Origin of the sequence: Methylomonas sp. LWB, from assembly GCF_001856095.1 — a bacterium.
Classification (GTDB): domain Bacteria; phylum Pseudomonadota; class Gammaproteobacteria; order Methylococcales; family Methylomonadaceae; genus Methylomonas; species Methylomonas koyamae_A.
In genome coordinates, this window is sequence record NZ_MKMC01000022.1 from 1 (window position 1) to 43,934 (window position 43,934).

Genomic DNA, 43,934 nt, shown 5'->3' on the forward strand with positions numbered 1-43,934 from the left:
CGCTCGACCGTCACCAACCGCAGTTGACTCGCCAGCCGTTGCTGCTCGGCCAGCAAGGCTTGGTAGTCTTCGGTGGACAGCGTGATGGTGGGCGTCATGCCGTTATTTTACCGGCTTTACATCCGCGTTTCAGCCTACTTGGGTATAGGTTCGTGCCGGATGCGGCCGCATCGCGGCCAAGTCAATACCGGCTAACAACCAGTGGAGTTGCTCGACCGTCAACGTCACAACTGCTGCCTCTTTCGGCCAGTGAAAACGGTCGGCTTCCAGCCGCTTGAGCATCAACCAAAAACCGGTGCGGTCCCACAACAGCAGTTTGATCCGATCCCGCCGGCGATTGCTGAACACGTAGATGGCCGGCTCGAACGGATTCAAGCCTAATGCCTGCTCAACCAGCAGCGCTAAACCATTGATGGCCTTGCGGCCGTCGACCGGCTCGCGGTGCAGGTAGACCTTCAATCCTGCGTCGAAACGAAACATGGCAGCTCGGCCAACGCCTTCAAAATCACCGGCAGGTCGCTCAGCTCGACAGGCTGTAACGCGAGTTTAACGCCGTTGGGCAACTCCGCACTGAGCGCTGACTCAGCCGGTTTCTCTGCGCTCAGCGACTGAACGGGCACAAAAGCCGGCAACGTTAATGGACTGTTCGGATTCGGATGTCCTGTTTCTCGGTAATGCCCCATCCACTTGCGCAGCAGATTGGCATTGATACCGTATTGCAGAGCGATCTTGGCAACCGATGTGCCCGAATGCAAGCAAACTTTCACTAGCTCCCGCTTGGCTTCCGGATCATAAAGGCAACGGCCGTCTCGCCCGTGCCCCACGATTAATGGCCGCGATAATCGCGTGTTATGCTCCTTCATAGGTGTCCACCTGATTATAAGTGGACACTATCTTCGTTCCTTTCGAGCTGTTTATACAGATGCTGTTAAAGGACCGCTTACGGATTATTTTGGGTCGTGACCGTTTGCGTGGGTTTGTTTGTATGTGCCGGACCAAGTTGGTTTGTTCTTTACGGCGCGATCAGTACCGTTGGCCTATTGGCTTGGTACCGATTCCGTAAATTGACGGTAGCACTCGGTAACGCGGTTTTTCATCCTGAGATGAGGGCGGTATTGGTAACAGCCTATCGGAATTTGGCGGAGCGCAAAGCGCATGAATAAACTTCTCGACCCGCCCTTACGCTATTTCAGTATCTATCTGGGCGCTGTTTCAGCCATCGAAATCGCGCACCTGACGGTTTGGAGTCTATTGTTTTGTCCGATGTTGGCCGGCATGGCCGGATTGGCGCGCAGGTATTCCAGGCAACGCAGTTGGGGGCTATTGGCTGCCATTTGCGTCAGTCTGGCCGTGGGTATGAATGTGTCATATCAAGCCATGGCCGGGGCTATCCCCGCTGTCAGGAGCGTACGCTTCGATGCCCAGTTGTTGGCATTGGATCGGCTATTGATAGGCGAAACGCCGTCGGTATGGTTGGAACGATGGATTAGCCCACCGCTCACCGAACTAATGAGCGCTTGCTACTTGTTATTGATGCCATTGTTGCTCGTCAGTCTGCTGCGTTATTTTTTCCGGCGCAGGGAGTTGCTCGGCGAATTTTACACCGGCCTATTCGCGGTTTACGGCTTGGGGTTTCTCGGTTATCTGCTGGTGCCGGCTGCCGGGCCTTGGCTGGCCTATCCGGAGTTGTTCAACGTCAAATTGAGCGGCGGCGCGATCACGGCATTTAATCAAGCGATGGTTGAGCAAGGCAGCAATAAAGTCGATGTCTGGCCGAGTCTGCACGTGGCTGTGACGCTTTATATACTGGGATTTGCCGGACGGCATCATCGCCTTGAGTTTTGGGTGTTGTTATTGCCGATATTGGGTTTATGGATCGCTACTTTTTATTTGCGTTATCACTATTTTGTCGATGTCCTCAGCGGCTTGGCGCTGGCCGGTTTTGGTTTGTACGAAGCTCGCCGTCATGCTGATCACCCTGCCATAAACCCCAGTAAGAAGGATACCTATGCCAACGCTGTTTGATTTTCATCATCCGTCTGCTCTGGATTCTGCCATATCCGGCGGCAAAGGTGCCAACCTTGCCCGCTTGACTCAGGCTGGGTTCGCCGTTCCACCTGGCTTTTTGTTGCCGCCGGAAGGTTACTACTCGTTCATTGAGCAACACGGTGCACTGCCGGATCTGCTTCGGAATTTGCCTATAGACGAACCCCTGGCCTTGGAACAGGCGTGCACAAGTATATGCGAGCAGCTGACCCAGCTATCGGTGCCAGAAAGCCTGAAGCAGGCAATTGCGGATATGTTGGCTGAGTTTCCGGGCGATACGGCGTTCTCCGTGCGTAGTTCCGCCACTGCCGAGGACTTGGGTGGCGCAGCATTCGCCGGGCAGCACGAAACGTATCTGAATTGCATCGGCATCGACGACATTGTTTCGCGTATCCGGGATTGTTGGGTGTCGCTGTGGAGTGCCCGCGCCATTACTTACCGTTTGCAGGCCGGCATCGGCTTGTCGAACACTGCGATGGCGGTAGTGGTGCAAAAAATGGCCTTCAATCGGGTCGCCGGCGTGGGGTTTTGCATTAATCCGGTTACCGGCGATCCAGCACAACAGTCGGTGGATGCCAATTATGGCTTGGGTGAATCGGTGGTGGGCGGTGAGCATCAGGTTGATCACTGGTTGCTGGATAAGTCGTCCGGCCGAGTGTTGGACGCGGTGCTGGCGCATAAATCCTCATGCATCGTCGCCGACCGCACCGGTACGCGCAGCGAGAACTTGTTAGATGATCAAGCTAATTTACCTTGTCTCAGCGAACCTGAATTGGTTGAGTTATCCGATTTGATGCGACGTGTCGAAAAGTTTTACGGTTATCCGCAGGACATAGAGTGGGGTTTTGAGGGTGAACAATTATGGCTGTTGCAAGCACGGCCGATTACCCGTATCCCGCCGCGCTGGACCCGCGACGAATCCGCCGAGCGATTTCCCTCGGTGATTACGCCGCTGGCTTGGGACTTGGTGGAGGAGGGTTTTCACCAATCGTTGTCGCATTCTTTCGAACTGATGGGCTTGCCGCCGTTTCACGGCAAGTGGTTCGCCTTGTTCGATAATTATGTATACGGCAATCAGAATGCCGTCGAAGTTTATGCCGAAGGCACTGCAAATTCCTTAAACGTGCGTTCGGTTACCGAACTGATGTCTGCTTTACCGACACTACGCAAACGCTATGCCTGGGTGCAGGAATTACCGATGGCGTGGTCGCGCGATTTGGATCGCTATTTACTCGGCCTTGGCGAATTAATGGCCGAGCCGCTGACAGGACGCTCGATTCCCGAGTTGTGGGATTTTGTAATGCGGGTGAAGCAGCTGGGTGCGGAATATTTTCTGCCTAATATTGCCATTTCCATTACTCAGCGCACGCTTTACAAACTGGTGTATAGCATCGTCCGCGCGACGGTTGGCGAAACGGATGCACCGTCGACCTTTGATCGCTTGTTGGCGTACTGCGAAACCAAAACGGGTTTCGTCAATAAGGAACTTTACCGGCTGGCACGTCGGATCGCCGGGCGCCCCAAACTCGTGCAAGCGTTGCGCACCCAAACTGGTCAGCAATTTCTTGCTTCCGGCGAATTCATACGGGAAGCAGATATTGCAGCCGCTTTTCAACGTTTTTTACTGGATCATGGGCATCGGGAAGTAGAGTTCGATCCCTATCATCCGACCTGGTTGGAAGCGCCATGGCTGGTGATTGAAAATCTGAAAATGATGTTGGACTCGGCCATGGAAGACCCTGCCGAAAAGGAACGTACTTTGAAAATTCGGATGTTGGAAACCGAGCGGCAATTGATCGGCGGATTGCCGGAGGATTTGCGGTTTCCTGTTCAAGAGCTGTTGCGCTTGACGCGGGTTTATACCGCATTGGACGACATAGAGCATTACCAAACTACACGATTGACATTGCCGTTCCGCAAGGGTTTACGGGCCTTGGGTGTAGCCTTGCAGGCCAGGGGCATCATTACGGAAGCGATGGATGTATTCTTTGCCAGAGCCGAACAGCTCTCGGAAACAATCCGCGTTAACGACGCCGAGTCGTGGCATTGTTTGGCGGATAGCGTAGCCCGGGAAAAGCAGGCTTATCAAAACCATAGGCAGATTTCACCGGAATGGGAATTGGGTAACTCACAAGCCTATACCGCTAAAGACGGGGACTTTGTTGGTTTGCCCGGTAGCCCCGGTGTCGCCAGCGGCGCGGTATTTAAGGTGTTGTCGCAGGACGATTTCGCCGATTTTCCGGCCAACGCGGTACTGGTAGCTCGCACCACCAACCCTGCCTGGACACCTTTATTTTATAAGGCGGCGGCCGTGATCACCGAAAGCGGCGGACCTTTATCGCATGGCGCAGTGACTGCGCGAGAGGTGGGGTTACCCGCAGTAATGAGCGTCAGAGGTGTGCTGGATGCTTTGATGAATGGCGACAAAGTGACAGTCGATGGTACTGCGGGCCGAGTAAGACTGGATTGAAGCAAGTCTTCGTAAGCAGGTCGGTCGGTCCACTTTGCAAAAATTCGGGATACCCCCGGTTTTTGCCATAAGCGCAAGATTCAGAGCTTTGGCTTGGCGCCGCGGTTAAATCGAACCGATATGGCCTGCCGCAGCGTTTCCAATCCCGCGCCTTTACCGGCGATTTTCAACGAAGCGTAAGCATCCAGACTAAAACTATAAATATCGCTGGCCAGCGCCATATTGGCATCTTCGCGTCGGCTCAATTATTTGCGCAGTCGGTAAGGCAAGGGTAGAGATTAGGGCCGCATTCGCCGATGCGATTCTGCCTCCCAAGCCGCGCGTACGCCCCCGCGTGGGGACTTAGTAACGCGCGTCTAGCGGGGAATGGCACCTCTGCGGCGAGACGGGTTGGCGCGTGGGATCGATAAATCTTGGCTTTCAACGCTGTTTCCGGCTAGTATCGACCCGGCCATTCCGATACGAGAGTACCCTGATGATCAGCGCTGAACTGCGGCAATTACCTGCAACCGAAAAACTCAAGCTCATCGAAGCGCTGTGGGACGATTTGCTCGATAACGAAAATGACGTCCCGGCGTTACCTTGGCATCAGGAGGAGTTACAGCGCACGGAAGCCGCTTATGCAGCAGCGGATGTCGAGGTGGTCGATTGGCGGCAAGCCAAAAAGGCATTACGCTCGCGGTTCGAATAAAAATTCGGAGTTTACGCACTGCCATGGATGATTTGTCGGCAGGCCGCGTGTTTTACGATAAGCAGTAGGAAGGCGTAGGCGATTATTTTTTCGATAGTCTGTTCGCCGAAATTGATTCATTAGCTTTATATGCCGGGGTTCATAGCCTGCATTTTGGATTCCATAGGCTTTTGGCAAAGCGGTTTCCCTACGCCATTTATTACAAAGTGATCGACGATCAAGCCCTTGTGTTTCGAATTCTGGACTACAGGCGGAATCCAAAGCGGCTTCGGCGGGAGATAGAGCATTAATCGGTTCAGGCTTAGCTGTGCCGCATTTCACGTATATTCAAGCTCTAGCTTGAATACCTAAAACTTGGAAGCTCTTGCGTCCTGTCAAATAAAGAGTGCTAGAGCTTTCAGGGTTCAGCTGCCAAGCTGGAGTTCGGTAACCAGTGTAAAAACAGCGGCAGTCGGCCAAGTGCGGACGGATAGTTTTTCCGACGAAGGTCTGTTGATTGATCTACAGCCGCCAGCCGTAATCCCAAAAAGGTGCGACCGCCTATAGGTTGTGCCGAGCCATGCGAGGCGCAACGATCGCGAACGGTGCGCCTGACGGCAGCACCCGTTAGTCTGCGCACCTTATGGCCTTGACAACCTCTGGAAAAGGAATGCTGCCGTCAAGAGTGGCATGTGCAGCTTCGGCAACAACTTCAGATTTCATAGTAATCCTTCAATGTAAGAGTATTAACGTCTAGCATGAAGCTAAGAGGCAGCGCGCTTTTGTGCTGTCCCGCACCGCTCATGCGGTGCATATTTGGACGCTGGAGCGTCCGTCATTGCGTTCCCACGCTGGAGCGTGGGAACGATGGAAGGCAGTTAGAGATTGTTGGTGCCGCAGCCTTATTGTTTGCCGCGCAACGCAAAGGGTTGATCGTGGATGCTGAGACGGTGAATGCACAACTCAATGGCGCCGGTCGATGGCTAACGGCAGCATCCTATTTGGCGCACCTTATCGAGTTGTAGGAACGTAGGAATCGCCCATTCACAAATATGATTGAGTAATGCAGACATTGGCTTAATCTTGTTTGGCAATAAAAATTTTGCTAAATAATTTGACAAAAAATATATTGTCTATTACGGTGGCAACATATTTTTTGTCAGTAGTCCTTCATGCCTCATTATCAGCCTTTACACGATATATTCGAAACGCTAACCGAGCGCTTGACCAGTGGCGAGCATGTCATCCTCAGTGGTCATCGCCGCATCGGCAAAACCCAGTTGATGCAACATCTGGAAGCAAACGCTCCAGATACTTTCCTGCCCACTTATTTGATCGTCGAGTCGTCGGATACTGTCGACGAGTTTTATCGCAAGCTGATTTCCCATTTGGTGGATCAAAATTTTTTGAACCGTTGGGATACGCTGGGATGGAGTATTACTAGTCGCTTCAAAAGTATCAATATCCAGGAACTGGGCAAGAGTGTACGTTTCGGCGACGCCAAATCGCTGGATTATCACGCCGAGTTTTGCCGTTTACTGGAACATCTGGAGCCGGGTCGGCCCATCGTATTGATGTTGGACGAATTCCCACAGACGTTGGAAAACATCCGCGAAAACGAAGGGGTGCCGCAAGTGCGCAAGTTGCTGACCACCCAGCGCGAATTGCGACAAGAGCCGAAGTACAAAGGCAAAATTCAATTTCTCTATGCCGGCTCCATCGGCTTGCAGAACGTGGTGGAGGGCATGGGCTTTACCAAGCACATCAACGATTTGCGCGAAGTTAAAATGCGTCCGTTCCGGCGCGATGAGGCATTAAGTTATACCCAGTGTTTGTTGCTGCGAAAAGGACTGCAGGCCGACGCTATCTGGCTGAAAACGTTGCTGGACCGTATCGATTGGTTGGCTCCGTTCTACATCAGTTTGCTGATCGACGAACTCCACGCGTCTCCGCTCGAAGAGAAGCATATCGATGAGGCTTTCCAAGCCATGATCGGCCATCGCAACAACTTCGAACACTGGCACAACCGCCTGAAACCGCAAGCGTTAAGCAAAGAAGAATACCGATTTTGTAAAACCTTGCTCAGTTTGGCGGCTGATCCGGATCGCCTCGGCATCGACTACGCTGAAGCCTGTAATTTGGCGGTGCAACACGATGTCATGGACGAAGTTTCCCGCCTGCTGAATATCCTGCAACACGACGGTTATCTGGCCCGTGACGAACAAAATCGCTTTCGTTTCATCTCCCCGGTACTGCGTGCCTGGTGGTGGAAAGAAATTGCCAACTGATCGGAGCCCAAAGATGAAAGTAGCAGCTATTTATAACCCGCAGGAAATGCAGGAAGACTTGTTCGTCGAACGCTTCGTGGTACGCCGCGATACCTTGGTGGAACTGCTGCAACGCGTTCGCGAAACCGGGCCTAATCAATTGTTCAAGCACACCATCATTCAGGGCTTGCGCGGCCAGGGTAAAACCACGCTGTTGCGTAAGCTGTCGATTTGCGTGCGCGACGACGCCGAAATGTCGCCTTGGTTGATTCCGGTGTTGTTTCGCGAGGAGGAATATTCGGTCACGTCTTTATGCCGTTTGTGGGAACTGGTAGCCGAGCATTTGGCCGACCAACCTGAGTTTGAGACATTGCCGGATCAATATGAAGAAGCTTACCAGTCGCCGCACTACGAAAAGGATTGTTTCTCTATCCTGGGCGATGCTTTGCAACAGGCGGATAAAAGCGTTTTGTTGTTGATCGATAATCTGGGAGAAATGCTCGGCAAGTTCGAATTGCGTGATCAGCAACGGCTACGGGAAATCCTGCAAACCAGTCGCCGCATCCGCATCGTCGGTGCTTCTGCCGTGATGCTGGAGCAGCATTACGACCAAGGTAAGCCGTTTTTCCAGTTTTTTACCGTCAAAACCTTGTCCGGCCTCAATCGCGAGGAAACCCACGAATTGTTGTTGGGGCTGGGTAACGCCGAGCAGACCGCAAAAATGCGGGAAATTCTGGAAACCAAAGCCGGAAAGGTCGAAGCCCTGCGTCGCCTCACCGCCGGCGTGCCGCGCACGATGATTCTGCTGTTTGAAATCTTTCTGGACGACCACGGCAGCGCGTTGGACGATCTGGAGGTGTTGCTGGATCGCGTCACGCCACTATACAAACACCGTTTGGACGACCTACCAACCCAGCAACAGGCCATCGTCCACTCGATTGCACTGGGTTGGGACGCCATGTCCACCAAGGAAATAGCCGCCAAAACCAAACTCGCCAGCAAATTGGTTTCCGCGCAATTGAAGCAGTTGGAAAAAAACCGCCTGATTCGCTGCATCCCTACCTCGACCAAGAACCATCTCTACCAATTGGAGGAGCGCTTTTTCAATATTTGGTGTTTGATGCGCTTGGGGAGGAAAAACGACAAGCAACGGGCGATTTGGTTGGTCAAATTTTTGGAAAGTTGGTGCGACGAACGAGAGTTGGCCGAACGTGCCGAGCGGCATATGGATGCTTTGAAGGAAGGTAGATTGGCACCACGTCATGCCTTGTTGTGGAGTCAAGCGCTGGCGCAGAGTTTGCGGGATATGGAATTGCAGCAGCGAGTGTTGGATACCACAAGGGAATTCTTGCCGCAAATTTCTGAGAGTTTGCCGGAGTCGGATTATGTGTTGTTCGATAAAGCCGGTGAAGCATATCAACGAGGTGATTTAAAAGAAGCGTTGAAGCTGATATTGCCCGTAGCTGAAAAAGGTAACCCAAGGGCCATGGGATGGGTTGGTGTTATTTATCAAGATGAGGGTAAATTGAAACAGGCTGAGTTTTATTATCAGAAAACTGTGGAGAAAGATCTTCCTGTTGGTTTTTTTGCATTGGCTAATTTATATCAAAACCAAGACAAGTTAAAAAAAGCAGAGCGTTATTATCTTTTAGCAATTGAAAAGGGGGTTACAGAAGCGACGCTTGGTCTTGCCGAAAATTATTCTGCTCAAGGTAAATGGGAACTTGCCGAACACTATTTTTCGATAGCGGCGGGTGCGGGGGATGCCGAAGCGATGCGTGATTTCTCTTCCTTTTATCTGGCACACGGGCAACAGCCGCGTAAAGCGCTAACGCTACTCCGTAATGCTTTGGAAATTGAGCCAAAAGCTGTTTCAAATAGGTTGTTGGGTTTGGTGACCCTATGGAACGAAGATTATCTTGAGGCCTTTAATTTCATTGATCAAGCCTTGCTTGAACTCAAGGGAGATCAAAAAGAAATGGCCATATTGCTTCCTGTGCTAGTGATGATGTTAGTTGCCAAAGGCCAAACCGAATTTGCATTGAAATTATTCGAAAGTGAAAAATATGGCCATTTAAAATTAAAAGAACATTTAAAGCCGTATTTTTATGCCGTGTTGCAGGAGATTGGCGAATCCCGTCGTGACGATGCCTTACGCATGGGGCCGGAATTGGAGCAAACCGTTGCCGAAATTCGGGCCGATTTCGAAGGCTTTCGACTGCGATACCGTTTATTGCCAGAACAATCAACTGACACAAACCCCGTATAATCGCCCGCTTTTTACCTGCTACATCCGATGTCCTCAACCGAAACCTTGAAACAACTTTCCCGAAACATTGCCAGCTGCATGAGCGCTGATCGCCATGGTTTGAAGCGGCAATTGGATAGATTGCGCAACGAGGCGGGGAAGGGCAAGGACGTAAGCGGGCAAGTGCAGCAATTGGCAGACAAGATCGAGCGCTCGGCGAGCCGCTGCAACCAGCGGCGGGCCTCGCTCCCGGCCATCCAATACCCGGATTTGCCGGTCAGCGGTAAGAAGGACGAGATTGCCGAGCTGATTAAAAACCACCAGGTCACCATCGTCTGCGGCGAGACCGGTTCCGGCAAGACCACCCAGTTGCCGAAGATATGCCTGGACATCGGTCGCGGTATCGGCGGCATGATTGGCCATACTCAGCCCAGAAGGATCGCGGCGCGCACCGTCGCCGACCGCATCGCAGAGGAGCTGGGCCAGGCCATCGGCAACACGGTCGGTTACAAGGTACGCTTTCACGACCAGACCGCGCCGAATTCGCTGGTCAAATTGATGACCGACGGGATTTTACTGGCGGAAACCCAGAACGACCGCTATCTGAACCAGTACGACACGCTGATCATCGACGAGGCCCACGAGCGCAGTCTGAACATCGATTTTTTGCTGGGCTATTTGCGCTGGCTGCTGCCGAAGCGGCCGGATTTGAAAGTGGTGATCACCTCGGCGACCATCGACCCGGAGCGCTTTGCCAAGCATTTTAATGGCGCGCCGATTGTCAACGTCTCCGGCCGTACCTATCCGGTGGACATTCGCTACCGGCCGATCGAACTGATCGAGGAAGACGACGAGACTTCGGCCGATTTGCAGCAAGCGATACTGGATGCGGTGGACGAGCTTTATAGAGACCTGCGCGGCGATATTCTGATTTTTTTGAGCGGCGAACACGAGATTCGCGAGACCACCGAATCCTTGCGCAAGTCGCATAACAACGGCCGCTACGAGGTGTTGCCGCTGTATTCCAAACTCAGCGTCGCCGAGCAGGAGCGGGTGTTCAAGCCGTCCGGCAACAAGCCGCGCATCGTGTTGGCGACCAACGTCGCCGAGACTTCGCTAACTGTGCCCGGCATCCGCTGCGTGATCGACTCCGGCCACGCCCGCATCAGCCGCTACAGCGCCAAGAGCAAGATTCAGCGCTTGCCTATCGAGCGTATTTCCCAAGCCAGCGCCAACCAACGGGCCGGGCGTTGCGGCCGGGTCGCCGAGGGCATCTGCATTCGGCTGTATTCGAAAGAGGATTATCTGGCGCGGCCGGAATTCACCGATCCCGAGATTCTGCGCACCAATCTGTCGTCGGTGATCTTGCAGATGGCGGCCTTGAAATTGGGCGACATCGAGGAATTCCCGTTCGTCGAGCCGCCCGACGAAAAAATGGTGCGCGACGGCAAGACTTCGTTATTCGAAGTCGATGCGCTGGATAAGCAAGGCAACTTGACCGACACCGGCCGCCAGTTGGCGAAGATTCCGACCGATCCGAAACTGGCGCGCATGCTGCTGGCGGCGGCGCAATTGGGTTCCTTGCACGAGGTCGCGATCATCGTGTCGGCCTTGAGTATTCAAGACCCGCGCGACAAGCCGGCCGACAAGTTGCCTCAGGCCGAGGCCAAGCATGCGCAATTCAAGGCCGAAGATTCGGACTTCCTGACCCTGCTGAATCTGTGGAATGCCTTCGAGGAACAGAAGAAACACCTGACCAATAGCAAGTTGCGTAAATACTGCCAGGACAACTTTTTGTCCTACATCCGCATGCGCGAATGGCACGACATCCATACCCAGATCATGCAGGTGGCGCGCGGCGATTTGGGCTTAAAGACCGCCGGCAATCCGGCCAATTACGAGCAAATCCACATGGCGCTGCTGCCGGGTTTGTTGTCGAATATCGGCTTTAGGCATGAGCAATACGAATATTTGGGCGCCAGGGGCCTGAAGTTTTTCATCTTTCCCGGTTCCGGCCAGCACAAGGCGCGGCCGAAGTGGATCATGGCCGCCGAGCAGGTCGAGACCAGCAAGGTCTACGCCCGCACCGTCGCCAAGATCGAGCCGGAATGGATAGAAGCCTGTGCTCAGCATTTGGTCAAACGCAATTATTACGACCCGCATTGGGAGAAGAACGCCGGCCGCTGTGGCGTGTTCGAACGCACCTTGTTGTACGGCTTGACCCTGACCGCCAAGCGGAAAGTGCCGTACGAAAACGTCGATCCGAAAGCGGCGCGGGAGATGTTCATCCGTCATGCCTTGGTCAATCAGGACTACCATTCCAACGCGCCGTTTTTTAAAGCCAACGAAAAACTGCTGGAGGAGGTCGGTTACATTCAGCACAAGGGCCGCCGCGTCGATTTGATCGAGGACGAGGAATGGCTGTACCAGTTTTACGATAAAAAGCTGCCGGCCGAAGTGGTCAGCGGCATCGCGCTGGATCAATGGCGCAAAAAGGTCGAGCGCGACAATCCAAAGATTCTGTTTCTGACCAAGGAAGACCTGACCCGCAACGACGACAACCAGATTAACGACTGGGATTTTCCGGACAGCAAAAAGGTCGGCGATTTGACCATCGAATTGCACTACCGCTTCGAGCCCGGCCACGACGAGGACGGCGTTACCGCGATCATTCCGGTGCACCAGCTCAATCAGATTCGGCAGATGCCGTTCGATTGGCTGGTTCCCGGCATGCTGGAGGAAAAAGTTACGGCGCTGATCAAGTCGCTGCCCAAACATTTACGTAAACACTTCGTGCCGGTGCCGAACACCGCCAAGGCCTGTCTGGAAATCGAGCCGGATTTCAAGGGTTCGGTCTATGAATGGCTGAGCAATCGTTTGCGCAAGCTGACCGGCGAAGCGATCCCGCTCAACGAATGGCAGCCGGATCAACTGCCGGAACATTTGAAGATGAACTTCCGCGTCGTCGATGACGCCGGCCGAGCCATCGGTTACGGCCGCAATCTGGTCAAGCTGCAAGCCGAACACGCGACCAAGGCCGGCGACAGTTTCGACAAATTGGCGCAGGAAGAAATGAATCACACCGGCTGCATCGCCTGGGCCTTCGACGACTTGCCTGAAACCTGGCAGTTCATGCAAAAAGGCCAGAGCTTCATTGGCTTTCCGGCCATCGTCGATGAAGGCCAGACGGTCGGCGTGAAGATTCTGGAAACCCAGCACAAGGCCGAGCTGGCTCACTTCGACGGCTTGACCAAGCTGTATCAGTTGGTTTGTAAAAAAGATGCGCAATACCTATTAAAAAACCACGGCGTGTCGCCGGCCTTGCAACTGGCCTACAACCAGCTGCCGGCCCATCCCTTACTCAAAGACCGCGCCGGCGGCGAGTTCAAGGACGATGTGTTGTATGCGGTGTTCGCGGCGGCGTTTGTCGAAGGCCAAGCCATACGCACCCAGCCGCAATTCGAGGCGATTTTGGCGGCAAAAAAATCGACGCTAATGACGACGATGACCCAGGCCGGCAAGCAAATCGGCGACATCCTCGGCCAATACCAAATGCTACGCAAGCGCTTACAACAACCCGGCGTCGCGCCGGGCGTGCGACAAGACATCGAGCAGCAGTTGGGCTTATTACTCTACAAAGGTTTTTTGCGGCATACCCCGGCCGGGCAATTGGCGGCGATCGCGCGTTATTTGAAAGCCAGCGAATGCCGCTTGGATAAACAAAAGCCGGATTCGCCGGACGTTCAGGGACTCAACAGGTTGTGGCAGCATTACTGGCGGCATATCGAAAAACAGATGAAGACCTTGACGCCGACGCCCGAGCGGGAAAGCTTCCGCTGGGCCTTGGAAGAATTGCGGGTGTCCTTGTTCGCGCAACAGTTGAAGACGGCATTTCCGGTATCGGTGCAGCGTCTGGAAAAGCAGTGGGATCAGGGGGGTTAGGTCGGCCGGCGCCGCGTTTTGCCGTCTTAGGCTAACGATTGCGAACCTCTGTTTGCCGCAGCGAACGTCAATCGCGAGCCAGGAGCGGTTTCAGCGGCGAAGCGGCGGGTTTTTCGGTGTTCGATTTCGGCGCGCGAATGCGGCTCGGCTCGCGACCGATCGTTTAACAAACTATGTTAAATAACGGATATGAAATCCGGCAAATCCCTCGGCCCGGTTTGCGCTGAGCGCTGGCCGCGGCTTGCCCGGCAGCCGCCGGGTTCAATCAGAGGGTGTTGCCGGGCACGCGCGGGTGCCTGCGGCCGGCGGTGCCCGGCAGGTGCGCCGGTTTAACCGCCCCGGCAGTATCGCTCGACTCGATTTGTGGCACGAATATGGCTGGAGGTCCGGTTTGCCAATCGGATTCCGCCAGGTTCAGGCTCATGCGTTCATGACAGTCGACATCAGCAACTTGTATCAAAGTTACCGCAAGGAATTAATCAACCATTTGTCGCGCATCGTTAAATGCCCGGACACGGCTCAGGATTTGGTGCAGGACAGCTACATCATTTTGGCCAAAACTTCGATCGACACGCCTATCGAGCATCCGCGCGGCTTTCTGTACCGTATCGCCGGTAACTTGGCCTTGGATTATCTGCGGCATTCTAAGATCGTCGAACGCCACGTCGAAACCCATGTCGCCGACGAAGCGCAACATCCCAGTCCGGAGCAAGAAGTCGGCGCGGATCAGCGCCGAACCTTGCTGCATCTGGCGATCGCCGAACTGCCGCCGCGTTGCCGCGACGTGTTCATCCTGCACAAGTTACGAGGGCTGAGCTACCGGGAAATCGCGCAACGATTGGCGATTTCCGAAAGCGCGGTGGAAAAACATATCATCAAAGGCTTGCAGCATTGTCGGGACCGACTCGGTCCGCATTTTGGCCGGCCCGACTCCGACTGAGGATTCGGCGCCGATGGACGTCTTATCAGCGGCAGTCCCATGCCGTGCCCGCCGTTTTATAATGCCCCCATGACCGATTCAGTACCCGATAACGCCAAGGCTCAAGCCGTTGCCGACCAGGCCATGCATTGGTTCGCGCGCCTGCGGGGTGATTCGGCATCGTCGACCGAGCGGGAGGCGTTCGCCGAGTGGTACGCCGCCGATTCCGCCCATCGCGCCGCCTACGACGATATTGCCCGATTTTGGCAAGACGACGATTTGGCCGGCGCCTTGGCCGACTTTTCGATAAGTGCCTCGGCGTTGCCCGCGAGGCGGCGGGTTCGCTATCGCATGCCGCTGTTGGCGGTGGCGGCCAGTTTGGCGTTGGCGGCGGTGGTTCTGCGTCCCGGTTTGAGTTGCGTGCGCGCCGATTTCTGTAGCGCCGTGGGCGAAATCCGCAACGTGGAACTGGCGGACGGCAGCCGGATCACGTTGAATTCCGACACCGCGCTGTCGGTGGACTATCGGGCCAGCGAACGCCTGGTTCATTTGGCGTACGGCGAAGCCTATTTTGAGGTCAGCCACAATCCGGAACAGCCCTTCGTGGTCGACAGCAAGCATTGCCGGACCCGGGTGTTGGGTACCCGTTTCATTGTCCGCGACGGCGTTGGCCACGACGAAGTCTCGGTGCTCGGCGGCAGCGTCGAAGTGGGGCAAGGTCGGCAAGTCGCGGCGGTATTGAAAGCCAACGACAGCATCGCGGTCGGCGCCGATCTGGACGGCGGCCGCCGCAAACTGGCGCCCGCCGCGATCGGCGCTTGGTTGAAAGGTAGCGCGGTGTTCGACAATGCCACGTTGGCCCAAGTCGTCGCCGAGCTGAGTCGCTATCGTCGCGGCCGCATTTTAATCAAGGACGCCGCCACTCGCGAGCTAAAAGTCAGCGGCCGTTTCAATATCGCCGATACCGATCAGGCCCTCGAAGCCCTGCGGCAAACGCTGCCGATACGGCTATACAAACTGACGCCCTGGCTGGTCGTTATCGGTTGAATTGGCGAGGTAGGCACTGGCTTACGGCGCTTCATCGCGCGGGAATGCTCTCGGTCGCCGCTTTAGCGTCTACCACGGCGGCCTGGGAAGCCGCCGGCTGGTAGGCGCGGCTTCGGCCGCGATCGATGGCGTTTCCCGATGCCAAAATGCCTCGCGATAGTCCGGCGTCGGCAAAAATCACCGAGAAACTGTTTGCGCGACCTGAGGGAAACTCGTCGCCGCCCGTCTTCCTGTCAACCTCGAGGTTTTCGAGGATCTTTCGACTACATCAGGAGACACGCATGGCAATTCCGACTTTTCGTCCTATCACCGCGAATTTCGGCATCTCGTTGGCGCTGGCCATCGCGGCGGCGCTGACCTCGCCGGTCGCCATCGCCGCCGAGCAGACGCTGGACTACGACATACCTCCGCAAGCGCTGAGCAGCGCGCTGAACGCCTACGCCGACATCGGGAACGTCCAGCTGAGCTACCCGGCCGGTTTGACCAGCGGTTTGCATTCGCCCGGCGTTTCCGGAAAATGGTCCCCGCGACAAGCCCTGGAAAAATTGTTAACCGGCACCGGGATCAGCGCCAAAACTACCGCCAACGGCACGATCACGCTGGAAAGCACGGCGGAGCCGCCAAAGCCGGGGGCCTCGGCGACCACGCCAACCTTGCCCAGCGTGACGGTGACCGGGCAGGCGGCTTACTTGAGTAGCGATCCCTATAATCCGGACTATCATCGGCGCACGGCGTCGACCGCGACCAAAACCGACACGCCGCTGATGGAAACGCCAACATCGATTCAAGTAGTGCCGCGCGCGGTGCTGGACGATCAACAAGCCATCCGGCTGGACGAAGCCACCAAGAACGTTAGCGGCGTGCAGGCTCCCAGGCAGTTGGGCGTGCTGTTCGACAACTTCATGATCCGCGGCTTTACGACGCCGTCGTTCAATGTTTATCGCGACGGTCTGCGCCTGGCATTGCAATCCTTCGAAACCGCTAACCTGGACCAAATCGAGATATTCAAAGGTCCGCCGTCAACTTTGTTCGGCCGCAGCGCGCCGGGCGGCCTGGTCAACATGGTCACCAAAAAGCCGTTGTTCACGCCGTATTATTCGATCGGCCAGCAATTCGGTTCTTACGATTTGTACCGCACCACGCTGGATGCCACCGGTGCGCTTAACGACGATAAAACGCTGGCTTACCGAATGAATTTTTCGTATATGGATGCCAATTCCTTTCGGGATTTCGTCGGCAGGGATCGGGTGTTCGTGGCGCCGCAACTGACTTGGAAGCCGAACGACGCGTTTGAAATCAACCTGGGTTATGAATACAAAAAGGACAATATTATCGGGGATAGGGGAGTCGCGGCGGTAGGCAACCGGCCGGCCAACGTGCCGATCAGCCGTTTTCTTGGCGAACCGAGTTTCTCTTCTCAGCAAGCCGAAAGCCATCTTGGTCACTTAAGTTGGACCTACCATTTTAATGACGACTGGAAGATTCAACAGCGCTTCGCGGTGAACATGCTCGATACCTTTAACCGTAACATCGTGCCGATTTCCATGGAAGCCGATAACCGGACTGTCAATCGCGGTCTGTTTTACGGTTTGACCGAACGGGCTACCTATACCCAAGATTTAAATCTCAACGGTAAGTTCGATACCTTCGGCATTGGCCACAACGTGCTGCTTGGTTTCGATTACTATCGCTTTGAGGAAAGTCGGGGGGTGACCTTTCTGCCTGGCGCGGCTTTTATTCCCGCAATCGATATCTTTAATCCAGTATACGGCAACGTCAAGCTTCCAAACGACTTGGCTAAAAACAATTTCGTTATCGAAAATCAAGAATGGTTCGGGTTATATTTTCAGGATCAGGTCGATCTAACCAAAAATCTGCATTTTTTGTTTAATGGACGGCACGATTGGTCTACCGCAATCGCGGGATTCTCTAACTCGGCGATGCCGGAGGCCACAGCAGTAGCGGCGGAAAAATTCAGCCCGCGCCTGGGCTTGGTTTATCAACCCGCTAAATGGCTTTCCTTGTTTGCTAACTGGACCGAGGCTTTGGGGGCGTCCAATGGCCGATCAGCCGCCGGCTTGCCCTTGCCGGCGGAACTTGCCGAACAATTCGAAGGCGGAATCAAAACCGAGTTTTTTGACGGACGTTTGACCGCATCGCTTGCCGCATATGAGTTGACCAAGCGCAATGCGCTTACCGACGACAGTTCCACCCCCGACCCGTCTGACCAAATCGCGGTGGGCGTGGCCCGCAGCCACGGTTTGGAATTCGATTTCTCCGGCGAATTGACCGACCGATGGAAAGTCATCGGCAGCTATGCCTACACGGACGCCCGGTATTTGCAAGACAATGGCCAATTCGGCGATGCGCCGTTGGTCGGCAAGCGCTTGCCGAACTCCCCGGAACATTCCGCCAATTTATGGACCAGCTACCAAGTGACGGACGGTTTTAAAGTCGGTACCGGCGCCTATGTCGCGGGTAAGCGTCAGGCTAACGCGGCCAACAACTGGCAATTGCCGGGCTACGTGCGCTGGGACGCGATGGCGGCTTACCAATGGACGCTCGGCAAGTCTAGGATGACGGCGCAGGTCAACGTCAACAACATTCTCGACAAGCGTTACTATGCCTATGCCGACGAATTCGGGAATCCGCGCTTTGACGCGATGCCCGGCGAACCGACCACGATACTGGGCTCGCTGAAGGTTGAGTACTGAGACCTGGCTTGATTAATAACGGTCGTTTTAACTGGGGGAGGGCGGTCGTTTGTTCGTATGCGGCGGCCGGCCGACAACAAACGGGAGCAGGGATTTATTGGTTTAGCGGTAGGTAAAACCCAAGTTAAAAACGTCTTATCAGTATAAGCTCGCCGCGCGAAAGGACTATAAAGCCATGAACTCACCCGCATCCGCCGTTACCGCCGCTCCAGTCAATGCCAACGCCAAAAGAACCGCGCGTTTGGATGGGCTCAAGGCCCGCCGCAAACTCTGGCTGAAAGTCCATCTTTGGCTGGGTTTGAGTCTGGGTTTGTTTTTGGCGTTGATCGGCTTGACCGGCTCGGTCCTGGTATTTTGGCAGGAAATCGACCGGGCGCTGAATCCCGCATTGTACGTTTCGGCGCGCGCCGGCGGCGATCACCAGTCCCTGGACTCGATATTCGCGGCGGCCGAGCGCGTCGCGCCGCCGGCTTGGGAGTCGGCCTGGGCCGACGCGCCTACCGCGGCCAACGGCAATTACGTGTTCGGTTTTTATTACCCGAGCGGCAGCCAATCGCCCGAATCCGCGCAATCGTTGAATATCGCCATCGACCCCTACACGGCGGAGCCGGCCGGACGGCGGGTGTTTTATCACGCCAGCAATCCGCTGAAACACAGCTTGATGGGGTTTTTCTTCAAGCTGCATTATGCCTTGCTGTTGGGGGATACCGGCGTGACGGTGGTTGGGATATTCGGCGTGCTGTTTTTGGTTTCGGTTTTGTCCGGCCTGATTTTGTGGTGGCCATTGACCGGAAAATGGCGGCGGGTCTTGACGATTAAGCGGCGGGCCAGTCGCGAACGCTTCAATCACGACCTGCACCAAAGCGCCGGCTTTTATAGCCTGGCGGTCATGCTGGCCTTGCTGGTATCCGGCATTTACTTCAATTTGCCGGAGCAGTTTCGCTGGCTGGTCGGACAGTTTTCCGAACTGAGTCCCGAGCCGGCGATTCCGGCGCATGCTTCGCCCGGTCAAGCCGGCGCGCTGGACCGAGCGATCGAGCGCGCCCGGCGCGATTTTCCGGGCGGCGTAGCGCAATATTATACTTGGGAAGGCGGAACTCACCGGCGTTTTCAAGCCTGTTATCGCGACGTCGAATCCTTGCGATACAAGGTGATGAACGACCGCTGTCTGGTTTTCGACCCGGCTAGCGGCGCGTTGCTACAGGTTCAGGATGCCGAGCACGGTAGCGCCGGGGACGTTTTCATGCTGTGGCAATGGCCAATGCATTCCGGCCGGGTGTTTGGCTGGACAGGCCGGATTTTGGTGTTCGTGACCGGTTTGCTTTGCCCCTTGTTATTCGCGACCGGCTTGATTCGCTGGTTGCAAAAGCGTAAATCCGCGAAAGCGAAACTTAGGGCTAGGATTGCGTTAAATAACATTGTTTAAACTCTGGCGATCCCGGTGGCTACCGGCGAATGCGCGCCGATAGGCTGGGGCGATGCCAAGTTCTTCTTTGGGCGGAGCGGATGTGGCGCGGTTTCCAGCCAAGCTGCTGAGCTGAACATCGTTGTTCGGCAAGTTTCGGCGTAAATTTTGCTGCCTAAATGCCACACCATAGCCGCTCCTCTCCTACCCTCTCAATGCTAGAACTGACCGCCGACGACATTGCCGATCTGATGCATAAGCATCGCCGCGAATTGCTACGCTTTCTGGCGCAACGCATCCGTTGCACGGACGCCGCTCAGGATATTTTCCAGGAAACCTTTATTCGTTACGCCGGTTACGGCGGTAAGGATCGCATCGACAATCCGCGCGCTTTCATTTTTCGCATCGCCGCCAATTTGGCCACCGATTATTTGCGCAGCCACCAGCGCCACGCCGGGTGGGACCTCGAGGTTGGGGAGGGCGCGGAGAGCGACGGCGGCGAGCCGGCATCAGTCTCCGCCGAACGTACTGTGATGTCGCAACAACAACTGGAACGCTTGATTGCCGCGCTGGACGAATTGTCGCCCAAGTGCCGGGAGGTGTTCGTCTTGCTCAAACTCCAGCATTGCAGCTACGCGGAAGTCGAACAAAAATTGGGAATCTCGCAGACGATGATTTTCAAGTATTTGACCCAGGCCATGCGCCATTGCCGGCGGACGGTCGGCGAGTTGGATTGATTTGGCTGTCGATGGCGTCCAGCGCGGCGGCCTTTACCCGATTGTGGCTTTATAATCCGCTACTTGCACCAACAGCAGACCGGCCCTAGCGATGAATTCTCCCATTCCGCCATTTCCTCAAGGCAGCCCCGACGAACAAGCCGAGTATTGGCTGGCGTTGCGCGACTCGCCGTTTTACGACGGCGAGCAGGAACGGCGCTGGCAAGCTTGGTTGGCGGCGAGTGCCGACAACCGGGAAGCCTGGCGACGGGCCGAGGCGTTTTTCGGCCGAATAGAACGCATCGATCCGGCGCAGATCGTTGACATCCAAGCGGCGCTACGCGGCGCAACCGGCGCGCGGCTTGAAGTCGCCGACCGGCCGGCGCGGCGCGGGCATTCCTGGCTGGTGCCGATGGCCGCCTGTCTGCTACTGGCCGCGTGCTTGGGTTGGGCGATGGCTGCCGGTTGGTTGGCCGATTTCCGCACGGGCACCGGCGAGCAGCGCCGGATTCAACTGAGCGACGGCTCGACGGTAATTCTGAATACCGGCTCGTCATTGTCGGTGGATTTTTCCGAAACCCAACGAGTGATTCGCTTGCACGGCGGCGAGGCCTACTTCAAGGTTGCCGCCGACGCAGGAAGGCCTTTCGAAGTAGTGAGCAGCAGCGGCCGGGTCAGGGCCTTGGGTACCGCGTTCGACGTCAAACATTGGCGGGACGATCTGGCGGTCACGGTTTACGAACACAGCGTGCGGGTCGCGTTCGCCGACGGCGAAACCGTGGAAAGCCTACCGGAAGGCCAGCGTGTCGAGTCGGTCGGCGGCAAGGCCGGCCGGCCGGAAAGCGTGAATCTGAAGCAAGTCGGCGCCTGGCGGGAGCGGCGCCTGGTGTTTAAGGAACAAGCGCTGCAAGCCGTGATCGACGACTTGAACCGCTACCGTCCCGGTCGGATCGTGATCGCAGACACCGATTTGGCCGGGCATCGGGTGACCGGCGTGTTCGACGCCAACGACCCGGAAGCGGCGCTGGCCGTCATCGAGAAAACCTTGGCCGTCGCCGAATGGCGGCTGACCGACGCTTTGGTGATCTTGCGGCGCAGATGAGCAGTCTCGCCGCTCGAGCATGGTGGGGGTGTAATCGGAAACCGCCGTTGAGCATGGCAGTCTCGTTAACTCGCATTGAGGCTAGCCGCGGGAGGCGCTTTAGCGGCGACCGGCAGCTTATCCAGTTGCCAACCGTCTTCGGTCGCGGCTAAAGCCCTTCCCACAACGATTCTATTTTTACGGCGATGGTAGCCGGTCGGCGATGGTGGTGTACTTGGCTTATGCAAACCAACGCTTTTTCCTGCCGAAAAATATTTTTTTGCAACGAGGTTATAAAACCTGCCGGCCCGGTCGTCTTTGCTTACGAACCCGCACGGATTGTCCGAATTAGCAATCGCTATCGGCGATCCGCGACTTTCGTAACCGACGCCAGGAGGCCCGATGAACCGCCGTTTATCTCCGATCAATCCATTTTGTTTGACACTGTTTGCCATCACGCTGACGGCTAGCCCATTGTGCGCGGCCGAGGCTGAAATTGATTTTGCGATTCCGGCCGCGCCGTTGGCCGATGCCTTACTGCAGTTTTCCGAAACCAGCGGCGTCAAGGTGTTTTTCAGTTCGCAACTAACCGGAAATTTGCGCGGTAATGCGGTGCAAGGGCGTTACACGCCGCGACAGGCCTTGCAAAATTTGTTGATGGGCACAGGCCTTGTCGCCAAAAGCGCCGGTGATGGGACCGTGACGTTGGAAAAACTGGAAAGACCCGTCGAACCACAATCGGCGGTCGGTCCGACAACTTTGCCCAACGTGACGGTACTGGGAAAAACGATGACCGACCCCAATGACCCCTTTAATTCGGACTATCGCCTGCCTAATACCAGTGCCGCCACGAAAACCGATACGTCGATTATGGAGTTACCGATGTCGGTACAAGTTATTCCCAAGCAGATATTGAAAGATCAGCAGGCGATTCGAATCAAGGACGCGCTCAAAAATGTCAGCGGCATAAGTTGGGCCACCGATCCCATGTATGAAGGCTTTCAGTTACGTGGTTTCCAAACCGATGGCGCCACCACGGTTTATCGCAACGGTCTGCGTATCCGGCGCGCGGTGCAAGAGGTCGCTGATCTGGAGCGATTAGAAGTTCTGAAAGGTCCGGCTGCGGCGGTGTATGGCCGCATCGAGCCGGGTGGATTGATCAACATTGTTACAAAAAAACCGCTGGATACCCCGTATTACGCATTGGAGCAGCAGTTCGGTTCGTACGATATGTTCCGTACCACCGCAGACGCGACCGGGCCGATCAATCAAGACCATTCTTTGTTGTATAGAGTTAATTTGGCCTACCAGAATAATGACTTTTTTGTCGAGAAAATGGATCAGGAACGGGTGTTTTTCGCTCCGTCCATTACATGGAAGCCCAGCTACCGTACTGAAATCAATTTGAATCTGGAATATCTCTACGACACTCGTACCAGCTATACCGGATTGCCTGTTCTGGGCAATCGTCCCGCCAACGTGCCGATCAGCCGTTATTACGGTTTTGGGTCGGATAATGAAAAGTCGGTATTCGACAAGTTTTTGATCGGGTTCGATTGGTCGCATCAATTCAACGACAATTGGAAAATCCAGCATCGCTTTCATTACTACAAGCTGGATTACCAAATCAATAATTCATCCTTTTTTCCGGGACCGGTCAGTCCCGTCAATAATCGCACGGCAATTAGAAATGTCACCGATAGGCCGATCGATATTACCGATACCGTTGCGACCAACATTGATCTCACTGGCAAATTCAAGCTGTTAGGCACTGAGCACCGAGTATTGGCGGGATTCGATTACTTTTGGGAGGATTTCGAAGGGCAGGGATTTTTTGGTGCCCCCGCGCCGGCCAGCCTTAGGCCGGTGGTCGATATTTTTAACCCCGTTTATGGTCAGGTACCATCCGCTGCAAGCCAGGGTTTCAATAGTTTCAGTACATTGGAACAATATTGGTACGGTGCCTACTTTCAGGATCAAATTACGCTGTTCGATAAGCTGCATATCATGGGCGGTGGACGCTACGATTGGGCGACGCGCGTCAGCGGAGCGGCCTCGACTTCCATCGAAGCGGCCAGAAGCAGCGAGACTGAGGTTCAGAATGAGGCGTTTAGTCCGCGCGTGGGCTTGGTTTATCAACCCTGGCCGTGGCTGTCGCTGTACGGAAATTACGTGGAATCTCTGGGCGGGGCGAATAGCGCGTTGGCTTCGAACGGCAAACCGCTGGATGCCGAAACCGCGCAGCAGCACGAGGTTGGATTTAAAACCGAATGGTTCGATAAGCGGTTGCTGACCACCGTTGCCTTTTACGAATTGACCAAACAAAACATTGCAACGCCGGATCCGGTAAATACCCGGTTTTCCGTCCAAACCGGCGAAGCTCGAAGTCGTGGTATAGAAGTGGATGTGTCAGGGCAGGTTACCGACGGCTTGAATTTGATCGCGACCTATGCCTATACCGATGCGACCATCACTCAGGACAACAGCGGGAATCTAGGGCACAAGCTTTGGAACGTTCCGGCGAATTCGGGCAGCTTCTGGGCCAAATATGCGTTTCAAGATTCGACATTGCACGGTCTGAGCGTGGGGGCCGGTGCGTATCTGGTTGGTGAGCGCCAAGGCAATAATCGGAATAACTGGCAAATGCCGGGCTATGTCCGAGTCGATGCGTTGTTTGGATATTCTTGGGAAATCGGCAAATCTAAAGTAACCGCGCAGTTGAACGTCAACAATTTGCTGGATAAAACGATTTACGAAACATCCGCATTCAACGGCTATTTGACTCAGCCTGGCGCGCCGCGCAATTTCATGGGTTCGATCCGTTTGGAGTTCTAAGGTTCGGTTATTCGATGAAGCGACGGAGCTACTCACTTCTACACTTACCCGAGAAAGTGGTCTCGATCGCGTCGCTGATTGGTGATCGTAATTTGTCGAGGCTCAAGGCTCGACGCAAGTTCTGGTTGAGAGTGCATTTGTGGCTGGGTTTGGTACTGGGGGTTTTGCTGTCGATCTATGGCGTTACCGGAAGCATTTTGGTGTTTTACCCGGAGATCGAGGAATGGCTGTATCCGAAGGTATTGGTGGTCAAGCAACCGGCGAATACGCAATATCGCCCGTTGGCGGAGATTGTCGCGGCCGGTAACTCGGTGATGCCGGCCACGGCGAAGCACGCTTTCGCCTATTATCCGCGCAATCGGGAGGCGGCATTCAAGCTGCGTTTTGTTGTACCTATATCCGCCACTGTTCAAGAGCAGTGGTTGGTCGGCGTGAATCCCTATTCGGCTGAAGTAACCGGAAAATTTCTGCAACACCGCTCGGATGAATGGCTGCCGGCCACTTTCATCGATTTGATGTTCGAGTTGCATTACGCGCTGCTGATTCCGTCGAAAGACATCAGCAGGGTGGTCGTCGGCCTCTCGGCGGCGTTGCTAATGATTTCGACGCTGACCGGTCTGATCGTCTGGTGGCCGCTGACCGGGCAGTGGCGTAACGCGCTGACCTTCAAGCGCTGCGCCGGTAAGGTGCGTTTCAATTACGACCTGCACAAAACCAGCGGTTTTTACACCTTGCTGGTGATGCTGCCGGTACTGTTTTCCGGAATTTACATGGTGTTGCCGCATCACGTGGTGCCGGTGCTGGAATTGTTTTCGCCGGCGACTTATCGCTATTGGTTCGAATCCAAGCCGCCTTATCCGAATGCGCCGGCCATCGGCATGGATCAAGCGGTGGCAATCGCCGTGCAACAATATCCGCAAGGTCGGCCGCACTGGATTTACGGCGCGCCGAATCCCACTCAAACCTACACCGTCTGCCAGGATGGCGTGGATGCGCCCGGAAGTCTCTTGCAACGCCGCTGCACCGTGATCGACCGCTACTCCGGCGTCATTTTGGATCGGGACGATCCCAGCCTGTCGACCGCCACGGCCGGAGAAATCTTGACCCATTGGCAATGGCCCTTGCATTCCGGACAGGCTTTCGGCATGTCCGGCCGGATTCTGGTGTTTGTTACCGGTCTGGCCTGCCCGGTGTTGTTTGTCACCGGTTTGATTCGCTGGTTGCAAAAACGGCGTTCCGCAATTCGATCGCGGCTGACTCGATTGCCCGAATGCACCGCTCGGTAAGCGTGTTTCCGGCTTTCGCCTAAGTTCCCCTCGATCCCCTCGACCCGCTGAGCGGGCGGTTTTTGGCTGCTCAAGATCGCTAGGCCAAGCAAGTTGCCAAATTCCTGGCAAACTAGCGTACGAACCTGAAACCGCCGCGTCACCCCGGCATATCCAGTTGGGGCGTTAAACATCCCGAGCGACTAAGCTTATGTCGGCGTCGATGCGCCCGTTATTGGCGGCGATTCGGGAACCGTCTAAGCGACGGAACCAAGCGCCGGGCTATTTGCCGAAGTGTTTAAAGTACGCTGGCGGCATCGGCGTAGCGTTCGAAAGTGGGCATCGGCGCCCATCCCGTTGCGGACTGCGACATGATTCCGATTATTCAAGAGGCCAGACCATGATACCCATTCGAGATTCGATACCTTGCCAAACCAAGCCCTACGTGACGTGGGCCGTCATGGCGGTTTGCACGGCGGTCTATGTCGCGATGCTGTTCATGCCGGACGAGGTCGGTCAACACTTTGTCTATCTTTACGGCATGGTACCGATCCGCTACTCGAATCCGGATTGGGCGTATGCCTTCGGCTTGCCGCCGGATCATTATTTGTCGTTTTTGACCAGTTTGTTTCTACACGGTGGTTTTCTGCACTTGCTGATGAACATGGTGTTCTTGTGGATATTCGCCGACAACATCGAGGACTTGATGGGGCACTGGCGTTTCCTGGCGTTCTATCTCGTGTCCGGATTGCTAGCAACGGTCACGCAGTGGTATTTTTATCCGAATATCGCGATACCGGTGGTCGGCGCGTCCGGGGCGATTGCAGGGGTACTGGGGGCCTATTTCGTGAGGTTTCCGTATGCGACCGTCGTGATTATGGTGCCGATATTGTTCTATCCCTTGTTTTTTCAGGTGCCGGCCATCGCCTTTTTGGGTTTTTGGGTGATCGTACAAGTGGGCGACGTGTTCACCGCCGCGATGTTCGACAACGTCGCGGTCGATTCCGCCTGGTGGGCGCATTTGGGCGGTTTCGCGGTCGGTGCCTTGTTGCATCCGTTTTTCATCGACAAGCCGGCGCATCGGCGCGAATTGAGTCCGCCGGCCGAATGACGGCGCGACTTTCAGCCAAAAAGTTGAGGATTCCGTAGGGGTTTTATTTTATAATCTCGGCGTTCAAGGCTGGTCAGCCGGCCGAATCAGGCCGGTTGTCGGCGCTTACCGATTCTTTATTCATTCGAGACATTGAAAACCATGAAAAACCTAAATGTTGCTTTGGTCAGGCTGGTCCAGTTCGTCGTGTTCGTATTGTTTACGTTTATCGTACTGGTCTATTTCGGCACGATGATTTTGTTGCCGCTGGACATTGTGGTGCTGATCACCAAATTGTTAGGTGTTTTGGGTATCGGTAGCTTGTTCGGCGCTGTCGTCGCGGTGCCCTTGGTCGCTTATCTGGGTAAAATCGTCTACAGCACGCCGGGTTTGATCAAATTGGTGGTCGATAACGGTATCGAATTGGCCAACGCCGGCAAACAACGTGTCGAGGCCTTCAACGACATCGCCGCCGCCGTCAAATAAGCGCGCTGTGCCGCAAGCAAAAAGGGGCCGTTTCGGCCCCTTTTTTGTGTCTGGGGATTCGGGAATTGCCGGAGTGACTTGGCGTATTCAACGTAGTTTAATTATTGGCCCGCCCCGAGGACCATCCAAAGTCTTTGCGGTAGCGTGGGGGAGGGCGCATGCTGTCTCGGCCGGGCTTTATCGGGGCGCGGGCGATATTCGAAACAGTCGTCGCGTCTTGTGCGGTCTTGGTTTTCCGGTGGCCTGGAACCGGATACCGGCACTCTAGCGCGATTTTCTCGGTATCGTACCCGCGCTCGGCATCGGAATTTAACGGCGAACTGTTCGTCCGTCAACGCGTCGGCGCCGGTTCGCGGTCCATCATCAATTGTTCAATCTCGCCGCCATCGCGTAAAATCCCGGCTAAAAACTTTCAAGCCAGGAGCCATACCATGAAATATCTGTTGATCGCGTTGCTGCTGACCGCGAATTGCGCCGCCGCCGAAGAATCCGCCAAGGACGAGTGGAATGAAACCTCGCTCAGCGAAGACACCATCCAAAAAATCCAGCAAGCGCAATTCAAATATAAAAAGTGCGTCGTCGACGAGATGCGCAAGCCGGAAAACCAAAAACTGGAAAGCCGCAACGCCACCGACGCGATCGCCAAATACTGCGAGCCGATGTTGGGCGACATGCGTAAGGTCTACACCGACGTCGGCGTGCCGGGCGTCGTGGCCGACCGGCACTTGAAAAAACTGCGTATCCAGACCACCCGCAATATGTTGCAAGAATTGATGTACCTCGAAGCCGCCAAAAAAGCCGGCGCTCAACCCTGATAATCCGTGCGGCGGCCGGCCGCCGCGATTGCCGCCTCCGGCGGCTTGTTCTCAACCAAGCCTTACACCATGAACACCTATACCATCGATTTATCGCTACGCCCGACTACGTTCGATTTGTGGCACGTTTGTCTGGCCGGCACCGCCGCGGTGCTGGCCTTGATCTTGATCGCCGTTTTGATTTCGGTGCTGCTGGGTCTGCGCCGCTGCAAAAAATCCGAACCGGTGGCCGCGCCGGCGCCGCAACCCGAGATCAAGATCGTCGAGAAAATCGTCGAAGTCGAAAAAATTGTCCAAGCCCCAGCGCCCGAACCGGTGATTCTGAAGGAAGCCACTCCTGATGCGGCTTTGCAATTGCTCAGCCTGTTGCAAAAGGAAGCCCGCTTTATCGATTTTATCAAGGAAGATGTCGGCGCGTTTTCCGATGCCGACATCGGCGCGGCGGCGCGGGTGGTGCATCAAGGTTGCGTCAAGGCGATCAACGAGCATTTCACGCTGGCGCCGGTCAGTTCGGATGCCGAAGGCAACCGCGTCACCTTGAATCCCGGCTTCGACGCCGCGTCGTTCCGCTTGACCGGCAATATCGTCGGCCAGGCTCCGTTCACCGGTACTTTGGTGCACAAAGGCTGGCAAGTTACCGATTTGCGCCTGCCCAAACTGACCGAAGGCCATAACGCCAAAATCGTCGCGCCGGCCGAGGTGGAATTATGAGTGCCCGTTATTCGGTCGGTATCGACTTGGGTACCACTCACTGCGTGCTGTCCTATGTCGATTTGCAGGCCGGCGACGATCAAGTGGCGATCGAAGTATTCGCGATCCCGCAATTGATCGGACCGGGCCAGATCGAGGACAAAGCGCAGCTGGCGTCGTTTACCTATCTGGCCCACCCGGCGGAATTGGCCGAAGGCTCGACCGCGTTGCCGTGGTCGGCCAAGCCGGACAAATTGGTCGGTGAAATCGCCCGCAATCTGGGTGGCAAGACGCCGATCCGGCTGGTCGCCAGCGCCAAGAGCTGGCTGTGCCATGCCGGCGTCGATTGCAAGCAGCCGATTCTGCCGGCCGAGGCGCCGGACGAGGTCGAGCGCATTTCGCCGTTCGCCGCGACCCTGGCCTATCTGCAACATTTGCGCGATGCTTGGAACCATCGCTTTGCCGAAGACCGGCTGGAATACCAGGATTTGACCATCACCGTACCGGCCTCGTTCGACCCGGCGGCGCGGGAATTGACTGTCGAAGCCGCGCGCGCGGTCGGCCTAGGACAAGCCGTGCTGCTGGAAGAACCGCAAGCCGCGTTGTATAGCTGGATCGAAAACAGCGAAGGCGATTGGCGCAATCACGTCAAGGTCGGCGACGTGATTTTAGTCGTCGATGTCGGCGGCGGTACCACCGACTTGTCGTTGATCGCGGTGACCGAGCAGGACGGCAATCTGCAATTGACCCGCGTCGCGGTCGGCGACCATATCCTGCTGGGCGGCGACAACATGGACTTGGCGCTGGCCTATACCGTTAAGGCCAAGCTGGAACAGGACAGCGGCAAGAAGCTGGAATCCTGGCAGGTTCAGTCCCTAACGCACGGTTGCCGCGAGGCCAAGGAAAAGCTGTTCAACCAGCCCGAGCTGGGCAGCATGCCGCTGGTAGTCGCCAGCCGTGGTTCGTCGCTGATCGGCGGCACCTTGCGTACCGAACTGACCCGCGACGAACTCAATCGGGTCTTGGTCGAAGGCTTTTTGCCCAATGCCCAAGCCGGTGACAAGCCGGTCAGTCGGCCGCGTAGCGGTCTGCGTAGCGCTGGTCTGCCGTACGCGCAAGACGCGGGCATTACTCGCCATCTGGCGGCGTTTTTGGCACGCCAACGCCAGGCGACCGAGGAATTCCAGGCGGTGAATCTGCCCGAGCATGCCAGCTTTTTGCATCCGACCGCCGTGCTGTTCAACGGGGGGGTGTTGAAGGCCGGCGTGTTGGCCGAGCGCCTGATGCAAATCCTGAACGGCTGGCTGCAAGCCGAACAAGCCCCGGAAGCGCGCTTGCTGCAAGGCGCCGATCTGGATTTGGCGGTGGCGCGCGGTGCGGCTTATTACGGCTTCGTTCGGCAAGGCAAGGGTGTGCGCATCAAGGGCGGCACGGCGGCGGCCTATTACGTCGGCGTCGAAAGCGCGATGCCGGCGGTACCCGGCTTGGCGCCGGAAATCGAAGCGCTGTGCATCGCGCCGTTCGGCATGGAAGAGGGCACCGAGCAAAACCTGCCCAACGACGAATTCGGCTTGATCGTCGGCGAACCGGTACGCTTTCGCTTCTTCGGCTCCAAAACCCGCCGCGAAGACCAGGTCGGCACCCGGCTGGAAAGCTGGCACGACGACGAGTTGGAAGAACTCGACGAAATCGAAATCACCCTGCCGGAAGAAGGCCGCGCCGCCGGCGACATCGTGCCGGTCTATCTGTCCTCGGCGGTTACAGAAGTCGGCACGCTGGAATTGCGCGCCGTGTCCCGGCGCGAGCAGCAGCAATGGAAAATCGAATTCGAGGTCAGAGCCGGCGAAAGTTGATTCCGCCGACACACTGGGATCATTTCCAGCGCATGTTTTCGAATCGCCGATCCCAGTGGGATCGGCGTTTTTGTGTAGTGTCGCTGGGTATGGCGTACCGTTTGCGTAGAACCGGTAGTTAAGCCTAAAACTTAATAAACCGGCCCAGGTCCGGAATCCCGCATTGACAACCGCTATCGACTGTTCTCGATCCGAAAATTCAGTCGATTGTCGCGCGGTCCATCAAAAGCCTGTTCTACAAATCGTTCCTAACGGTGGTTAAAGGGGGGCAATAAAAGAAAAAGATAGGCGTAGGAAGGGCTTTCGCCGCGATTGGTATTTTTGTCTCGCGGTTACGTGTTTTCACATGCTTTTCATCGCCAAAATAAGTCATATGACACAGTGCTCCCTAGAGTTTCTTGATGGGCGGCCGTTGCTACGTGGTCTGCTTACACAATAAGCATCGTCATTCCGGCATGGATGGCCGGATCCGTTAGAGCGTGGAGCGAATCCAGGCTTCAAGGACGGATTTAAGCCTACCCTCCATGACACTGGATGTCCGCTTCCCGGCGGGCACGACGGTCTTGAACAAATCTGACAAAGTAGAGTTAGGACATTGTTGAAATATCGGCTTGGTTAGAATTTGTTATCAATGCCGAATTACATGTAAGTCGTATATTTCAACAATAAACCGCAATACAGAATACTGCGCGAAACATGCAGTGGAATAGTTTTTGCTTGAATGGAAGGCTTTTGGTAAAAAACAAGCTCTCTTGAGGGCGACAAAATCAGCAATCTTACGGATGGAGCGAGGCAAGCAAAATTATGATCAACCGCCCGCATGATGCATTGAAGCCACATCTTTCAATCGTAGACAGGAGTGATTAATGGCGACGGAATTACTGACGAGTGAAGCCCTGTCCCTGCTTTATCGCGAGCACCACTCCTGGCTGCTGGGGTGGCTGAATAAGCGTGTGCAATGTCGCTTGCAAGCCGAAGATCATGCGCACGATACTTTTGTACGGGTGATGGCATCGGGTCGCACACTGGATTTGGACGAACCCAGGCCTTACCTCGCTACCATTGCCAAAAATTTACTGATAAACCATTGGCGTCGCGCCACCATTGAACAAGTGTATTTGGAACGCCTGTCGGCACTACCTGAAGCCATTTCGCTGTCATTGGAAGAAAATGCCATTATTCTGGAAACGCTACAAGAAATCGATGGACTGCTTAATCGCTTACCGGTAAAGGCACGCAAGGCATTTTTTATGTCCCAGATCGATGGACTTACCTACGTCGAAATCGCCGAAAAACTCGGCGTCAGCGATCGTATGGTTAGAAAGTACATGGTACAAGCCATGGTGCTATGTCTGAGCGTGGAGTTCTAACCGAACATGTCGTCCGAAAATCGACAAAAAATCCATCCCCGCGTCGTGGCGGAGGCAGCTGAGTGGTTTATGGTTCTGAGCTCCGGCAACGTTCGTCCTGACGAAACCGCACAGTGGCAAGCCTGGTTGGCTTCGCATCCGGATCACCGAATGGCTTGGGCCAGAGTTGAGTTTTATACCGACAAATTTAAATCGCTGCCGCCACAAGCGGCCTTCGCCGCAGCCGAAGCGCTTAATGCCCCCGATCTCAATCGAAGACGCCTGCTGTTAAGCATGGCCCTATTGGGTGTGGCCGGATTGTCCGGCTGGCAGATGTATCGAGGTCGCTATTGGCAGGAATGGTCGGCCGATCAACACACAGCGCTCGGCGAAAGTAAAACTATCACCCTAGCCGACGGCACCAGCGTTGTTCTGGATAGCGGCAGCGCGGTTAACGTCGATTTTTCGGTTAATTTACGCAGGCTGCAACTGGTTAAAGGGGAAATTTACGTCGAAACAGCAGCCGATACCATTGGCTGGAAACGGCCGTTTGTGGTGGATACATTGGAAGGCAGGGTGCAGGCCCTCGGCACGCGCTTCAGCGTTAGCCAGCACCAAAATCTAACGCAGGTTGCCGTATTTCAAGATGCCGTAGAAATCCAACCAGCCGATGCAACATCGGCCAAACAAATCCTACGTGCCGGTCAACAAGTTCAATTTGCCTCAAACCACATTGAGCCGATCCACCGACACAGCCAGGAAAAACCGGCCTGGACCCAAGGCTTTATCGTTGCCGATGATTTGCCGTTCAGCGAGTTTTTGCTGCAACTGAGCCGTTACCGATCAGGCTATATCACCTGCGCTCCCGAGATTGCCGATTTACGGATCATCGGTTCCTACCCGCTGAAAGATACCGACAAAATTCTTGCGTTTCTGGAGGCTAACCTGCCGGTCAAGCTCTCACATCCGCTACCTTTCTGGGTTAAAGTCCTGCCGCGTTAATCATCCCTGCACCTCATCTAATGAATAAACGCGTTCTTCACCTTTGCGTACGCGTTCCAACACGCCGGCGGCCAAGTAATAATCTTCCATATCGTTCAACCTAAAAAGGGCAGTTGGCGTGTATTGCGGGCCGTTCGTGCTGAGCAACGTCGAAGCATGGACGGCTCGCAATACACTCACCAAACGGGTGAATGAAAAATCCCGCGCGCCCTTCGACAAGCTCAGGACGAACGGGCATCGCCGTTCAAGTGGATGGGAAAGTTGTAGACGGTGCTCGACACTGGCTCGCCAAGCGCATTGTTGCTTAAAAAGCGGATTATTTTTCCATCTAAAAACAATCCGTTAAAAAATTTATTAAATTTTTTTCAATTCGCAGTTCCGGTTTTTCCTGCTCGTTTGTATTGGTTAATGAAAACACCACAAATGGAGAAAAACCGATGTCAAACACACACCATCGCTGCGATCCGGGCTTTCGTTCATCCCGATTGAGCCACGCTATACAGGGGATTTTATTGGCTTCAGCGCTGACCGCTTCAGTGGTAGCGCAGGGAGAAGAAATAACCAACAGGAAAAGCTACCACATCGGCGGCGGCTCCTTGGGACAAGCACTTAGCCAGTTTGCGCGCGATGCCGGCATTCTGTTTACCGGGGAATCCAAATTGACCGACGGCAAAACCAGCAAGGGACTGGACGGCGAGTACACCGTCGAAGAAGGCTTTAGAAAGCTCCTCGCGGGAAGCGGTTTGACGTATATCATCACGGATGACAACGCGGTAGCGATCAAGGTTGCGGAAACTGGGAGTGATGCGGCATCGACTTTGCCGGCTGTTAAAGTGGTTAGTACTAAAGTAGGCTACGACTCAACCGATCCTTATACTAAGGATTACTCCGTCCCTCTTTCCAGCGCCGCCAGTAAGACGGAAATGGCATTGATGGAAACGCCGGTCAATATCCAGATTGTGCCTCGCACCATCATGGATGACCAGCAAGATATCGAAATCACGGAAGCTTTAAGTAGGAATGTCAGCGGCGTACAAAGAAGCCCTGACTATGGGGATCTTTACGAAAACTTTAATATCCGGGGATTCAGCACCAATTTTTCCACCTATCGTAATGGGTTGCGGCGTTATACCAACTATTCCGATCCTGCGAACATCGAGCAAGTAGAGGTTATTAAAGGCCCGGCAGCGGTGCTTTACGGGCAAATTCAACCCGGCGGCATGGTCAACGTCGTCACCAAACAAGCTCTGGATAAACCCTATTACTCTCTGCAGCAACAGTTCGGCAATTATGATCAATACCGTACGACGGCTGCGGCCACCGGCCCCATCGACGACGCTAAGACACTGAAATATCGGTTCGACGCGTCCTACCAGGATTTAAGCTCGTTCAAGAAATACGTGGGGGACGAGCGGGTATTTATCGCGCCCAAACTGAGTTGGACGCCTAATGACCGATTCGAGGCCAATGCCGAGTTGGAGTTCAAGCACGATAAACGTGTGAATGACAACGGAATACCGACGATTGGTAATCGTCCGGCGCCGGTAGCATTTAATACCTACCTTGGCGATGTGGCGAAAGGCCCCACCATGAATTCCGTGCTGACGGCATTTGATTGGTCTTACAAATTTAATAACCAATGGAAAGTGACGAACCGGTTTATGCACGAGGATTGGGATATCAATTATTTCGACCTTCAGCCTCAATATATGCTCAACGCTACAATGTTAAGGCGATTTCCAATAACTGGCGTGGCCTATCATGATACTTATGGAACCAACCTGGATTTAATTGGAAATGTCGAATTGTTCAATACCAAACACGAATTGTTAATCGGCGGCGATTTCTCGAGAAGAACCCGAAAAGCCGATAAAAACCGATTCGCGTGTTGTAACGGGAACAACACCGGCGGAACGGTTGATATCTACAACCCGGCTTATAATACCGTTGACTTGGCCGCCATTTATTCTTCGCCTTACGACTATGCGGTGAGAGAGAAAGAAGAATGGTTTGGCGTGTATTTTCAAGATCATATTACCTTGTTTGAAAAGCTCCATATCTTAGGCGGCGGCCGCTACGATTGGGCAACTTTTGGACGAGGTTTCGATTTTGCTACGGGTAGCTATGATGTGGCGAGCGCCAATTATAAAAGCACTGACAATCAAAAGTTCAGTCCGCGGATTGGTATTTTGTATCAGCCGATGTCATGGCTTTCTGTTTACGGTAACTATACCGAATCCCTTGGTAGTGCCAATACCGGAATGGTCTATGGGAACCAATCCATTAAGCCTGAAATTGGCGAGCAATTCGAGGCTGGTTTTAAAACGGAGTTCTTCGATCAGAGACTAAGCAGCATCGTATCTTTCTATCATCTGACAAAACAGAATATCCAGCTTTCTGATCCTATTCATACCGGTTTCACCGTGACAGCCGGAGAGGCTCGAAGCCAAGGAATTGAGGCCGACCTTAAGGGGCGTGTCACCGATGATTTAAATCTGATCTTAACCTATGCCTATACGGATGCCAGAATAACTAAGAATGGTGAAAATTCCGATGAGGCATTGGGGAAGCGTCTAATAAATGTGCCGGAGCATCAGGCAAGCTTATGGGGAACCTATCAATTTACTCCCGAATTTAAAGCAGGTATCGGCGGAGTTTTAGTGGGTTCGAGAGCGGGGAAAACATGGACTGATCTAGAGTTGCCTGGGTATGCGCGAATGGACATGATGGCCGCTTATGTTAAGCCGATTGGTAAAACTCGCCTAACCACGCAATTAAATATCAATAATATGCTCGACAAAGAATATTATGCCGGTGCGACTCAACAAGGGGCAAGTAATACTATTACCGGTAATCCTATTACCGTAATGGGATCGTTGAAATTGGAATATTAACTGAATCCAAAGTACCGGTATTTGTAACCCGGTAAGTTGGGTTTGCGTAGGTTTGGCTTCCTTAAGTCAGCCGAGCCTACCTTACTTCTTGAGCTATTTTATGGCTAATAAATTACAGCGCCATCATTTATCAATTTTGTTTTTAGCTAAAAATCTCCGTAAATTTTGGCTAAATCTGCATTTAATGCTGGCACTTAGCGTGGGGTTTGTGTTTGTTATTTTTGGGCTAACCGGTTCTTTTAATATTTTTTATTACGAACTCAACGAACTCGGGTTGCCAGCGATAAAGCAAAGCAGCCAGGATCTACGCAGTTTGGACGATGTAATGCAAACGGTTAAGGCGGCTAATCCCCAACGAAATGGCGGTTGGGCCATCGTTTTACCGGGTTATTTAAGTGATTATCTTTGGATTGAGTATCCAAAGCCCGAAGAAACTCAGGACGAGTTATTTGCGCCATTGGAAATTCTGGTAAATCCCTATACTAGTGAAATTATTGATCAGCATTTTTGGGGGCAAACCTTATTTAGTCTGATTTATGAACTACACGCTGATTTTATGATGGGTAAAATCGGCAAGGAAGTCGGCGAACTGGCTTTTAAAGTGGTGTGTTTCTTTGGCGTATTTCTGTTTATTAGCTGTTTATCTGGCTTATATTTATGGTGGCCACGCACTGGTAAATTCAAACAGGCATTGTCCATAAAACCCAATGCCAGCCGAGAGCGTTACTACTTTGATTTACACAAGATTACTGGATTTTATAGCTCGGTATTATTGCTGATTCTGGCATTTACCGGCTTTGCCTTTAGCTATAAAGACTACGTTACACCGCTAGTGTCGGTATTTTCACCCATCAAAAAAAACCACTTAAAAAATCCGCCTCTTAAATCGGAGGTATTGGATTCAGTTTCGCCTATTTCCATTGCTCAAGCCGTGGCAATTGCCGACCAAGTTTTTCCCGGCGCGGAATTGCGCGGTGTGAATACGCCGGATGGCAAAGAAGGCGTTTATATGGTGGCCAAAAGACAAGCGGGAGAAGCCAATCGCAAACGGCCTCGTAGTAAAGTCTGGATTGATCAGTACAGCGGCGCGGTGTTGGCGGTGCAAGACCCGAACCAGTTTACCGCCGGCGAGACGTTTATGAATATCTTGTGGCCTTTACATGACGGGCAGATTTTAGGACTTACAGGCCGTATCTTATGGTGTCTCGTCGGCTTCGCGCCGCTGATTTTATATATCACTGGCATTTTACGCTGGCTGCAAAAACGCCGCGTAGCGGACAAGAAGCTGGCCAAGGGGGCGTAGGTTGAGGTTACGATAGGAACCCCAACACGACAACCTTTAAGCCACTAGCCAAACAGAAAAGCGAGATCTCGCGACTAAATAAAACCATCGGCAAGCAGCAAAGGTCGAACCGGTTAAAAATGTTGGGGTTCGTTACCTTATCCCAGCCTAAGGTCCTAACCGGCTACTTGAACGGTTAATATTGGATATTGACCGACCCCATAAATGTACGTGGTGTGCCAAAATCGGCATTACCGGCGTTAAAACCGACTGGCGCGTTGTAATTGGTAAATAAATTCGAGGTGTAGTGATTGTCTAATAGGTTGTCGACATTCAACTGGGCGGTGATTTTGCTTTTGCCGACATCGATACTATAAGCCGCTAGTAAACCGACCGTGGCATAGCCGGGCAATTGGAAGGCGGGGAAGCTGCAACAAGCCGTCACTCCGTCGCGCACGGTCACTCCACCACCCAATTTAAAGCCGCGCATTGTCCCTGCTTGTAGTTCGTAAGTGCTCCACACGCTGCCAGTATTCCGGGGGACGTTCCAAAAACGCGTGCCGACCGCCTGATAACCGGTTTCCTCGGTTTTGATGATGCGGGCATCGGTATTTGCGTAAGTGCCAATGACCCTCCAACCTGGCAAAATTTCTCCGCTAATGTCCAGTTCCGGCCCACGGCTACGCACCGCTCCAGTCAAGATGGAAAAGCCGGGGTGGTTGGGGTCGGAGGTTGGGACGTTAGTTTTAGTCAAATCATAATAGGCCAACGTCGCCCGCAAGCGACCCTCGAAAAATTCGGTTTTGATGCCGCCTTCGTATTGTTCGCCTTCGGTCGGGGGTACCGGTTTATTGTCAGGCGTAAAAGTAAAAGAGGTGTTCACGCCAAAGCTTTCGACATAGTTGGCATACAAACTCAGCCAGTTTTTGGCTTGCCATAAAATACCGACGCGAGGCGTGACGGCATCATTGGACTGGACTGAAGGCAAGACAAAGTCAAAACTGGGGAAATTAGCGACGTGATCCTGATGGAAGTTTTGGTAACGGATACCTCCCATGACATGGATGTTATGCGGCAATTTGATTTGATCTTGGATATAAACGCCGTATTGGTCGGTGCGGCTGGAATTGATGACCAAAGGGTATAGCGGTTGGGTAAAAGGCGTACCGGGATGCACTGGATTGAGCAGATTTATATTAGACAGCGGATCGCTGACTGAATTTTTAAACACCGAATCAACCCGATAATAATCGCCGCCAATCAGTAACGTATGATGTAGCCCGGCAGTATCAAAATGGCCTGTCAAGTCCAAGCTGGTGGCGTACGTGTTGTTTTGGGTATCGTAGCTGTTCAATTGTCTAGATACGTCAACGCCATCGGTGGCAATAGGGAAGACAAAATGCGGTTGTGCGATATTCTGCTGATTGACGGAAAAATGATGTTTGATAGACCAATCATCATTAAATTGGTGTGACCAATTAAAGCCGCCATAAACGGTTTCGGTGGTTGACGGCGAATAGCCGCCGTAATTACGGTTGCGCGGTACACTGAGGATTTTATCGTTATACAGCGGGACGAATCCGGTATCCAAGCCCAGATGTTGGTGGTCGTATTCCAGTTCAAGAGTCGCCTGCGTTTGGGAGCTGATGTTCCATTTCAACACGGGGGCCAGAAACACATCTTCTTTACCGTTAAATTCCCGAAATGTGTTGTTGTTTTGGTAAGACATATTCATCCGGTATAGCAAACGGTCCTGATTGCCGACCGGGCCGGTGGCGTCGATCGTGGTGCGATAGAGATCGTAGGAACCAAACTGTTGGCCCAGCGCGTAATACGGTGTCGCCAACGGTTGCTTGCTGACCACGTTGACCATGCCGCCCGGTTCTACTTGTCCGTATAAAATCGCCGCCGCGCCTTTCAGCACTTCAACGGATTCCACATTCGCCATTTGCCGGTTCGCCCCGCCTTGCTGCAAGCGAAAGCCATTGCGGAAAAAAGTCTCCGATTCAAAACCGCGGATAAAAAACGATTGGTTCGTGCCGCCGAAGGTGACGTTGCCACTGCCGTTAGAATTGCTCGTGATGCCGCTGACATTTTTCAAAGCCTGATCCAAGGTAATCACTTGCTGATCCTTCAACACCTGCTTGGAAATCACCTGCACGTTCAACGGCGTTTCCATGATCGGCGTGTCGGTCTTAGTGCCGGCGGTGGCATTGGGCAACACGTAATTCGGGTTATAAGGATCGGTGGCATCGTATTCGGCCTTGCCGACCACCTTCACCGCAGGCAGCGTGCTGGAGTCGGTGGGTGCGGGAGGGTTGGTGTGTTCGGCTTTTTCCAGGGTGACGGTGTGGGCATCGACGAAGCGAAAGCGGTAACCGGTGTCTTGTAACAATTGGCGCAAGGCTTGTTCCGGCGTCAGATCGCCATCCAGGCCGCGCGTGTTGATGCCTCGGATTTGTTCCGAGTTGAACAGCAGGATCAGTTTGGCTTCCGACGCGAATTTGGTCAGCGCATTGTTGAGCGATTGCGAGGGGATTTGATAATGCCTGGTTTCCTCGGCTAGCAAGGGTTGGCTGATCAGCATGCTGCCGATCAATAACGACACCCGGCCGGCGGCGGTAAACGGGTGTAGGGAATATGGCGATGGGCGTCCTTTAGCTAAGCATTGGTCTGGATAACCGCTGTTGTTCATCTTTCCTCCGGGTGAATGATATTAATCTCCTTATAAACAACGATTGGCCGAGCAAACCTAGCCAAAAAAAGTGTTGCCCGCATGCATTTGGCCGCTGATCACTACTCCTGCACCCTGGTCATGCCGCGGCGATTTTCTGCCGAGATTGAGTGCAGGGAACTGATGGCACGAGATGCCTAGCGCTGCAATACCACCCACGGGCCCAGACGGGTAGCGCGGATGCCTAGGACTTTGTGCAAGGTTTCCAGCACCACATCCGGATTGTCCAGCGGGAATACGCCGGTGACATGTTGCTGTTTCAGCGTTTCATCGGCGATATAAATCCGCCCCAGGCGGTAGCGTTCCAGTTCGTTAACCAGATCCGCCAGCGGCCGGTCGCTGACGATCAATTGCCGTTGCTGCCAGGCTTGCGCCAATTCTAAGTCGATCGTTGCCAATGTGCCTGTGTGACCGGGCCGATAGCTCAGTTGCTGTCCCTGCTCGATCCTGATGCCGTCGGCAGTCTGCCGGCCTGTCGGCAAGGCGAGTACGGCATGTTCTTCCACGATGACCTGAGTCTGGCCGCCGCTTCGGTAGACGTCGAAAACAGTGCCCAAGGCCCGCACGTTAAGTTCGCCCGCTTGTACCTGAAACGGATGCGCCGCATCGGCCGCCACCTGAAAACGAGCCTGGCCGTGGTGCAACACGATTTGCCGTACGTCGGCGTTGAAGTCGACCGAAATCGCGGTATTGGTATTGAGCAGCAGGCGGCTACCGTCCGCCAGTTCGAGTTGGCGCTGTTCGCCGGTGGCCGTATGGTAGTCGCTAAAATAGTCGGCAAGCAGATGGCTCTGTCTGGGCATGATGGTGAGCACGGCCAACAGCCAAACCGCCGCCATCGCTAGGCCGGAGCCAAACCAATATTGGCCCCGCGCAGCTTGCCGCGACAGCCGCTCGGGCGGATTTGTCGGTGACGCAGTCTGCGGCGGGAGCGTAACGGCCAATTTTTCGGAATGGGTTGCGACAACGGCCATCTCGTTCAGGGTGTTTTCCGCCGCGGCGAAGGCTTCGGAATGGCGGTAATCCTGCGACAGCCACTCGGCGAATGCCAGCGTTTCCGCTTCGCTCAAATCGTCCGAACGCAGGCGCACCAGCCAGCGCACGGCTTGGCGTTTCAAGTCTAAGGCGCTCGGATCGTTGCGGGTCATCGGCGGCATTCGACTGCCGAAAAGGGCAGCAGGGACTCGATACCTGCTAGTAGGGTGTGATCTGTATCCATATCAATCGTCCAGCCGCAGCATGCAATGCAAAATCGCCTGTTCCAGCAGCCTGCCGACCGAGCGCTGCGAAATATTCAGGCGACCGGCGATTTCCGCGTAGGACAGGTTTTCGATTTTGTTCAGGATAAATGCGGTGCGGCAGTCGGCGGATAATTCGCTCAATGCAGCTTCCATCGTGCCGAAGCGTTCGCGCGACAGCAGAATCCGCAACGGATCGGTCTGGGCGTGGTCAGCCACGGTGTCGGCCAATAGTTCGTCGTCGACGTCGGCCAAAATTTGGCTTTTGACCTTGCAATGCCGCTGATAATCGATCGCCAGATTGACCGCGATGCGAAACGCCAAGGCTCGGGCGTTGTCCGGCAGGTTGGTATGGGCGCTTTTGTAGAAACGCAAATAGGTTTCGTGAGCCAAGTCCTCGGCGGCTTCCGGGCATTTGACCCGGCCGGTCAAAAACGTCCGCAAGTCGTTTGCCAAGGCCTCTGTCCACAACTGGGCGATGAAATGGTCGGTTATGGTCGCATTCAAAGTGCGTATTTTGGCTTCAGTGTATTGGTAAGCAATTGGCATTTAACCGCAGTCGGCGATCGGCCGTGGGTTGACTCTTCTGTCATTAAGCTACCGGCGGAGACGCCCCGTTGTCAAACGCAACGGATGCGCGGGAGGTATTGAGCGGCGCTTAGGCAGGTGAAAATCGGCCAGAGACATAGGTTGAGAGTGAGGCAACGAACCCCAGCAGGGATGATCTTTAAATCATCGCTGACTTGGATGTTTTGTTGTCGATGGCTTGCGGGATGGTTTTGCGGTTGTCGGGTTGGGGTTGCTGTCGTCTCGGCAAGGCAATTGCTCCAGGCATTGTGATCGTCGCGCCGAATCAATAGCATAATACCCGGCATCCTAATCCCGACCAGAACCGTAATGACAGCCAAGCCCTTCTCGCAAGCCTGCGAAAACAACAAAGACCCGATATTGCAAGTGTTAAAGACCGCGTTTACCGAGCCGGCGACGGTGTGGGAGATCGGCAGCGGCACCGGTCAGCATGCTTGCCATTTTGCCAGGCATTTGCCGCATCTGGAATGGCAGCCCACCGACCGAGCCGAGCATTTGCCCGGTATCGCGCTGTGGCTCGACGAAGCCGGACTGGACAATCTGCGCCCGGCCCTGGCCTTGGACGTGACCGACGCGATCTGGCCTTGTAACGGCATTGATGCCTTGTTCTCCGCCAACACCTTGCACATCATGGGGCATGCCGAAGTCGAAATCTTGTTCGAAAAGCTGCGGACTTATCTAAGCCCGGTCGCGACCACATGCTTTTACGGCCCGTTCAATTACCAAGGCCGCTACACTAGCGACAGCAATGCCCGCTTCGACGAATGGCTAAAGCAGCGCGATCCGCATAGCGGCATCAAGGATTACGAATGGATCGCCAAATTGGCGGCGTCGGCCGGCTTGACGGCTGTAGCCGATGTAGAAATGCCAGCCAACAATCGGACCTTGGTGTTCCGGACCGGCTGATCGCTCAGGGGAGAGCCGAGTGCGGCTATCCGCCGGATATGCAATTGTTGGCTACAGAAACAGTGTTGAAACAGGCTGAGATAATTGCAAGTGAGTTGGCTGCTGAATCCTAAAATGACAAATAACTAAGCGATGGAAACGGAAAAGGGCAAACTGGTTCGTTGGGTAGAAGAAAGAGGCTTCGGTTTCATAAAACCGGAGTCAGGCGGCGCCGATATTTTTATCCACATATCGGCTTTGAAAAGTATGAGCCGTTCTCCGGTTGTTGGAGACGTTATTTATTACGAAACAAATCTTGATGATAATGGCAAGCTACGCGCGATCAACGCAAAAATAGAAGGTGTGTCTCCGGTTTTAACAGTCGCTCCAATTGACAGAAAGCGTAAAACACCGAAGTCCACTTTACCGGAACAAAGATCTCACGGAAGCCGCAACACCTATAGACCACCGTATAAGAAATCAGGATATAGATTTATTCCAGTTCTATTTGTACTCGCAGCCGTTGCAATCTTCAGCAAGTTTGCGAATCAAAATGGCTCTAGTGGTCAGCCGGTATTGCCAATTGCTGAACCCGAAAAACCCATTCAACATTTTCAGTGTCAAGGTAAGGTGTATTGTTTGGAAATGGGGTCGTATGAGGAAGCTGTTTTTTATCTCCGGAATTGCCCTGGTACGAAGATGGACGGTGACAATGACGGCATTCCTTGTGAGCAACAGTTTTAGCTTATTTGACGTGATAAGCTGAATGGCAGGTTGAAGGCAATCATATGACAGGAATAAGTTGAAAACATTCGAGAATATCGTCATCTGTGTTTTTTGCAGTGTGGGACTGTCCGGCTGCGCAACGTTCAAGAGCTTAAATGCCGAAGTTCCGTTGTATGAGCGCGTATTCATCTACTGCGGCACTCGGCTGAATTGGGCAGCGTTAGAAAACGACAATGCGACTATCCGAAAATTAAAGGCTGAACCACCAAGCTATCCGCTCGTTGATCTGCCTTTTAGCTTTGCAATGGATTCAGTGTTTTTACCGTTAGCGATCAGTGCGGAGATTTTTCACTGATGGGCGATAAGACTGAAGCGTTTTGTCGGCAGACGCTAATCGTCTCCGGTCAAAATCCGCAAGCGCTGCCGCCCAGCCTGGATGTCAACGAAGCCGTGGCCGATTTTACCGCGCTGGATCAATTACGCCCGCGCCTGCATCGCTTGCGGGATTTGTTGAGTCGCGGCGAGGATACCGACATGGCCCTGGGCAGCGATATTTACAATTTTAGTTTGGATGCCTATGCCTCGTTAAAGATTGCCGGCAAGGGCGCCGCGTTGGAAACGCTGCGGCAAGCAATGTCGGTCCGTTTTAATCGCGGCGCTAAACCGAAAGCGGCTAC

General features: G+C 54.2%; 33 protein-coding genes. 27 read left to right on the plus strand and 6 right to left on the minus strand.

From position 1 onward, the window contains the following. Nucleotides 1–129: 129 nt before the first annotated feature. Together tnpB and BJL95_RS10525 are read right to left on the minus strand one after the other, a co-directional pair. Nucleotides 130–480, minus strand: coding sequence for an IS66 family insertion sequence element accessory protein TnpB (gene tnpB, locus BJL95_RS10520; RefSeq protein ID WP_064031840.1), 351 nt, complete (start codon nucleotides 478–480; stop codon nucleotides 130–132). Beyond that, on the minus strand, nucleotides 456–863 hold the full coding sequence (locus BJL95_RS10525; protein ID WP_254786668.1) for a transposase: 408 nt from the start codon (nucleotides 861–863) through the stop codon (nucleotides 456–458). The genes tnpB and BJL95_RS10525 overlap by 25 nt, the downstream gene beginning before the upstream one ends. A 292-nt stretch (nucleotides 864–1,155) precedes the next feature. On the opposite strand from BJL95_RS10525, the gene BJL95_RS10530 reads away from it, so the two are divergent. Next, complete coding sequence (locus BJL95_RS10530; protein WP_071157791.1) at nucleotides 1,156–2,025, plus strand: phosphatase PAP2 family protein; 870 nt, start codon at nucleotides 1,156–1,158, stop codon at nucleotides 2,023–2,025. Beyond that, entirely contained in the window at nucleotides 2,009–4,516 is a 2,508-nt protein-coding gene (locus BJL95_RS10535) for a PEP/pyruvate-binding domain-containing protein (RefSeq protein ID WP_071157793.1), read from the plus strand. The genes BJL95_RS10530 and BJL95_RS10535 overlap by 17 nt, the downstream gene beginning before the upstream one ends. A gap of 80 nt (nucleotides 4,517–4,596) precedes the next feature. Here the strand turns inward: BJL95_RS10535 and BJL95_RS23865 are convergent, their stop codons facing one another. Beyond that, nucleotides 4,597–4,761, minus strand: a complete 165-nt coding sequence (locus tag BJL95_RS23865) for a hypothetical protein (RefSeq protein WP_254786769.1) — start codon at nucleotides 4,759–4,761, stop codon at nucleotides 4,597–4,599. 230 nt (nucleotides 4,762–4,991) lie between these two features. Between BJL95_RS23865 and BJL95_RS10540 the strand changes: the two genes are divergently transcribed. From BJL95_RS10540 to BJL95_RS10645, 21 genes are all read left to right on the plus strand, one after another. Next, on the plus strand, nucleotides 4,992–5,207 hold the full coding sequence (locus BJL95_RS10540) for an addiction module protein (RefSeq protein WP_071157795.1): 216 nt from the start codon (nucleotides 4,992–4,994) through the stop codon (nucleotides 5,205–5,207). Between the two features lie 1,151 nt (nucleotides 5,208–6,358). Beyond that, nucleotides 6,359–7,474, plus strand: coding sequence for an AAA family ATPase (locus BJL95_RS10550; protein WP_071157799.1), 1,116 nt, complete (start codon nucleotides 6,359–6,361; stop codon nucleotides 7,472–7,474). Continuing rightward, a complete protein-coding gene (locus BJL95_RS10555; protein ID WP_139306217.1) occupies nucleotides 7,401–9,722 on the plus strand; it encodes a tetratricopeptide repeat protein in 2,322 nt (773 codons plus the stop codon). Before BJL95_RS10550 ends, BJL95_RS10555 begins: the two co-directional genes overlap by 74 nt. Nucleotides 9,723–9,749: 27 nt before the next feature. After that, nucleotides 9,750–13,643: an ATP-dependent RNA helicase HrpA gene (gene hrpA / locus BJL95_RS10560; RefSeq protein WP_071157803.1), complete on the plus strand. Its 3,894-nt coding sequence runs from the start codon at nucleotides 9,750–9,752 to the stop codon at nucleotides 13,641–13,643. Between the two features lie 391 nt (nucleotides 13,644–14,034). Beyond that, nucleotides 14,035–14,583 (plus strand): RNA polymerase sigma factor, encoded by a 549-nt coding sequence (locus BJL95_RS10565; RefSeq protein ID WP_254786770.1) that lies wholly within the window; start codon nucleotides 14,035–14,037, stop codon nucleotides 14,581–14,583. A gap of 69 nt (nucleotides 14,584–14,652) precedes the next feature. After that, on the plus strand, nucleotides 14,653–15,609 hold the full coding sequence (locus tag BJL95_RS10570; protein ID WP_071157807.1) for a FecR family protein: 957 nt from the start codon (nucleotides 14,653–14,655) through the stop codon (nucleotides 15,607–15,609). Between the two features lie 281 nt (nucleotides 15,610–15,890). After that, on the plus strand, nucleotides 15,891–18,323 hold the full coding sequence (locus BJL95_RS10575) for a TonB-dependent receptor (RefSeq protein WP_071157810.1): 2,433 nt from the start codon (nucleotides 15,891–15,893) through the stop codon (nucleotides 18,321–18,323). A gap of 175 nt (nucleotides 18,324–18,498) precedes the next feature. Further along, entirely contained in the window at nucleotides 18,499–19,749 is a 1,251-nt protein-coding gene (locus BJL95_RS10580; protein WP_071157812.1) for a PepSY domain-containing protein, read from the plus strand. Nucleotides 19,750–19,943: 194 nt separating this feature from the next. After that, on the plus strand, nucleotides 19,944–20,465 hold the full coding sequence (locus BJL95_RS10585) for an RNA polymerase sigma factor (RefSeq protein WP_071157814.1): 522 nt from the start codon (nucleotides 19,944–19,946) through the stop codon (nucleotides 20,463–20,465). 91 nt (nucleotides 20,466–20,556) lie between these two features. Beyond that, nucleotides 20,557–21,546 (plus strand): FecR family protein, encoded by a 990-nt coding sequence (locus BJL95_RS10590; protein ID WP_071157815.1) that lies wholly within the window; start codon nucleotides 20,557–20,559, stop codon nucleotides 21,544–21,546. Nucleotides 21,547–21,927: 381 nt separating this feature from the next. Then, a complete protein-coding gene (locus BJL95_RS10595) occupies nucleotides 21,928–24,360 on the plus strand; it encodes a TonB-dependent receptor (protein WP_071157816.1) in 2,433 nt (810 codons plus the stop codon). 125 nt (nucleotides 24,361–24,485) lie between these two features. After that, complete coding sequence (locus tag BJL95_RS10600; protein WP_368086602.1) at nucleotides 24,486–25,646, plus strand: PepSY-associated TM helix domain-containing protein; 1,161 nt, start codon at nucleotides 24,486–24,488, stop codon at nucleotides 25,644–25,646. A 379-nt stretch (nucleotides 25,647–26,025) separates the two neighbouring features. Then, nucleotides 26,026–26,736, plus strand: a complete 711-nt coding sequence (locus BJL95_RS10605) for a rhomboid family intramembrane serine protease (protein ID WP_064030597.1) — start codon at nucleotides 26,026–26,028, stop codon at nucleotides 26,734–26,736. A gap of 141 nt (nucleotides 26,737–26,877) precedes the next feature. Next, a complete protein-coding gene (locus tag BJL95_RS10610) occupies nucleotides 26,878–27,201 on the plus strand; it encodes a hypothetical protein (RefSeq protein ID WP_064030588.1) in 324 nt (107 codons plus the stop codon). 431 nt (nucleotides 27,202–27,632) lie between these two features. Further along, a complete protein-coding gene (locus BJL95_RS10615) occupies nucleotides 27,633–28,016 on the plus strand; it encodes a hypothetical protein (RefSeq protein WP_071157835.1) in 384 nt (127 codons plus the stop codon). Nucleotides 28,017–28,085: 69 nt separating this feature from the next. Further along, the gene (locus BJL95_RS10620; protein WP_071157834.1) at nucleotides 28,086–28,727 is read left to right on the plus strand and encodes a DUF2760 domain-containing protein; all 642 of its coding nucleotides are present in this window, start codon (nucleotides 28,086–28,088) and stop codon (nucleotides 28,725–28,727) included. Further along, the gene (locus tag BJL95_RS10625; protein WP_071157820.1) at nucleotides 28,724–30,559 is read left to right on the plus strand and encodes an Hsp70 family protein; all 1,836 of its coding nucleotides are present in this window, start codon (nucleotides 28,724–28,726) and stop codon (nucleotides 30,557–30,559) included. The genes BJL95_RS10620 and BJL95_RS10625 overlap by 4 nt, the downstream gene beginning before the upstream one ends. A gap of 866 nt (nucleotides 30,560–31,425) precedes the next feature. Continuing rightward, entirely contained in the window at nucleotides 31,426–31,929 is a 504-nt protein-coding gene (locus BJL95_RS10630) for a sigma-70 family RNA polymerase sigma factor (protein ID WP_071157822.1), read from the plus strand. Between the two features lie 6 nt (nucleotides 31,930–31,935). Continuing rightward, entirely contained in the window at nucleotides 31,936–32,910 is a 975-nt protein-coding gene (locus BJL95_RS10635; RefSeq protein ID WP_071157824.1) for a FecR domain-containing protein, read from the plus strand. Between the two features lie 437 nt (nucleotides 32,911–33,347). After that, complete coding sequence (locus BJL95_RS10640) at nucleotides 33,348–35,804, plus strand: TonB-dependent receptor (protein WP_071157826.1); 2,457 nt, start codon at nucleotides 33,348–33,350, stop codon at nucleotides 35,802–35,804. 100 nt (nucleotides 35,805–35,904) lie between these two features. Further along, a complete protein-coding gene (locus tag BJL95_RS10645) occupies nucleotides 35,905–37,107 on the plus strand; it encodes a PepSY domain-containing protein (protein ID WP_071157828.1) in 1,203 nt (400 codons plus the stop codon). A 175-nt stretch (nucleotides 37,108–37,282) separates the two neighbouring features. Here the strand turns inward: BJL95_RS10645 and BJL95_RS10650 are convergent, their stop codons facing one another. The 3 genes from BJL95_RS10650 to BJL95_RS10660 form a co-directional block, all read right to left on the minus strand. Then, nucleotides 37,283–39,781, minus strand: coding sequence for a TonB-dependent receptor (locus tag BJL95_RS10650; RefSeq protein WP_254786772.1), 2,499 nt, complete (start codon nucleotides 39,779–39,781; stop codon nucleotides 37,283–37,285). A gap of 176 nt (nucleotides 39,782–39,957) precedes the next feature. After that, a complete protein-coding gene (locus BJL95_RS10655) occupies nucleotides 39,958–40,968 on the minus strand; it encodes a FecR family protein (protein WP_071157839.1) in 1,011 nt (336 codons plus the stop codon). A 72-nt stretch (nucleotides 40,969–41,040) separates the two neighbouring features. After that, nucleotides 41,041–41,607: an RNA polymerase sigma factor gene (locus BJL95_RS10660; RefSeq protein ID WP_083385906.1), complete on the minus strand. Its 567-nt coding sequence runs from the start codon at nucleotides 41,605–41,607 to the stop codon at nucleotides 41,041–41,043. A 348-nt stretch (nucleotides 41,608–41,955) separates the two neighbouring features. On the opposite strand from BJL95_RS10660, the gene BJL95_RS10665 reads away from it, so the two are divergent. The 4 genes from BJL95_RS10665 to BJL95_RS10675 form a co-directional block, all read left to right on the plus strand. Then, nucleotides 41,956–42,552 carry a DUF938 domain-containing protein gene (locus BJL95_RS10665; protein WP_071157830.1) on the plus strand — a complete coding sequence of 199 codons (597 nt, stop codon included), beginning with the start codon at nucleotides 41,956–41,958 and terminating at the stop codon, nucleotides 42,550–42,552. 132 nt (nucleotides 42,553–42,684) lie between these two features. Beyond that, complete coding sequence (locus BJL95_RS23875; RefSeq protein ID WP_083385909.1) at nucleotides 42,685–43,275, plus strand: cold shock domain-containing protein; 591 nt, start codon at nucleotides 42,685–42,687, stop codon at nucleotides 43,273–43,275. Between the two features lie 58 nt (nucleotides 43,276–43,333). After that, nucleotides 43,334–43,612 carry a YceK/YidQ family lipoprotein gene (locus tag BJL95_RS23880; protein ID WP_083385911.1) on the plus strand — a complete coding sequence of 93 codons (279 nt, stop codon included), beginning with the start codon at nucleotides 43,334–43,336 and terminating at the stop codon, nucleotides 43,610–43,612. Then, nucleotides 43,612–43,934: hypothetical protein (locus tag BJL95_RS10675; protein ID WP_071160365.1), on the plus strand; the 323-nt coding region annotated here is incomplete at its 3' end. The genes BJL95_RS23880 and BJL95_RS10675, both read left to right, overlap by 1 nt.

What these genes read in the sequence shown, in the direction of transcription:
- BJL95_RS10540 (WP_071157795.1), top strand. Translation starts at nt 4,992, where the DNA reads ATGATCAGCGCTGAACTGCGGCAATTACCTGCAACCGAAAAACTCAAG.
- BJL95_RS23875 (WP_083385909.1), top strand. Translation starts at nt 42,685, where the DNA reads ATGGAAACGGAAAAGGGCAAACTGGTTCGTTGGGTAGAAGAAAGAGGC.
- BJL95_RS10630 (WP_071157822.1), top strand. Translation starts at nt 31,426, where the DNA reads ATGGCGACGGAATTACTGACGAGTGAAGCCCTGTCCCTGCTTTATCGC.
- BJL95_RS10530 (WP_071157791.1), top strand. Translation starts at nt 1,156, where the DNA reads ATGAATAAACTTCTCGACCCGCCCTTACGCTATTTCAGTATCTATCTG.
- BJL95_RS10575 (WP_071157810.1), top strand. Translation starts at nt 15,891, where the DNA reads ATGGCAATTCCGACTTTTCGTCCTATCACCGCGAATTTCGGCATCTCG.
- BJL95_RS10625 (WP_071157820.1), top strand. Translation starts at nt 28,724, where the DNA reads ATGAGTGCCCGTTATTCGGTCGGTATCGACTTGGGTACCACTCACTGC.
- BJL95_RS10660 (WP_083385906.1), bottom strand. Translation starts at nt 41,607, where the DNA reads ATGCCAATTGCTTACCAATACACTGAAGCCAAAATACGCACTTTGAAT.
- BJL95_RS10620 (WP_071157834.1), top strand. Translation starts at nt 28,086, where the DNA reads ATGAACACCTATACCATCGATTTATCGCTACGCCCGACTACGTTCGAT.
- BJL95_RS10605 (WP_064030597.1), top strand. Translation starts at nt 26,026, where the DNA reads ATGATACCCATTCGAGATTCGATACCTTGCCAAACCAAGCCCTACGTG.
- BJL95_RS10525 (WP_254786668.1), bottom strand. Translation starts at nt 863, where the DNA reads ATGAAGGAGCATAACACGCGATTATCGCGGCCATTAATCGTGGGGCAC.
- BJL95_RS10550 (WP_071157799.1), top strand. Translation starts at nt 6,359, where the DNA reads ATGCCTCATTATCAGCCTTTACACGATATATTCGAAACGCTAACCGAG.
- BJL95_RS10650 (WP_254786772.1), bottom strand. Translation starts at nt 39,781, where the DNA reads ATGAACAACAGCGGTTATCCAGACCAATGCTTAGCTAAAGGACGCCCA.
- BJL95_RS10665 (WP_071157830.1), top strand. Translation starts at nt 41,956, where the DNA reads ATGACAGCCAAGCCCTTCTCGCAAGCCTGCGAAAACAACAAAGACCCG.
- BJL95_RS10635 (WP_071157824.1), top strand. Translation starts at nt 31,936, where the DNA reads ATGTCGTCCGAAAATCGACAAAAAATCCATCCCCGCGTCGTGGCGGAG.
- BJL95_RS10570 (WP_071157807.1), top strand. Translation starts at nt 14,653, where the DNA reads ATGACCGATTCAGTACCCGATAACGCCAAGGCTCAAGCCGTTGCCGAC.
- BJL95_RS10645 (WP_071157828.1), top strand. Translation starts at nt 35,905, where the DNA reads ATGGCTAATAAATTACAGCGCCATCATTTATCAATTTTGTTTTTAGCT.
- BJL95_RS10585 (WP_071157814.1), top strand. Translation starts at nt 19,944, where the DNA reads ATGCTAGAACTGACCGCCGACGACATTGCCGATCTGATGCATAAGCAT.
- BJL95_RS10580 (WP_071157812.1), top strand. Translation starts at nt 18,499, where the DNA reads ATGAACTCACCCGCATCCGCCGTTACCGCCGCTCCAGTCAATGCCAAC.
- BJL95_RS10595 (WP_071157816.1), top strand. Translation starts at nt 21,928, where the DNA reads ATGAACCGCCGTTTATCTCCGATCAATCCATTTTGTTTGACACTGTTT.
- hrpA (WP_071157803.1), top strand. Translation starts at nt 9,750, where the DNA reads ATGTCCTCAACCGAAACCTTGAAACAACTTTCCCGAAACATTGCCAGC.
- BJL95_RS10535 (WP_071157793.1), top strand. Translation starts at nt 2,009, where the DNA reads ATGCCAACGCTGTTTGATTTTCATCATCCGTCTGCTCTGGATTCTGCC.
- BJL95_RS10615 (WP_071157835.1), top strand. Translation starts at nt 27,633, where the DNA reads ATGAAATATCTGTTGATCGCGTTGCTGCTGACCGCGAATTGCGCCGCC.
- BJL95_RS10640 (WP_071157826.1), top strand. Translation starts at nt 33,348, where the DNA reads ATGTCAAACACACACCATCGCTGCGATCCGGGCTTTCGTTCATCCCGA.
- BJL95_RS10610 (WP_064030588.1), top strand. Translation starts at nt 26,878, where the DNA reads ATGAAAAACCTAAATGTTGCTTTGGTCAGGCTGGTCCAGTTCGTCGTG.
- BJL95_RS10655 (WP_071157839.1), bottom strand. Translation starts at nt 40,968, where the DNA reads ATGACCCGCAACGATCCGAGCGCCTTAGACTTGAAACGCCAAGCCGTG.
- BJL95_RS10590 (WP_071157815.1), top strand. Translation starts at nt 20,557, where the DNA reads ATGAATTCTCCCATTCCGCCATTTCCTCAAGGCAGCCCCGACGAACAA.
- tnpB (WP_064031840.1), bottom strand. Translation starts at nt 480, where the DNA reads ATGTTTCGTTTCGACGCAGGATTGAAGGTCTACCTGCACCGCGAGCCG.